This is a genomic window from Mycobacterium sp. 3-98 (assembly GCF_035918355.1).
Classification (GTDB): domain Bacteria; phylum Actinomycetota; class Actinomycetes; order Mycobacteriales; family Mycobacteriaceae; genus Mycobacterium; species Mycobacterium intracellulare.
In genome coordinates this window covers 113,774-169,955 of the sequence record NZ_CP142360.1, presented here as the reverse complement: position 1 = coordinate 169,955, position 56,182 = coordinate 113,774, and the positions used below count along the sequence as shown (strand labels likewise).

Here is a 56,182-nt window from a genome sequence, read left to right as displayed (position 1 = left end):
CGCTGCGCGACCGGCCCAGCCACCTGCAGCGGTTCCCGGACGGCATCGACGGCGAGGAGATTTATCAGAAGCGGATTCCCCAGCACCACCCGGACTACCTGGAGACGTGCCAGGTGACGTTCCCGTCGGGGCGGACCGCCGACGCGCTGAAGGTCACCCATCCCGCCGCGATCGTGTGGGCGGCGCAGATGGGCACGATCACCCTGCACCCGTGGCAGGTGCGCTGCCCCGACACCGACCACCCCGACGAGCTGCGCATCGATCTGGATCCGCAGCCCGGCGTCGCATTCGAACAGGCGCGCACCGTCGCGGTCGACGTGTTGCGGCCGCTGCTCGACGAGCTCGGTCTGGTGGGCTACCCGAAGACATCCGGGGGTCGCGGGATCCACGTCTTCCTGCGGATCGCCACCGACTGGGATTTCGTCGAGGTGCGCCGCGCGGGCATCGCGCTGGCCCGTGAAGTGGAGCGCCGTGCGCCCGACGCCGTCACCACCGCATGGTGGAAGGAAGAACGGGGCGAGCGCATCTTCGTCGACTTCAACCAGAACGCCCGGGATCGGACCATGGCGTCGGCCTATTCGGTGCGACGCACGCCGATCGCGACGGTGTCGATGCCGCTGACTTGGGACGAATTGGCCGGTGCCGAGCCGGACGACTACACCATGGCGACCGTGCCCGAGCTGGTCGCGCGCCGGGAAGACCCTTGGGCCGCAATGGATGATGTTGCCCAGTCGATCGCGTCGCTGCTGGAAATGGCCGAGGCCGACGAAGAGCGTGGCTTGGGTGACATGCCGTATCCGCCGAACTATCCGAAGATGCCCGGGGAGCCCAAACGCGTTCAGCCCAGCCGGGATACGGATCGCAGGAACGGGAAGAAGTAGCCCGAAATCCGTCACGGGGTCAGTCGGAGGTGATGGGCTACCCGGGTCACGCTGGGCCCGCGCTTACCCCTCTCGTATAGACGAACCACCGGACCATGCGAGCATCTCAAACGGTATCACTCGCCGGCAATGGTTGGACAGAGCCTTTGCGCCCCAGTGGTTTAGGCGATACACGCCCCAGTCACACGAGTTTCTCTACCCGAACTGCCAGGGTTTCGGGGCTGACCGCTTTCAGCGCTCTTTCGCTCAGGCGATCAGTTTACCCCGAACCCGCACAGGCTCAGCAAGAAATTCGCGAAGAGCGTGCGCACGGCCCGAAGGATGCGCACGCCATCGCGTCGCTGAGGTGTCGGTCATGCTCAAAGTGACCGGAGCGGGCCCCGGCGATCGATGTAAACCGTTGGTGCCCAACGACTTCACGCCGCACGACCGCGTTAGCATTGTCACGGCGTCGTCCGATATACGAGGGGATGTATCGGCTTCGGCTGTGCGAGTAACTGGCACCCAATGCCATTAACGCCGCATTGATAAGTACAAATGGGCCCTACCTGGTAATGGGTGCCAACGGCGGAAGCACCTGATGGCCGAAGTTCGGCCCTACAACGTGCAGGTGGCGACCGGTGAGCAGTCGACAGTGAGGGGCAGGGTGCATCCCGACGCCGTCAGTGCGGTGAAGGTGAGGAGAAGGCCGAGAAGAACAACCTTGTATTTCAATCCAGACATAACCACTCCCTTCGTAGGAGAATTCTTACGCCCGAGAAGCGTTATAGTACGTGAGTACAATGCGGAATGCCATGGGATTCAGTGAAATAGCGTCGATTTACGTCAACTGATTGAAGTCCATCGCGGCGGGCCAATTTTTAGACTGGAATGGCGCGTTTCCGCCGCACCGATGCCGGTCGCATGGTGCGAACTGGCAACACCGCGAAGGTGTTTCGTGCGGCAGAGGCGGAGACGGCATCAGGCCCGAAGAAAAGTAAGCTCCGTTGTTATGCCGGTGGCTTCTCGGGCGTGGACTGCGGCCTGCGCGCTGATGCTGTGGGCCGCCGCCTGCGTCATCGCGCCCGCAGCGGCCGAGCCGCCGGCCGCCGGTCTCGGCGAGAAGACGGTCGGCTGGGACACCTACCGCCGGTTGGATCGGCTGCCCTATCTGGACGCCGAATCGCAGACCCTGCAGGTGTCGAGTTTCGATCGCAGCGGCGGCGATTTCGACATTTCGACCGGTAACCGCAACGGCACCGGCGGGTGTTTGGCGCCGGGCGGCGCGGGCTGCGTCATCGCGGAGGATCACGGTGCCGGGGAAGTTGATTCGATCTGGTTTACCCGTGACGGGGGCAATGTGCGTGCCATCGGGCACATCCGCATCGAGCTGGATGGGCAGACCGTCGTGGACACACCGCTGCAATCGCTGGTCGACGGGGAACTGGGCGCCCCGTTCGCGTGGCCGCTGGTGGCCAACGCCGCCCAGTCGCCGGGCGGGGTCTATATCAAGGTGCCGATGCCCTATCGGCGGTCGATGCGGATCAGCGTCGCGTCCCATCTGGAGTACTACCACGTCGACTATCGACAGTTCCCGAATGCCGCTGGGATAACTACCTTTTCGCCCGCCGATCCCGCGCTCGATGTGTTGGACACCCTGCGCGCCGCGGGGACCGCCGACCCCAAACCGGCGACAGGCACTGCAACGCAGAGCAATCGGGTCATCGATCTCCCTGCCGGGACCGAACAAACCGTCGCCGAGACGAGCGGTCCGGGCAGCATCTCGGCGCTGCGGCTGCGGCTGCCCGCCGCGGCGGATCAACTCCTGACCGGATTGCGCCTGCGGATCGAATTCGACGGCCGGACCTTGGTCGACGCGCCCCTGGGGGAGTTCTTCGGCGCGGGACTCGGCGCCAACCCCGTGCGATCGCTGATGTTCGCCGCCGATCCACAGCCCGACGGGTCGCTGGTCTTGTGGGATTGGTGGCCAATGCCTTTCGCGAACTCGACCCGCGTCACCCTCGTCAACACCACCGCCGCCACGGTGCCGGGGATCGCCGGCGACGTCACGACGACGCCCGACGCGCAATGGGCGGCGGCGCTGGCCAGCGGCCGCGCCGGCTACTTCACCGCCCGCGCCCATGCCGGCCCGACCATCCAGGGCCAGGACTGGGTGTTCGCCGACGAACAGGGCCACGGCAAATTCGTCGGCGTCAGCCACACCATACGGGGCCAGCGGACCAAAACGGCGTTCAGCGACGGCGCCCCTTACTTTCTCGAAGGCGCCGAGCGGGTCTACACCGACGGCGCCGCATCCCCGCAGTGGTACGGCACCGGCACCGAGGACCTCTACGAGGGTGGCTGGTACTTCAAAGACGGCACCCACTTCAGCGACCCGCTCAACGGCCAGCCCGACCAGCGCACGGCGACCGGCGGGTGCGCGGACTACTGCGTCGCCGTCTACCGGATCATGCTCGCCGACGCGATCGGGTATCACTCCGCACTCCGCTTCGGCATCGAGCACGGCAAGCGCAACATGGTCCAACCCGACTACAGCTCAACGGCATTCCTCTACACACAGCCGGACGCGGTCCTCACCGGCAGCGACGACGTCCGCCCCGCCGACCCCGTCGATCGCGTCCTGCACGGCTACACCGATGCCGACGCCACCGATCAGCTGCTGGTCAGCGAATACGAGGGCACCGAGGACACCCTGCCCCTCGTCGGCTCCGTCCGCAGCACCCAGGGCGCGATCACGTTCCATGTCCAGGTTGATCCGGGCAACCACGGTGTCCTGCTGCGCCGCACGTCGGACCAGGCGACCGGCTTCCAATCGGCGGACGTCGCGGTGGACGGCGTGCCCGCGGGCACGTGGCTTCAGCCGCGCAGCAACACCTTTCACCGCTGGCTGGACGACACCTACCTGGTGCCGCAGTCGGTCACCGCGGGCAAAGCGCAGCTGACCATCACCCTCACGCCCGCGGCGGATTCGCCGCCCTGGACGGCCAGCCGCTACCACGTCGACGCCCTCACGGGCCCGGCCTAGAGCGCGGCGATCGCGGCGACGGCCTCGTCGGCGGTTACGATGGCCGAGGCGTAGTTGGGCAGATTGACCTCGAGGGCGGCGCGCATCTCGGTGTCCGAATAGTCGGCCGTGGCGTCGCGGACCACGGTGACGTCGTAGCCGAGTTCGGCGGCGAACCGCACCGTCGCCTCCACGCAGGTATGCGCGATCAAGCCCATGACGATGACCTGCTCGATGCCGTGGCGCTTGAGTTGCAGATCCAAGTCGGTGTTGGCGAAACCGCTGGAACACCAGTGCTCGTGAGCGACGACGTCACCGGGTTGCGGTTCGAACCCGGGACGGATCTCGCCGCCCCAGGTGCCGTATTCGAACGTCTTGCGCGACCAGGCGGCCCGCTGCACCGGCGCGATGTGCTTCCACGTTTCGTAGTCGCCCGGCCGGTAACGGCGATGCAGGGCATAAAAGACGCGGAGGTTCGCGCCGCGCGCCGCGTCGAGCACCTGCTGCATGTGGGTGACGCAGCCATTGCCTTCGATGACGCCTTTCAGCCGGTCCCACACCTTCCCGCCCGGGGAAATGAAGTCGTTGTAGGGGTCGATCACCAGGAGCCCGGTCGCCGCCTTGTCGTATGCCACCGGATCATCATCGCGCACGGCTTGGCGACCTTGACGGATTCGCGGAGATGCTGCTAGACATGGCCTGCGCCACGATTTTGGGCGATCGCCCAAAATCGACGGGCGCAGGGATGCCGGCGGCTGCCCGAAGTGAGGAAATCGATGACCGTCACCAATGACACCGACGTCTACTACGACCCCTACGACGTGGGCATCAACGCCGACCCGTATCCGACCTATGCGCGGCTGCGCGATGAAGCCCCGATCTACTACAACGAAAAGTACGACTTCTGGGCGCTGTCACGGCATTCCGACGTCGAGCGCGGATTGGCCAACTGGGAAACTTTCTCCAACAAGCGAAGCGACATCCTCGAGCTGGTCCAGTCGAAGTTCGAGATGCCCGGCGGCGTGATGATGTTCCAGGACCCCCCCGAACACACGAGGCTGCGCGGCCTGATGTCCCGCGTCTTCACGCCGCGCCGGATGGCCGCCCTCGAGGACCAGATTCGGCAGTACTGCGTTCGGTGCCTGGACCCACTCGTCGGGTCCGGGGGATTCGACATCATCGCCGAGCTGGCATCGATGATGCCGATGCGGGTGATCGGGATGCTGTTGGGAATCCCGGAATCCGAGCAGGTCTCGGTGCGCGACGCCAACGACGCCAACCTGCGCACCAAGCCCGGCGCCCCCCTGAAGGTCGCCAACGCCGACTCCATCGCCGACGGCCGGATCTACGCCGACTACGTCGAATGGCGTTCGAAGAATCCGTCCGACGACCTGATGACGACGCTGCTCAACGTCGAGTTCGACGACGACCAGGGTGTGCACCGCAAGCTGACCCGTAAAGAGGTGCTGCATTACACCCAGGTTGTCGCCGGGGCGGGTAACGAGACGACCGGCCGGCTGATCGGCTGGCTGGCCAAGGTGCTCGCGGAGCACCCGGATCAGCGCCGAGAGGTGTACCGGGACCGGTCCCTGTTGACCCGCACCGTCGACGAGACGCTGCGCTTCGAACCCACCGGCCCCCACGTCGCCCGTTGGATGGCGCGGGATTTCGAGTGCTACGGCACGACGGTGCCGGCCGGCAGCGCCATGCTGCTGCTCTTCGGCGCCGCCAACCGCGACCCCCGCCGCTACACCGATCCGGACACCTACAACATCCGACGCGACAACATCTCGCACATCACGTTCGGCAAGGGCGTGCACTACTGCCTGGGCGCCAACCTGGCCCGCCTGGAAGGCCGCGTCGCGCTCGACGAGATCCTCAACCGTTGGCCGGAATGGGACATCGACTACGACACCGCACAATTGGCGTCGACGTCCACGGTGCGCGGCTGGGAGCGGCTGCGGGTCGTGCTGCCTTAACGGGCGCTAAGAGGGCAACTCGAAACGGTCGATGAGCCGGTTGACGAGGGCGACGGCTTCGTCATGGCCCGCCGTGGTGCCGAGCGCCTGTTCCAGGATCAGCATGCGGCCGATCGCCGCGATGATGACCGCGATCCCCGCGGGCGGAAATTCGCCCCGGTCCAATCCGTGTTCGCGGACGATGAAATTCAATGCGGTGGTTTGCGTTTCGCGCCATCGCTCCGACCACGCCGCGATCTCTGCCCCGATCTCCTTGCGATGGTTGGCCAGCCCCATGAACTCCAACAGCAGCCGGGTGTCCTTCGGCTCGATGAGGGTTTGCCAGAAGGCGTGCAGTGGGCGGTCGGAGGCCAGCGCCTGCTTTTGGCGCTCCAGATAGGCGGCGGCCCCGCGCCGGAAGACGTCGAGGTACAGCTCGTCCATGGTTGGGAAGTAATAGTGGACCAGCGCTGGTTTGACGCCGGCCTCGTTCGCCACCCGCCGCGACGTGGCCGCGGCGTAGCCGTCCTCGACCATGATATGGATCGTCGCGTCGATCAGCATGTCGCGAGTGGTGGAGTCGCGCGCCTTCGGCCGTCGGGGGGCGGTCATGGTGTACGTCTTTCCCGCAGGGATGCGTAGCCTTTTGGGCAATCGCCCAAAAGCTTAGCCCAGGGTCGTGCCGACCATGATTAGGAACTGGCGCGACGGGGCAATGGAGGTGTCATGGCCCCCAGTTTCAGCGACGTCATCCGATCCAAGTACCTGCTGTTGACCACGTTCACCAAGGACGGTCGGCCCAAGCCGACCCCGGTCTGGGGGGCGCCCGACGGCGACGGCAAGCTGTTGGTGATCACCGACGACGGTTCGTGGAAAACCAAGCGGATTAACAACACGCCCAGGGTGACGATCGCCAAGAGCGCGGCGCTGGGCAAGCCCAAGAGCGACGAGGTCGAGGCCGTCGCCCGGGTACTGCCGAAGTCCGAGACGCGGCGCGTGTACAACGCCGTCCTCAAGCGGTACTGGTACCACGCGTGGTGGTTCTACGCGCACACGATCGTCCGCGGCGGCATCGACAAGGTGCACGTCGGCCTGGAGATCACACCCGCCTGAACGGCCCTGAACGGCGTTGCGGCTATTCGCTTTCCGCGCGCATCGCCGCGAACGTGTCCGCCACCGTCTGCTGCGGATCGCGATAGGTGATGCCCAGTTCTCGTTCGCTCGGGGAATCGTCGGACGCCGGCATCTGGGTGTAGTACTGCATTCCCGCCGAGGTGAACGGGGTCTCGAAGGGCAGGAAGCGATTCGCCCGATCAAGCACCGCCCCGGCCACCCGCAGCGCGGTGTCGGGGATCGGGACCGCCACCATCGGCGTCCCGGCCACCTGGCCGAGCAGGTTCGCGAGGTCGGCGGCGGGCACCCGGTGGCCGCCCGCGGTGTAGCGCCGCGGCCCGCGCCCGGGTTCGAGCAACGCCGCGTGCAGGGCGGCCAGGTCGCGGACGTCGACGATCAGCCATGCCGCGCTGCGCCCCGGGATCGCATGCATCTGCACGGCCGCTCGCACGCCCTCGCCGGCCTCACCGAACTGGTCGCCGACCGGCGGCCCGAGCACCATCCCCGGATAGGTGATGCTGACCGGCGCGCCCGCATCCTGCAGGCCGCGGGCATAGATCTCGACCTGCGCCTTGGACGTTCCGTAGCCGTCGGCCCCACCCACCACCGGCAGGTCCGCCGTCAGCGTCTCCAGGTCCGGACGGAACAGCGCGGTGAAACTCGACACATGCACGATCGGATCCAGACCGAGCTCGACGGACTGGCCGAGCACGTTCTGGGCGCCCTGCATGTTGGTGGCGAGCATCTGCGGCGTCTGGCGCGGATCCGTGGCCACCAGGGCGGCGCTGTGCACGACGGCGTCGCATCCCTGCAACGCGTCTCGCACCGCGACGCGGTCGGTGATGTCAGCGACGGCGAAGTCCGAGGTGTCCACACCCAGCTTCGCGACGGTGGTCTGCAGCTTCGCCGGGTTGCGGACCAGGAACCGCACCGAGTGTCCCGCGTCGAAAACGGCCTTGGCGGTCCACCCGCCGACAAAGCCCGTACCGCCCGTGATGAGGACCCGCATGCCGGCCTACAGGCGGCCGGCGACGAAATCGGCGGCCTGGCTGGTCATGCCGTTTCCCGGGTAGGAGGTGTGGGCGGCCAGGCCCCCGTCGCCGCCGCTGGCACAGACCGGATCGCCCGGCGCGCACAGTTGGATCGTCTTGGGCGCATACAGCGGCCCGATGGTGAGCGGCGGCGCGTTGTACTTCTGCAGGAACTGCCCCGTCGGCGTGCCGAACAGCGTGACGGCGGCGACGTGTTGCGCGATGGCCGGCGGCATCGGCGGCGGCACCTTGTCAGCGGGAACGCCCGGCGGCACGGTGGCCGAGGTGGTGTAGCCGGCCACCGCGGCGCCCTGCGAGTAGCCGCCGAGCACCTCGCGGGTGTTGGGGCAACTCGCCACCATGGACTCGATGTGCGAACTGGCGTCGCGGATTCCGTCGATGACGGTCCCCGGGAACGCGGGATTGTCGAAGTCGGTGCTGGCGGGGTAGTTCACCGCATACACCGTCAGCGACTTGGCGCCGATCTCCGAGCGCAGCGCGTCCACGAACGGCCGGCCGATGCCGCCGATGCCGGGCGGCTCGCCGGATCCCCGGGCGAACACCACCTCGACGTCGGGACACGGTTCGGCCGTCGCCGAGGGCGCGCTCGCGACCGGTGAGCCGAATACGGCTGCCGCTGCCAACAAGGGCAGCGGCAGGCGGCGCATCGACCGGACGGCCAACACATTCCGGATTGTCATTACTTTTTGAACGCGTCCTTCACCTTTTCGCCGGCGTCTTTCAACGCGGACTTCGCTTGATCGGCCCGCCCTTCGTCCCGGGTTTGGGCATCGCCCGTGGCTTTGCCGAGGGCTTCCTTGGCGCGGCCGCCGAGGTCCTCGATCTTATTCTTCAACTTGTCTTCGGCGCTCATGGCGTGCTGGCTACCCGGGAGCAGCAGATATCGAAACACCGGCCCTGTCATCATGGACGCTGTGAGCACCGCGATCGTGGTGGCAGTAGTGGCGGGCCTGATGTTGCTGGGCATCGGCATGGTGGTCAATCAGCTGCTGCGGCTGCGCCGCTATCTGAGGGACGCGCCGCCCGATCAAATCCCCGGTGAGAATCCCGAGCCCCCGCGACAACCCGACTGATAGCTTCATTCGGATGACCACTCCAGACGTCGCGGCGCAGTGACACCGTCGACCCTGCTGATCACCGGCGATGGTTTGCCACGCGGTGTGTCCGGCGCCGCCGACCCGCGCTTCGCCAACGTCGTCAAGCTGTTCTCCCAGCTGTTCCCCGGCCGCCGGTTCGGCGGGGGAGCCCTGAGCGTCTATGTCGACGGCGTGTCCGTCGTGGACGTCTGGACCGGGTGGTCGGACCGGGCCGGCACCCAGCGCTGGACCGCCGACACCGGCGCGATGGTGTTCTCGGCTACCAAGGGCATCGCGTCGACCGTGATACACCGGCTCGCCGACCGCGGCCTGCTGTCCTACGACGCGCCCGTCGCGCAATACTGGCCCGAGTTCGGCGCCAACGGGAAGGCCGAGATCACGGTCCGCGACGTCTTGCGGCACCGATCCGGGTTGTCGCACCTTCGGGGCGTCACCAAAACCGAGTTGATGGACCACCTGCTGATGGAGGATCGGCTGGCGGCCGCGCCCGTCGATCATCTGCGCGGCGTGCAGGCCTACCACGCGCTCACCTACGGGTGGCTGTTGTCGGGTCTGGCCCGGGCGGTGACCGGTAAGGGGATGCGCGAGCTGATCCGCCAGGAGGTCGCCCGTCCGCTGGACACCGACGGGCTGCACCTGGGCCGCCCCCCGCGAGGTTCACCGACGACGGCCGCCGAAATCCTGATACCGCAGGGGCGGCTGCGTGCCCCGGTGTTCAACTTCATCGCGCCGCGACTGGCCGGCCTGCCCTTCTCCGGGGCGCTCGGCGCGATGTACTTCCCGGGCGTCATCTCGCTGATCAAGGGAGACACCCCGTTCCTGGACGGCGAGGTCCCGGCCGCCAACGGCGTGGTGACCGGGCGGGGACTGGCCAAGATGTTCGCCGCGCTGGCCAACGACGGCCGCATCGACGGCAAGAAGTTCCTGTCCGACGAGCTGGCACGGGGGCTCGCCGGGCAGGCGCGGCGGAAGTGGCCCGACGCAAACATGGTGGTGCCCATGCCTTTTCACCTCGGGTACCACGAGTCGCCGGTTCCCGGCCTGCTCCGCGGCTTCGGCCACGTCGGGCTGGGCGGAACGCTCGGCTGGGCCGACCCCGAGACCGGCAGCTCCTTCGGCTTCGTGCACAACCGGCTGCTGACGCCGCTGCTGTTCGACATGGGATCCTTTGCGGGCCTTGCGCGTCCGCTGCGCAACGCCATCGAGGCGGTCCGCGATCAGGAGCCGCTCGCGGTGCCGCCGCTGGGCGCGCGCTACGCCAAACCCGCCCGGCGGCGCAGCGCGGCGCTATGACCCGATGTGCGCGTTGCCGCGGGGCAGCGTCAGCGGGAGGTCGGCGTAGGTGGCGATGCCGGGTGCCGCGGCGACGACGGCGGGGATCGCGTTGATGGCCGGCATCGCGGTCATGATGTGGCCGAGGTCCATGAACTCTTCGATGGTGGTGGCTTCGAAGTAGGGCGGCGGCAGGAACCCCACCTTGGTGGTCACCGTGGGCTGCCCGTCGATCTGGATGACCCAGCCGTCCTGCTCGATCTTCCAGTCCGGATCGAGCGTCTGCCCCTTGCGCCACCGCACGTTCAGGTCGATCAGGGTCTGTCCGTTGACGATTCCCTGCCAGCTGATGTACGTGCCCGCGACGTGTCCCGCGGGGATGGTCCAGGACGCCATCACGAGGTCCTCGGTGGTCTGGGCGAACTCGGCGACGCAGCGCACCTCGTCGAGCTCGACGCCGAGGGCGTCGCCCACCAGCCGGACGGCCTCGCCGAAGATCGCCGTCCCCTTCGCCGCCATCGCCGGCAGGTCCGGATGGTCGATCGGCTGGCCGAAGCCCACCGGCTTCTCTGTCTCGGGCGAGTCATAGAACGTGGTGTCGGCGGCCTCGTTGACCGTGACCTTGTCGATCCGGTTGCACACCATCGCCGACACGATGGCCAGCAGCTCGGCGAAACCCGGGCTGACGCCGGACCCGAAGATCGTGGAGCCGCCCTTCTGGCAGGCCTCCGCGATGCGCTCGCGGTCGTCGCCGAGGTTCCCGCCGGTGATGAACGACGCGGTGGTCACCACGTTGACGCCCGCGGACAGGATGCGGACCAGCTCGTCGACGTCGAACCACATCGGGTTGTAGACCACGCAATCCGGCTTGAGGGCCAGGAGCTCGTCGACGTCGTTGGTGGCCGCGACGCCCACCGGCGCGATCCCGACGAGCTCACCGGCATCGCGCCCGACCTTGTCCTTCGACCAGGCGAAGCACCCGACCAATTCCAGCGTGGGGTTGGTGACGATCGACTTCAGCGAGCTCTTGCCGACGTTGCCGGTGTTCCACTGAACCACTCGATAGTTGTTTGGCACTCGCTCAGCATAGGGAATCGCGGGGGTTCTTAGTAGGCCTAATAGGAAGATTCGGCAGCCGACGTTGCCGCGGGAGGGTCGGTCGACCGAGGCCGCTAGTCCTCGTCGGCGGTTTGGTCGACGGTGTCGTCGACCGCGGTGCCGGCCCGAGTGCGCCTGCGCCGCATCCGGTGCGACCCCTTGCCCGTCGGGCGGCGGTTCTGCAACTTGGTCCGCGGCTCTTCGCTCTCCTCGGTCGCGTCGGCTACCGGCGCTACCTCGGTCTCGGCGGGCTCGTCGGGGGCTGCTTCGGCTGCTGCGTCGGTGGCCGCGTCCGTCTCGTCCGGCTCGCTCGCTTCGGCCTCTGTGGCCTCGTCGGCCTCTTCGGCCTCTTCGGCTTCGTCGGCGCTGTCGGCCTCGTCGGCTTCGCCTGCTTCGTCGGCCTCCTCGCCCTTCTTGCGGCGGAGGCCCCCCTTCTTGGCCTTCTTGGGCTTTTTCGCCTTGATCGGTTTCGGCGGCGGCGGCGGCAACTCGGCGACAAAGGAGAGATAGAAGGCAAAGAAACCGAGCAACGCGATCGCGGCGGCCGCCCCGTAAATCCCGAACAACCACCGTCCGGCGACGTCCAGGCTCAGCCAGATCTCGCTGATCGCCGTCCCGACGATGAGCACACCGGCCAGCACGTGGGCCACGATCGAGGCGACCCGGATGGACAGCGCCATCTGCGGGGTGCCCAATTCCGGCTTGCGGGTGCGCAGCAGGGTGAACACCACCGGCAGCGCCGCGAGCGCGACAAGCGCGCCCGTCACGATGCGCAGCGCCGTCCCCAACGAATGCGCGGTGTCACCCATCAACTCAGGCCAGCGGGGCAAGACGAAGAAGAAGTAGAGGAAGCCGGCGGCGATCGTGAATGACGCGTGCCACAGGATGGCGACCTTGCGCCCCATAAGCCTCCTCATGCTGGGTTGGTTCGAGCCGGCCTGAGGGGACCGACTCGACACCAAACCGCTTTGTGCGTGTCCGCGGGGCGGACCGATGGCGGAGGATGCGGGATTTGAACCCGCGAGGGCTGTTAACCCAACCCGCGTTCCAGGCGAGCGCCATAGGCCACTAGGCGAATCCTCCGTGGCCATGGTAACCGAGGGCCAGACCGCGTTCGCCGGTTGCTCCGGGGAAGGTACTAGACTCTCGGTGGACCCCGCGCGGCGTCTATCCTGTGAACTCCCCCAGGGCCGGAAGGCAGCAAGGGTCAATGGGCTCTGTCGGGTGCGCGGGGTCCCCTAGGTTAAACGGGTGCCGACCCGCTGCGCCCGGCTCCGCCGCGCTTGCGATCGCCACAGGATTCGATTGAGTGGCGACCCGCTGCGCCCGGCTGGCCGCGCTTGCGATCGCCACCTCCCACGCCTTGATAGCGAAAGGGTCCATGGTGTCGCTGGAGTCCCTCGGCCCTGCCGAGCTTGCCGCCGCACACGCTCGCCACCAGCAGGATTACGCGGATTTGCAGGCCAAAAAGCTGGCCCTGGACCTGACCCGCGGCAAGCCGGCGCCCGCCCAGCTCGACCTGTCCAACCAGCTGCTGAGCCTGCCCGGCGACGAGTACCGCGACGGCGAGGGCACCGACACCCGCAACTACGGCGGCCTGCACGGCCTGCCGGAGCTGCGAGCCATCTTCGGGGAGCTGCTCGGCATCCCGGTGCAGAACCTGATCGCGGGAAACAACTCCAGCCTGGAACTGATGCACGACCTCGTCGCGTTCTCGATGCTCTACGGCGGCGTGGATTCCCAGCGGCCCTGGAAGGACGAGGCCAGCGTCAAGTTCCTCTGCCCCGTCCCCGGCTATGACCGGCACTTCGCCATCACCGAGACGATGGGCATCGAGATGATCGGTGTCCCAATGCTGTCCGACGGGCCCGACGTCGACCTGATCGAGGAACTGGTCGCCGCGGACCCCGCCATCAAGGGCATGTGGACCGTGCCGGTGTTCGGCAACCCCACCGGGGTCACCTACTCCTGGGACACGGTGCTGCGGCTCGTCCAGATGCGGACCGCCGCACCCGATTTCCGGTTGTTCTGGGACAACGCGTACGCCGTGCACACCCTGACCCACGACTTCGTCCGGCAGGTCGACGTCCTCGGCCTGGCGGCGGCGGCCGGCAATCCCAACCGCCCGTACGTGTTCGCGTCGACGTCCAAGATCACCTTCGCCGGCGCCGGCGTCAGCTTTTTGGGCGGATCGCTGGGCAACATCGCCTGGTATCTGCAGTACGCGGGGAAGAAGTCGATCGGACCGGACAAGATCAACCAGCTGCGGCACCTGCGCTTCTTCCGCGACGCCGACGGGGTGCGCCTGCACATGCTGCGGCACCAGCAGATCCTGGCGCCGAAGTTCGCGCTGGCGGCCGAGATCCTGGATCAGCGGCTCAGCGATTCCAAGATCGCCTCGTGGACCGACCCCAAGGGCGGCTACTTCATCAGCCTCGACGTCTTGCCCGGCACGGCGAAGCGGACCGTCGCGCTGGCCAAGGACGCGGGGATCGCAGTGACCGAGGCGGGCGCGTCGTTCCCGTACCGCAAGGATCCGAACGACACGAACATCCGGATCGCGCCGACCTTCCCGTCGCTTCCAGATCTGCGCGACGCGGTCGACGGCCTGGCCACCTGCGCGCTGCTGGCGGCCTCGGAGTCGTTGCTGGCCCGCGATCGAGTGTGAACCGACGACCCTGCCGCGCCCGCATCGTCGTCGGACGACGCCGGTAGCCTGCTGACCGTGGCCCTCTACCGCAAGTACCGTCCGGCAACCTTCGCCGAAGTGGTGGGGCAGGAGCACGTCACCGAGCCGCTGTCGATCGCGCTGGAGGCCGGCCGGATCAACCACGCGTACCTGTTCTCGGGTCCGCGCGGCTGCGGCAAGACCTCCTCGGCGCGGATCCTCGCCCGGTCGCTGAACTGCGCCCAGGGGCCGACGGCCACCCCCTGCGGGGTCTGCGACTCGTGCCAGGCCCTGGCGCCCAACGCGCCCGGCAGCATCGACGTCGTCGAGCTCGACGCCGCCAGCCACGGCGGTGTCGACGACACCCGCGAGCTACGCGACCGCGCGTTCTACGCGCCGGCGCAGTCGCGCTACCGGGTGTTCATCGTCGACGAGGCGCACATGGTGACCACCGCGGGGTTCAACGCGCTGCTCAAGATCGTGGAGGAACCCCCCGAGCACCTCATCTTCATCTTCGCCACCACCGAGCCGGAGAAGGTGCTGCCGACGATCCGGTCGCGCACCCATCACTACCCGTTCCGGCTGTTGCCGCCGAAGACCATGCGGGCGTTGATCGGCCGGATCTGCGAGCAGGAGGGCGTCGTCGTCGACGACGCGGTCTACCCGCTGGTGATCCGCGCCGGCGGCGGCTCGCCCCGCGACACCCTGTCGGTGCTCGACCAGCTGGTGGCCGGCGCCGAGGGCGCCCACGTGACCTACCAGCGGGCCCTGGGCCTGCTGGGGGCCACCGACATGGCGTTGATCGACGACGCCGTGGACGCACTGGCCGCCGCCGATGCCGCGGCGCTGTTCGGCGCGGTGGAGTCGGTGATCGACGCGGGCCACGACCCCCGGCGTTTCGCCACCGATCTGCTGGAGCGGTTCCGCGATCTGATCCTGCTGCAGGCCGTCCCGGACGCGGCGGCCCGCGGCGTGGTGGACGGACCGGAGGACGTGCTGGAGCGGATGCGCGACCAGTCGACCCGGCTCGGGACGGCGACCCTGACCCGCTACGCCGAGGTGGTGCAGGCGGGGCTGGGGGAGATGCGGGGCGCGACGGCGCCGCGCCTGTTGCTCGAGGTCGTGTGCGCGCGGCTGCTGTTGCCCTCGGCCAGCGACACCGAAGCCGCGCTGCTGCAACGCGTCGAGCGGATCGAGACCCGGCTGGACATGTCCATTCCCGGCTCGGAGGCCACCGCGGGCCGGCCGGCCGAGCCCGCCGACCGGCCGGTCCGCTTCACCCGACCGTCCGCGGCTGCCCCCAAGCCCGAGCCAAAGCCCGAGCCGAAGGCCGAGCCCGCGCCGGCACCCGAGCCTCCTCCGGCGCCCGCCACCGCCCCCTCGCCGGCGGCCGAAACATCCTCTGCGCCCGGCGAACTCAACGCCGCAGCGGTGCGCAGCATGTGGTCGACCGTGCGCGACAAGGTCCGTCAGCGCAGCCGCACCACCGAGGTGATGCTGGCCGGCGCCACCGTCCGGGCGATCGAGGACAACACGTTGGTGCTGAGCCACGAATCGGCGCCGCTGGCCAAGCGGCTGTGCGAACAGCGCAACGCCGACGTCATCGCCGAGGCGCTCAAGGACGCGCTGGGAGTCAACTGGCGGGTGCGGTGCGAGGCCGGCACGCCGGCGCAGGCCGCGGCCAACCCGCTGACACCGCAGCCCGAAGAGCCTGCCCCCGAACCGGATTCGGCCCGGCGAGCCGAGGAAGAACACTTGCTCGCCGAGGCCGTCCGCGACCAGCCGTCGGGCCCGCGCCGCGATCCGGAAGAGGTCGCGCTCGAACTGCTCCAGAACGAGCTCGGCGCGCGCCGCATCGACAACGGCTGAGCGTCAGACCGTCAGGCCGTCCACCACGGCCGCAGCGGCAGGTCGTCGTCGCCCCGCGCGTCGGTCTTGGCCGCCAGCACGTGATGCAGCTGAAGGTTGTTCTGCTCGAACGCAACCCGTGACGCCGCCATGTACAGGCCCCAGACCTTCGCGGTCGGTAGGCCGACCTCGCTGACCGCGGCGTCCCAGTTCTCGACCAGATTCCGGCACCAGTCGCGCAGCGTCATCGCGTAGTGGTGGCGGAAGTTCTCCGCGTGCAGCACCTCGAAGCCGCAGTCCTGGACGTCGCAGGTGATGCGGCCCGAGCCGGTCAGCTCCCCGTCCGGGAAGACATAGCGATCGGTGAATCCGCCCGCGAACGACGTCGACGTGTTGTCGTGGCGGGTGATGCAGTGATTGAGCAGCAGGCCGCCGGTGCGCAGCTTCGACTTCAAGAAGCCGAAGTAGGCGGGGTAATTCTTGACGCCGATGTGCTCGGTCAGCCCGATCGAGGACACGGCGTCGAACGCCGCCTCGCCCACGTCCCGATAGTCGGTGTGGCGCACCTCGGCCAGGTCCGCAAGGCCTTCCTCGGCGATCGCCTTCTGCGCCCACTTCGCCTGTTCGGCCGACAGGGTGGCGCCGGTGGCCCGGACGCCGCGCCGGGCCGCGTAGCGCACCATGCCGCCCCAGCCGCAGCCGACGTCGAGCAGCCGGTCGCCGGCCTTCAGCCGCAGCTTCTCGAAGATCAGCCGGTACTTGTTCTCCTGCGCCTGTTCGAGTGTCGCGTCGGCATCGGGATACACCGCGCAGGTGTAGGTCATCGACGGCCCCAACACCAATTCGTAGAAGGTGTTGGACACGTCGTAGTGGTGGTGGATGGCCTCGGCGTCGCGGGTCCTCGTGTGCATCAGCCCGTCGGCGATGCGCCGCCACCTTGGCAGCGCCTCCTGCGGGGGCGGCGCAACCGGCAGCAACCGCTCGAACCCCAGCGACCGCACGACGTTGGCCAGCACCCGCACTGGGGGCCGCTTGAATTCCACCCGATCGGTGAGCGTCTTGAGCAGTTGGTACGGGTCGCCCGGATGAACGCCGTACGCCTGCAGGTCGCCCGACACGTAGGCGCGGGCGAGGCCGAGTTCGCCGGGGGCGGTCGCCAGATAGGTGGCGCCGCGGGGGCTGCGAAGGTCCAGGCCCAGTTCGGCGTCCTCGTTGCCGGCGATGCTGCCGTCGTAGGCGGTGAACTTCAGCGGATGTCGGCCGGTGGCGGCGAAGACCTCCAGGATCTCGGCCATGCTCAGTTTCCCGTGCGACGTGCGGTGGGGTTCCTTGGTAGTCGTCATCGCCGTTGCACCGCCTTTGCGTAGAGGTCGAGTAAACGAGAATCGGGGTCGTAGGTTTTCTTGACGGTGTTGTAGGCCTCGCCGCCGTACAGCTCGTCGAAGTCCTCGCGGGAGTAGAAGGAATCGGAGTACAGGGACTTGTGCCCGTCGAGTTCGCTCACCTTTTCTTCGATCATCCGGTTGGCGGCGCCCTCGGTCGCGCCCCCCGGCACCGACGACCAGAAGCCGACGTTGACGTACGTGTGATCCGGCCGCATCGGGTACAACGGCCAGCCGTCGCGGTCGCGAAGGCGCAACGGGCACAACCAGATTGGCGTGATTGGCACGTTGTCCAGGAACCACTCCAGGAAGTCGCAGGTCCGTTCGATTGGAATCTCGATGTCTTGCACCACCCGTTCGCGTGGGGGCCGCCCGTTGCGCGCCTCGATGCGGTCGGAGATCCCGAAGCGCCGGTCCAGGGAAATCAGCTTCCAGTAGAAGCTGCTGCGCCGATAACGGCGCGGCCAGAAGCGTCGCACCCGCGGGTCCTGCACGCCGAACGCGCGCGAGCACCAGAACCAATCCGTGTCCCAGCGCCAGAAGTAGTCGTGCATGGTCAGCCGGTCATCCTTGGTCGCCTCCAGGCCCGGGGCGTCGTGCCGGATGGACTGGTAGTAGATGTCCTTGCCGGTGTAGTCGCTGACCGGGCCGGGGGTGGTGGTCCGCCGGCCCACGCACAGGTAGCTTTCGTCGGCGCTGAAGACCACCCCGTCGAGGTAGTCGACCGGGGTTCCGCCCTGCCCGCCGGTGTCGACGATGCGTTCGGCCGCGGCGATCAGCGCGGGCAGCGAGCAGAAGCGGATGTGGCGCAGCGCGACGAACGGTGCGACGGGTTCCAGCTCGATCCGAAGCCGGGTCGAATACCCCAGTGTCCCATAGGAATTCGGGAAGGCGCGGAACAGGTCCGGGTGCTGGGTACGTGATGCGGTGAGCAAATCGCCAGCGCCGGTGAGGATATCCATCTCCAGCACCGATTCGTGCGGCAGCCCGTTGCGAAACGACGCCGACTCGATCCCCAGGCCGCTGACCGCCCCGCCGAGGGTGATGGTCTTCAGCTGCGGGACGACCAGCGGCGACAGGCCGTAGGGCAGCGTTGCGGCGACCAGGTCCGCGTAGGTGCACATGCCGGCGACGTCCGCGGTGCGGGTTTCGGGATCCACGCTCAGGACGCCGGTCAGCCCCGAGGTGTCCAAGCCGGGCGCGTCACGTTTGGTGCGGGCGCGGAACAGGTTTGACGTCGGTTTGGCCAGCCGGACCGCGGACGTTGCGGGAATGGATCGATAGCTTGCCAGCAGCCGGTCAACGCCCGACTTGTGGGCCGAGAGTGCAGATCCAAGGACAGGCACCACATATACCCTAGTCTTCGACAACAGCCCGTGCATCCGTCGCGAGCGGCGGCGCCGGGGAATTCATCACGAGGAGGGGTCGCCTTGGGACAGGTGAGCGCCGACAGCACCATCTTGATCAATGCCGAGCCTGCGGCGACCCTGGCCGCCGTCGCGGATTATCAGACGGTGCGTCCGAAAATTCTCTCGCCGCAGTACAGCGACTACCAGGTGCTGCAGGGCGGGCAGGGGGCGGGCACGGTCGCCAAGTGGAGGCTGCAGGCCACCAAATCACGCGTCCGCGACGTGCAGGTCAACGTGGACGTGGCCGGGCACACCGTCATCGAGAAGGACGCCAACTCGACCATGGTGATCAACTGGACGGTGGCGCCCGCCGGGCCGGGCTCCAGCGTCACCGTGAAGACCACCTGGACCGGCGCGGGCGGCGTCAAGGGCTTCTTCGAAAAGACCTTTGCGCCCTTGGGGCTGAAGAGGATTCAGGGCGAGGTGCTGGCCAACCTGAAGAAGGAACTCGAAGGCTAGCGCCGGGCGGGCGATCAGCGCGCCTGGCCCTGCGAGGCCAGGAAACCCGCGACGCCGCGGACCATCGCGTCGGCGTATTTCTGCCGGCCTTCCGCGGACTGCATCAGCGCCGAGTCCGCGGGGTTCTTCATGTTGCCGCACTCGACCAGAACCGACGGGTACTGCGCGAGGTTCAGGCCGGCGAGGTCCGAGCGTCCGTACAGCCCGTTCTGCCCGATGTAGTTGGCCGGCGGGATGCCCGACGCCTGCATCTGGTCGCGCATGATGCGGGCGTACTGCACCGACGGCCCGGCCTGCGCCTGGTTGAGCGGCGGCGCCGAATAGTTGACGTGGAACCCGCGCCCGGACGGCGGGCCGCCGTCGGCGTGGATGGACAGGATCGCGTTGGGGTGCAGCGCGTTGGCCATGCTGGCGCGCTCGTCGACGCAGGGCCCCAGCCCGGTGTCGTTGGCGCGTGCCAGGGCGGTCCGCACTCCCAGCGCGGTCAACTCGGCGCGGACCCGCAGCGCGGTGTCCCAGGTGAAGGTGTGCTCCTGATAGCCGGCGGCGGACGCCGTCCCGCTGGCCTGGCAGTCCTTGGTGCCGCCGCGGCCGGTGGGCACCTGCCGGCTGATCGACGCGTCGTTGGAGCCGTTGTGACCCGGATCGATGAAAACCACCATGCCGGCGATGTTGGAGGGAACCCCCCACGCGGCCGGGGTGATCGCCGTCGAGGCGGCAACGAGCGCGCCGACCGCCAATTTGATCCCGACACGTCTGCTCAGTCGTAGGTCCACGGCGCAAAGGTAACGGCGCGCGGTTTACGCTGGGTGTTCCGAATCGCCGGAGACTCACGAGCGAAATCAAGTCGAGACCAAGATGCGAGGGGACTGTCATGCAACCCGGAGGCGATATGTCGGCGCTGCTGGCCCAGGCGCAGCAGATGCAGCAAAAGCTCATGGAGGCCCAGCAGCAGCTGGCGAACGCTGAGGTGCATGGTCAAGCCGGTGGGGGTTTGGTCAGCGTCGTCGTCAAGGGCAGCGGCGAGGTGGTCGCCGTGAAGATCGATCCCTCCGTCGTCGACCCGTCGGACGTCGAGACCCTGCAGGACTTGATCGTCGGCGCCATGGCCGACGCGTCCAAGCAGGTCACCCGGATGGCGCAGGAGCGGCTCGGGTCGCTGGCCGGTGGGTTCGGGCCGCCGCCGGGGCAACCGCCCGCGCCGGCGCCGGGGATTTAGATCCCGCCCTGACATGTTCGAAGGACCCGTTCAGGATTTGATCGACGAGCTGGGCAAGCTGCCCGGTATCGGGCCCAAGAGCGCCCAGCGCATCGCCTTCCACCTGCTGTCGGTTGAGCCGCCGGACATCGACCGGCTGACCGCGGTGCTGGCCAAGGTGCGCGACGGCGTGCGGTTCTGTGCGGTGTGCGGCAACGTCTCCGACAACGAGCGGTGCCGGATCTGCGCCGATCCGCGGCGGGACGGGTCGCAGGTTTGCGTCGTCGAGGAACCGAAGGACGTGCAGGCCGTCGAGCGCACCCGCGAATTCCGCGGCCGCTATCACGTGCTGGGCGGGGCGCTCGATCCGCTGTCCGGGGTGGGGCCCGACCAGCTGCGGATCCGCGAGCTGCTGAGCCGGATCGGGGAGCGGGTCGACGACGTCGACATCACCGAGGTGATCATCGCCACCGACCCGAACACCGAGGGCGAGGCGACGGCCACCTACCTGGTGCGGATGCTGCGTGACATCCCCGGCCTGACCGTGACGCGGATCGCCTCCGGGCTGCCGATGGGCGGTGACCTGGAGTTCGCCGACGAGCTGACGCTCGGCCGCGCGCTGGCCGGCCGCCGGGCCATGGTCTGACGTTCGTCAGGCCTTGCTCAATTGGAACGACCTGGTAAAGGTCCTGCCCGCCTCCGGGCCGCACGCGTCCGTCGTCGTCTGCTGGCCCTCGCCGGCGAGCGACACGGCGTCGAAGCTGTAGTTGACGGTCACCGGAGCGGACGCGCCGTTCGGGCACGGCGCCTGGGACGTGCCGCTGTGCGTCCACCGCCCGTCGGCGAGGTGGAACTCCCAGCTGATCACGAACGTCCCGCCATCCTGGGAGGTCGCCAGGGTGCAGTCCGACCCGCACGGGACGAACAGCCAGGCGGTCGGCTTGTCGTTGTCCGCGTAGAGCACGTTGTATCGGCCGTTGAGCACTTCCGGGCTGGCGTGCGACGGCGCCGACGACGCGACGAACGCGGCGACCAGTGCGGCACCGGCGGCCAGTCTCGGGCGGATCTTCGTCATCTCGGCAACCCCCTAGCGCGCCGCTAACCGCTCGCGGCGCAGCAGGTCCACTTCCGGCATCGGCAGCGGCGGCAGCTCACCGACCACCGAACCCAGCAGCAGGTCGGCCAGCTGCGGGTTGCGGGCCAGGCACGGCCCGTGCATGTACGTCGCGATCACGCTGCCCTGCACCACGCCGTCGAATCCGTCCCCGGACCGGTTGCCGGCGCCCTTGACCACCGCGCCCAGCGGCGACGCCGACGGGCCCAGCACGGTGCCCCCGCGGTGGTTCTCGAACCCGGTGAGGCGCTCGGTCAGGCCCGCCAACAGCGGCCTGGTCGCCAGCTCGCCGATGGTGCGCGCCGCTTGCGGCGACGTCGTCGCGTCCAGCATGCCCACGCCGTCCACGCGTTCCCCGGCCGAGGTCTCGTACCAGTGCCCGAGCACCTGGACGGCCGCGCAGATCGCCAGCACCGGCGCGCCGCGTTGCGCGGCGCGCTGCAGGCCCGGGTGCTTGATCAGGTGCCGGGTGGCCAGCCGTTGCGCATAATCCTCGGCCCCGCCCAGCGTGTAGAGGTCCAACGACTCGGGCACCGGGTCGGCCAGGGTGATCTCGACGATCTCGGCGGGGATGCCGCGCAGCAGTAGCCGTTGGCGCAACACCAGGGCGTTGCCGCCGTCGCCGTAGGTGCCCATCACGTCGGGCAGGACCAGCCCGATCCGCACCGTCGAGTCAGCCACGGCGCGCCAACGCTCGTTGCAGCTGGAGGAACGCGGTGTAATTGGCGACGACCTCCACCCGCCCGGGTGGGCACGACGCGATCGCGGCGACGGTGTCGTGCACCAAGGTGTGCTCGACCCCCGCGTAGCCGAGGCGCACCGCGAGGTCGGTGCCGCGCTCGCCGGCGGCCACGACTTCCGTCTGCTCGAAGTGTTCGAAACGCACGTCCCACAACCAGGACAGGTCCTCCCCGTCGGGCACCTGGCCGTTGACGGAGATGACCACCCCGGCGGCGCGCTTGTCCACCATCGACAGCGCCTCTTGCCAGCCCGCCGGATTCTTGGCCAGCAGCATCCGCACGTCGTGCTCGCCGACGCGGACGGTCCGGTAGCGCCCCGCGACCTCGTCGACGGACGAGACGGCCGCGACCGCCGCCGCCGGATCCGCGCCCAGGGCGACCGCGGCGGCCACGGCCTGGGCGGCGTTGCCCCGGTTCACCGCGCCCGGCAGCGTCAACCGCATCGGCAGGGAGAGCCCGTCCGGGCCGTGCAGCGTCTGGTCGTCGAACCACCACTGCGGGCTGGGCCGCTTGAAGTCGGCGCCGGTGGAGAACCAGTGGCCGCGCTCGCGGACGATGACCTCGCCGCTGCGCGGGCAGCTCACCGAGTCGTTCGACCACGAACCCCCGGCGGCCACCCACACCACGTTGGGGCTGTCGTAGGCGGCCGACGTCATCAGCACGTCGTCGCAGTTGGCCACCACCACCGCGTTCGGGTGTCGGGCCAGGCCCGCGCGCAGGGTTCGTTCGATGACGTTGATCTCGCCGACCCGGTCCAGCTGGTCGCGCGACAGGTTGAGCAGCACGACGACGCTGGGCTCGACGGCATCGGAAACGTGGGGGACGTGCATTTCGTCGACTTCCAGCGCGGCCAGGGACGCGTGCCGGTTGGCGGCCAGCGCCGCCACCAGGCCGGCGTCCATGTTGGCGCCCTCGGCGTTGGTGGCGACCGGGCCCAGCGTCGCCAGCGCGGCCGACGTCATCCGGGTGGTGGTCGATTTGCCGTTGGTGCCGGTAACGACGACCGTGCGCCGCCCGGCGGCGAGCTGCCGGAGAACCGAGCGGTCCAGCGTCATCGCGATCAGCCCGCCGATCATCGCGCCGGCCCCGCGGCCGGTCACCCGCGACGCCCAGCGCGCGCTCGCTCCCGCGGCGAGGGCCAGGCGGGCGCGGGTGGTGACCACCCGGGAAGTTTAAATGTGTGCGGCCCGCGTTGGATTCCCGCACCGATTTCCCACCCGACACGGCGCCGCGTGACACCGATGATGTCGGTCGGCCGTGCCATCCTCAGTGCATGAGCGCGGTGTGCTGGGGGCGGCCTGCCAGCGAGCCGGACGCGGGCTGGGCCGTGATCGACGTCGAAACCTCGGGTTTCCGGCCAGGTCAGGCGCGGATCATCAGCCTCGCGGTGCTCGGTCTGGACGCCGACGGCGAGGTCGAACAGTCGGTGGTGAGCCTGCTCAACCCCGGCGTCGATCCGGGGCCCACTCACGTGCACGGTCTGACCGCCGCCATGCTGGAAGACCAACCGCAGTTCGCCGACATCGCTCCAGACGTGATCGACGTGCTGCGCGGCCGCACGCTGGTGGCCCACAACGTGGCGTTCGACTACGCCTTTCTTGCGGCCGAGGCCGAACTCGCCGACATCGAACTTCCCGTCGACTCGGTGATGTGCACGGTCGAGCTGGCCCGGCGGCTGGACCTCGGCGTCGACAACCTGCGGCTGGAGACGCTGGCGGCGCATTGGAGCGTGACCCAGGAGCGCCCCCACGACGCCTTCGACGACGCCATGGTGCTGACCGGAGTGCTGGCCTCGGCGCTCAAGCTGGCCCGCGACGGCGACGTCTGGCTGCCGGTGCATCCGGTGACCCGGCGCCGCTGGCCGAACGGCCGGGTGACCCACGACGAGCTGCGGCCGCTGAAGGTGCTGGCCTCCCGGATGCCCTGCCCGTATCTCAACCCCGGCCCCTACGTGGGCGGGCGGCCCCTCGTCCAGGGCATGCGGGTGGCGCTGGCCGCCGAGGTCGGCCGCACCCACGAGGAACTCGTCGAGCGGATCCTGCACGCCGGTCTGGCCTACAGCGAGGCCGTCGACCGGGAGACCTCGCTGGTGGTCTGCAACGACCCCGCGCCCGAGCAGGGCAAGGGCTATCTGGCCCGGAAGTTGGGGGTGCCGGTGATCTCCGACGCGACCTTCATGGACTGCGTCCGAGCCGTCATCGGCGGCACCAGCATGGACGAATTCGCCGACACCACCAACTCCGACCCGCAGCTCGCGCTCTTCTGATCAGGCGCGAGCCGCGCGGTTGACCGCCGACACGACCGCCCGCAGCGACGCCGTGGTGATCGACGGCGCGATGCCGACACCCCACACCGTGCGAGCGCCCACCGGACCCGATGGGTGCCGACCCGCTTCGCCCGGCTCCGCCGCGCTCGCGATCGACACCGGATCCGATGGGTGCCGACCCGCTTCGCCCGGCTCCGCCGCGCTCGCGATCGACACCGGATCCGATGGGTGCCGACCCGCTTCGCCCGGCTCCGCCGCGCTCGCGATCGACACCGAAGCCTCCACGTAGGCCGCGGCCTGCGCGTCGTCACCGGAACTCATCGCGTGCTCGGAGTAATCCAGCACGGCCACGTCGAATCCGACATCGCCCAGCGCGTGGACGAACGCGGCCAGCGGGCCGTTGCCGGACCCACTGATCTCGGTCTCCACCCCGTTGATCTTGACGGTCGCGGCGATGCTGGTGACGCCGCTGTCCTCCTCCGAAGCGTCGACCCGCTGCTTCACCCGCTCCAGCGGCCACACCGGGGCCAGATACTCCTCGGAAAACGCGTCCCACATCTCCTTCGGCGAGACCTCGCCGCCCTCGCCGTCGGTGATCTTCTGCACCACCTGGGAGAACTCGATCTGCAGCCGCCGCGGCAGGGCCAGGCCGTGATCGGCCTTCATGATGTAGGCCACCCCGCCCTTGCCGGACTGCGAGTTGACCCGGATCACCGCCTCGTAGGTGCGCCCGACATCTTTGGGGTCGATCGGCAGATACGGCACCTGCCAGAGCATGTCCTCGACGTCGGTGTCCGCGGCATCCGCGTCGACCTTCATCTGGTCCAGGCCCTTGTTGATGGCGTCCTGGTGGCTGCCGGAGAACGCGGTGTAGACCAGGTCACCGCCGTAGGGGTGACGCTCGTGGACCGGCAGCTGGTTGCAGTACTCCACCGTGCGGCGGATCTCGTCGATGTTGGAGAAGTCGATCTGCGGGTCCACGCCGCGCGAGAACAGGTTCAGCCCCAGCGTCACCAGGCAGACGTTGCCGGTGCGCTCACCGTTGCCGAACAGGCAGCCCTCGATCCGGTCGGCACCCGCCTGGTAGCCCAATTCCGCTGCGGCAACGGCGGTTCCGCGGTCGTTGTGAGGATGCAGGCTCAGGATGACCGATTCCCGGTTGGCCAGGTTGCGGCTCATCCACTCGATCGAATCGGCGTAGACGTTCGGGGTGGCCATCTCCACGGTGGCGGGCAGGTTGAAGATGATCGGGTTTTCCGGTGTGGGCCCGATGATTTCGCCGACGGCGTCGCACACCTGCTTGGCGTACTCCAGCTCGGTTCCGGTGTAGGACTCCGGCGAATACTCGAACCGCCACCGCGTGCCCGGGTACTTGGCGGCCTCCTCGACGCACTTGCGGGCGCCCGCGGTCGCGATGTCTTGCACCGCGGCCTTCTCGGCGCGAAATACGACGCGGCGCTGCAGGATTGACGTCGAGTTGTAGAAGTGCACGATGGCCTGCGGCGCGCCCTGGCACGCCTCGAACGTGCGCTCGATCAGTTCCGGCCGGCACTGAGTCAGCACCTGGATGGTGACGTCGTCGGGGATGGCGCCGTCGGTGATGATCTCGCGGACGAAGTCGAAGTCGGTTTGGCTGGCCGACGGGAAACCGACCTCGATCTCCTTGTAGCCCATGCGGACCAGCAGATCGAACATGCGGCGCTTGCGGGCCGGGCTCATCGGGTCGATCAGCGCCTGGTTGCCGTCGCGCAGGTCTACCGCGCACCACAGCGGCGCGCTGGTGATGACCCGGTCGGGCCAGGTGCGATCGGCGAGCCGGATCGGCTCGACCTCTTCGGCGAAGGGCCGGTACCGGCTGACCGGCATCGACGAGCCGCGCTGGGGGTTCCATGCGGGCTGCCCGGGCCCCGGCGGGCCCGCGGGTTTGACGATGCTGCGTGTCGAGCTGAATGCGTCGGAATTGGAAGTCACGGTAATTGCTCCGGGGATATCAGAAGGAACCTCAGACCGGCGCATCGCGAACACCCGCGACGGGAAGCCGGTCTGGATCAGACCCCGTCGCGGCGTCCGAGGAGGAGCACCCGCTGCACGTCCTGCACTTTACCGCTTTTAGCGCGTTGGTAAAAATGGCGCCGAGACCGCAGCGAATCCGCGCTCCGGGCGACCGGGTATCGCGACGTAAATCACCATGCGGCGGCACGTATTCTGTTGTGGACCTATCCCCGAAATTGCAGTGCCCAGGGCCGGAGAGGCAGGGAAAAACGTGGCGCTCGTCGTGCAGAAGTACGGCGGATCCTCAGTGGCGAACGCCGATCGGATCCGGCGCGTGGCCGAGCGCATCGTCGCTACCAAGAAGCAGGGCAACGACGTCGTCGTCGTCGTCTCCGCCATGGGTGATACCACCGACGACCTGATGGACCTGGCCCAGCAGGTGTGCCCGGCCCCGCCGCCGCGCGAACTCGACATGCTGCTGACCGCCGGTGAGCGCATCTCCAATGCCCTGGTCGCGATGGCCATCGAATCGCTGGGTGCGCAGGCCCGCTCGTTCACGGGTTCGCAGGCCGGCGTGATCACCACCGGCACCCACGGCAACGCCAAGATCATCGACGTCACGCCGGGGCGGCTGCAGGCCGCGCTCGACGAGGGACGCGTCGTTCTGGTGGCCGGGTTCCAGGGCGTCAGCCAGGACACCCGGGACGTCACCACGCTGGGCCGCGGCGGCTCGGACACCACCGCGGTGGCGCTGGCCGCGGCGCTGCGCGCCGACGTCTGCGAGATCTACACCGACGTCGACGGCATCTTCAGCGCCGACCCCAGGATCGTGCACAACGCCCGCAAGCTGGACACGGTCACCTTCGAAGAAATGCTCGAGATGGCGGCTTGCGGCGCCAAGGTTTTGATGCTGCGCTGCGTGGAATACGCGCGCCGCTACAACATTCCGGTGCACGTCCGATCCTCGTATTCGGAAAACCCAGGCACCGTCGTCGTCGGATCGATCAAGGACATAGCCATGGAAGACCCCATCCTGACCGGAGTCGCGCACGACCGCAGCGAGGCCAAGGTGACCGTCGTCGGCATCCCCGACATTCCCGGATATGCCGCCCGCGTCTTCCGGGCGCTCGCCGACGCCGACGTGAACATCGACATGGTGTTGCAGAACGTCTCCAAGGTCGAGGACGGCAAGACCGACATCACCTTCACCTGCTCGCGCGACAGCGGACCCACCGCGGTGGCCAAGCTCGACGCGCTCAAGGACGAGATCGGGTTCAGCCAGCTGCTCTACGACGACCACGTCGGCAAGGTGTCGCTGATCGGGGCGGGCATGCGCAGCCACCCGGGGGTCACCGCCACCTTCTGCGAGTCCCTGGCCGAGGTGGGCGTCAACATCGAGCTGATCTCCACCTCCGAGATCCGCATCTCGGTGCTGTGCCGCGACACGGAACTGGACAAGGCCGTCGTGGCGTTGCACGAGGCGTTCGGGCTCGGCGGCGAGGAGTCGGCGACGGTGTATGCGGGGACGGGTAGATAGATGGTTGCCATCGGTGTGGTGGGCGCCACCGGCCAGGTCGGCCAGGTGATGCGCAGGTTGCTCGACGAGCGGGACTTCCCCGCGACGTCGGTGCGGTTCTTCGCGTCTTCGCGCTCGCAGGGCCGCAAGTTGGAGTTCCGCGGCCAGGAGATCGAGGTCGAAGACGCCGCGACGGCCGACCCCAGCGGGCTGGACATCGCGTTGTTCTCCGCCGGCAAGACGATGTCGCTGGTGCAGGCGCCGCGGTTCGCCGCGGCCGGGGTGACGGTGATCGACAACTCGTCGGCCTGGCGCAAGGACCCCGACGTGCCGCTGGTGGTCTCCGAGGTGAACTTCGCGCGCGATGCCGCCAACCGGCCGAAGGGCATCATCGCCAACCCGAACTGCACGACCATGGCCGCGATGCCGGTGCTGAAGGTGCTGCACGACGAGGCCGGCCTGCAACGGCTGGTTGTGTCGAGCTATCAGGCGGTCTCCGGCAGCGGGATCGCCGGAGTCCAGGAGCTGTCCACGCAGGCCCGCGCGGTCGTCGACGACGCCGAGCAGCTGGTGCAGGACGGCGGCGCCGTGCAGTTCCCGGCGCCCAAGACCTACGTGGCGCCCATCGCCTTCAACGTCGTGCCGCTGGCCGGATCGTTGGTGGACGACGGGTCCGGCGAGACCGACGAGGACCAGAAGCTGCGCCACGAGAGCCGCAAGATCCTCGGCATCCCCGACCTGGCGGTCAGCGGCACCTGCGTGCGAGTGCCGGTGTTCACCGGGCACTCGCTGTCGATCAACGCCGAGTTCGCGCGGCCGCTGTCGCCGCAGCGCGCCCGCGAGCTGCTCGACGGCGCGCCCGGCGTCAAGGTGGTCGACGTGCCGACCCCGTTGGCGGCCGCCGGCGCCGACGAATCCCTCGTCGGCCGGATCCGGCAGGATCCGGGCGTGCCCGACGGCCGCGGCCTGGCCCTGTTCGTCTCGGGAGACAACCTGCGCAAGGGGGCGGCGCTGAACACCATCCAGATCGCCGAGTTACTCGCCGCCGAGTTGTGAATCCGCGAGTGAGTTCCGCGACGCGGTTCTCGCTACTTGTGGCATCTTTGCTTGCGCCGCAATGGTTTTGGGCCGCGCATGCCGATCCGCCGGCGCCCGCCCCGGAACCGATCCTGCAGCCGCTGGCGCCCGGTCAGGTGCTGCGGATCGGTCCGACCGCCGGAACCGGAACTCCCACAGGCGATTACGGCATCGGCGCGACCGACCTGTGTGAATTCGTCGAATTCCCCACCGAACTGCTGCAGGTCTGCGGCGACAGCTTCGCCGGCCAGGGCGTCGGGTTCGGCGGCTGGTATGCGCCCGTCGCGCTGCACGTCGACACCGCGTCGGTCGACGACCCGGCCGGGGTGCGCTACACCGGCGTCACCGGGATAGCCCACCCGCTGCTGGCCGACCCCGCTCCGCCGGATTCCTCGCAACTGCCCGCCGGGGTGGTGCAGATCAACCGGCGCAACTACCTGATGGTGACGACGACGAAGGACCTGGAGCCGCAGAGCTCCCGGCTGGTGACCGCCGAACCGGCGCGCGCGGGCTGGCAGACGATCCCGGGTTCGAAGCGGCCCGCCTCGTATCAAGGCGGCTCGCAGACGCAGATCAGCGGGTATTACGACCCGATCCCGACCCCGGAATCGCCGAGCGGGTGGGTGTACATCGTGGCCGACAGCTTCACCCGTCGGGACCCCGTGGTCCTGTATCGCGCCACACCGCAAACGTTCACCGACCGGTCCCGCTGGCAGGGCTGGGCGGCCGGCGCGAGCGGGGGGTGGGGCAAGCCGCCGACACCGCTGTGGCCGGACGCGGTGGGCGAGATGTGCATCAGGCAGATCGACGGCAAGGCCGTGTTGTCCTACTTCAATGCCGTCACGGGCAACATGGAGGTCCGGGTGGCCGACGACCCGACGGCGCTGGGTGACGCGCCGGTCACCACGGTGGTGCAGCACGACGAGTGGCCGGAGCCCGCGGAAAGCCTGCCGCCGCCGTACGACAACCGGCTCGCGCAACCGTACGGCGGCTACATCTCGCCCGGTTCCACCCTGGACGAGCTGCGAATCTTCGTGAGCCAGTGGGACACCCGCGCGCGAGTGGCCGCGCCGTACCGGGTCATCCAGTTCGCGGTCAATCCGTTCAAGCCCGAGTAGGCGATAACACGGCAGCGGTCGGCTTGTTGGGGGCACAATACGCAGACGACGAGAAGGGCGGGCATGACCTCTAGAGACGACACCGATGATCAAGCTCCACCGCTGACCGCAGACGCACCATCTCCCCCCACCGAATCAGAAACCGTTCCCGGCACTGCCGCTGCTGGTCCGCGCAAGCGGGCGGGATTCCGTCCCGACATCGAGGGCTTGCGTGCGGTCGCGGTGTTGGCCGTCGTCCTCTTTCACGGCAATGTGCCCGGGTTGGGCGGTGGGTTCGTCGGTGTGGACGTGTTTTTCGTCATCTCGGGCTTCCTGATCACCGGCCTGCTCTGGCGAGAGGTGAGTTCCGCCGGAACGGTCCGGTTAGGCGGGTTCTACGGGGCGCGGGCCCGACGATTGCTGCCGGCGTCGGCCACGGTTGGTGTCGTAACCGCGGTCGGTTCGGCCCTGTTATTACCTCCGTTGGAGGCGAAATCCGTTATCGGCGACGGCATCGCGAGCGCACTTTACGTCGGCAACTACCGATTCGCTCAACAAGGCGTTGATTATTTTCAAATTGGCAACAGACCGCCGTCGCCGTTCCAGCACTACTGGTCTCTCGGCGTCGAGGAGCAGTTCTACCTGGTCTGGCCGGCCCTGATCATCGCTGCGACGTGGATCGTCCGGCGTGCCCGGCGCACCGGGTCCGGTTCGGCCACGTCCTCGATTACTCCGTACCTGGTTGCCCTCGGGTTGGTCGGCGCCGTGTCCTTCGTCTGGTCATTGGCGGCCACCACCGCGACGCCGTCTGTGGCGTTCTTTTCGCTGCAGACCCGGGCTTGGGAGTTGGCCGTAGGCGGCCTGGTGGCCCTCACTGCCACCCATTGGCGCCGGCTGCCGGCGTTCCTAGCGTCGACCGCGGGATGGATAGGCCTGGCGATGGTCCTGCTGGCCTGCAGCTTATTGAACGGGTCCACGCCCTACCCGGGTACCGCCGCGTTGCTCCCTGTGCTCGGCACGGCTCTGGTGATCGGCGCAGGCTGTGCCGCAGCCACCCGCGGATGCGGCCGCGTCTTGGCGTTGCGGCCGATGCGGGCGATCGGTCGGGTGTCGTACTCGTGGTACCTCTGGCACTGGCCGGTGCTGCTACTCGCGACTCCGCTGCTGGGCCACCCGCTGGGGCCGATAGATGGCCTGGCAGCGCTTGCCATCTCCTTCGGCCTGGCCGTGCTCACGCTGCGCCTCATCGAGAACCCGTTCCGATACGCCGCTCCGGTGCGCCGGTCGGCCGCCCGCAGCCTCGCGCTCGGCGGTGTCGCCACCGCGATTGCGGTCTGTGTGGGCGTGGCGCTGCAGCTGTTGGTGCCCACCCCGGTCGGCCATGGACCGGCGGCCCCATCGCTGAGGGTCAACGCGACGCCACCCCCTGGGGGCAGCAGCGTCGAGTTATACGACGCGGCGATTCAGCACACGTTTGCCCAGGTGCAGGCCGCTGTCGCGGCGTCCGCGGACCTGAAGGCCGTGCCGTCGAACCTCGATCCGCCCCTTGCCGACGCGGTATACGGGCAACCAACAGACGAATTGAAGGGCTGCGTACTGAATCTGTTGGAAGTGACCCAACCTGAGTGCGCGACGGGCGACACCGCTTCGCCGACAAGGGTGGCCCTGATCGGCGACTCGAATGCCGCGATGTGGAGTCCGGCGTTTCGGGAAGTCGCCGATCAGCGCCACTGGCGGCTTGAGGTCCTGAGTAAGGCTGCCTGTCCAATGCTGGATTTGCCCATCAACATCTTCTTTCAGCGGAAGTTCACCGAGTGTGAGCAGTGGCGCGGAAAAATCATCGCTCGGTTGCAAAGTGAGCACCCGCGATTGGTGGTGCTGGGCATATCGCGCCATGACATCGGCACAGGTTTCCCGCCATACGGCCCGGCATGGATCGACAGCCTGACCCGCTTGGTGCGGCAGCTACGTGGCATGGGAACGGACGTTTTGGTGCTCGGGCCGATCCCCGATCTGCGCAACATGGTGCCGGATTGCCTATCCGTCCACCTCGACAATGCGATGGCCTGTTCGTCTCGACGGCCGACGGCGGTTAACGAACGGGGTATGGCGGCAGAGAAGGCGGTCACCAATACCGGTGGCGGGCAATACGGCGATATCACCGAGCTGTTCTGCGCCGGGGACCGTTGCCCGGCGATCGTGGGCAACACGCTCGTCTACCACAACGAATTCCATGTGACGCCGCAGTACGCGCGCCTGCTTGCACCGGCGATGGGTGCGCTGGCAGATCGCGCGCTGGTGACCGGTTGACACGGCGCTATTTCGCTCGCTGAGCGGCGGCGATGGTTCACAGCTCCTACATAAGTAGCGCATAGCCGCCACTACTGTTAACGGCTTCATCATTTGTCTCATGAGTGAAACACCTGAAACCCCCACCGTGCGGACCTCCACCGCAACTGCACCGGCCGCCGCTGCAGCGGCCTATCGGGCCCCGCGGGTCTTCCAACTCGCCGCGTGGGTCGCCATCGTCGCCGGGATCGTGTTCATCGTCGCGGTCATCTTCTTCACCGGCTTCATCCTCGGCCACCGCGGCGGCCATCACGGCCATCACCACCACAAGCACCACCACCACGCGATGCTGCATCACCGCGGCCCCGGCGGGCCCGGTGGACCGGGCGGCGGCACCCAGGGCGGCCCGGGCGCACCCACGGGCCCGGGCGCGACCACCGCGCCCGCCAGTCCGTCGCCCGTGCGGCCCAGCGGCATGGCCCCGGGACAGCTCCCGGCGTCGATCTTCCACTCCGCGGCGGCCTCGCACGCAGCGCCGGGGCAGGCCCCCAGCGTCATTGTGCTGACCAACTAAAACCCCCAACCCACTCGTGGCCCGGCGCTCTCATCGAGCGTCGGGCCACGTCTCGATTCCAGGCAATTTGCCGCCGGGGCCTGTTCCGGACATCGCGTGCGGGGCAATATGGCATGGCATGAGCGAGACACCCGAACCGCAAGCCGAGCCGACCCCCGCCGCCGCGACCACTCCGCCCGCGCCGCCACCGCCGCCGCGGGTCAAGCCGCCGCGGCTCTACACGGCGGCAGCCTGGGTGGTGATCGTCGCGGGCATCGTGTTCATCCTCTCCTCGGTGTTCTTCGTCGGCGCCTTCATTTGGAAGCACCACTACCACTGCCACCATCACCACGGCATGTTCCACCCGGGCGGCCCCGGCCCGGGCAACGGGCCGTGGGGACCCGGCCCCGGGCCGGGCAATGGCCCCTGGGGACCCGGTCCCGGTGGTCCCGGATCGTGGTACGGCGGCCCCGGTGGTCCCGGGCCCGACAATGGGCCCTGGGGGCCCGGTCTCGGCGGCCCCGGTTTGATCGTTCCGATGCCCCCGGGCGGCCCGGGCGGGCCCGGCGGTCCCGTCTCCGGCCCCGGCATCAGCGGACCCGGTCAGCCGACGGCCGTCAGCCCGGCTCCCGGCTCGCCGGCGCCGCGCCCCTGACGCGGTCGCGAAACGCTTGGCGCACAAGGCCGGCGCTTGACGGGGGCTGACCGAACGTCGGGGCGTTTGGCATGATCGCCTCATGACCATGCGGGCCACGCAGGTGCACCGCGCCGTACTCACCGTCGGGTTCGCGGTGGCGGGCACCGTCGCGCCCGCAGTCGCCGCCGCGCACCCGTCGGAGCCGGGCGTGGTGAACTACGCCGTCCTGGGCAAGGGGTCGGTCGGCAACATCGTCGGCGGACCCATGGGCTGGGAGTCGGTGTTCACCCAGCCCGGACAGGGCCCCTGGGTGGACCTCCCGGAGTGCAACAACTGGGCGGACATCGGGCTGTCCGAGGTCTACGACGATCCCGATCTGGCGTCGTTCAACGGGGCCGTCACGCAGACGTCGGCGAATGATCAAACGCACCTGGTCAAGCAGGCGGTCGGGGTGTTCGCCACCCCGGACGCCGCGGCCCGGGCATTTCATCGGGTGGTGGATCGAACGGTCGGCTGTTCCGGTCAGACGACCGCGATACACCTGGACAACGGCAGCACGCAGGTGTGGTCCTTCGACGGCGGGCCGGCCGGGCCCGCCGACGAGAACTGGACCAAGCAGGAGGCGGGCACCGATCGGCGCTGCTTCGATCAAACCAGGCTGCGCGAAAACGTGTTGCTGCAGGCGAAAGTGTGTCAGCCCGGCAACGCCGGGCCCGCCGTGAACGTGCTAGCTGGGGCGATGCAGAACGCGCTGGGTCAGTAGCGCAGCGATCGGGTATCCGTCCTTGCCGTCTGGCCATCAGCGCGGGAGGGGAATATGTCGGGGGCGTCTGATAGATGAAGCACTAGACGAAGTAGTGCCGGATATCGTTCGATTAGCTGCGCAGGGAAGCGGTCCGCAGGTGCGTGTTCAGCCTTCGCCGGGCCCGAAGGGATCGTGATATGACGTTCGCCCCGATCACTGCGGCGGCTCCGCGGTCGACCGGCGCCGACCCCGCCCCGGAGCTGAAAATCGCCGAGCTCACCGACTCCACGGCCGTCGCGCAATACATCGCCGACGGCTGCCTGGTGGACGCCCCGCTGGGACGGGTGGGTCTGGAACTCGAGGCCCACTGCCACGACCCGGCCGCCCCGCACCGCAGACCCGGCTGGGACGAAATCGCCGCGGTGCTCGACGGGCTCCCCGCCCTGCCGGGCGGCAGCAGGATCACCGTGGAACCCGGTGGCGCGGTCGAACTCTCCGGGCCGCCGGCCGACGGCGTCCTGCCCGCGATCGAGGCCATGCGACGGGACCAGGCCGTGCTCCAGCCGGCGTTTGCCGAGGCCGGCCTGGGCCTGGTCTTCCTCGGCGCCGACCCGCTGCGACCCCCCCAGCGCATCAACCCCGGCGCCCGCTACCGCGCCATGGAAAGGTTCTTCGCCACCAGCCGCTCCGGGGAAGCGGGCGCGGCGATGATGACGTCCACCGCATCGATCCAGGTCAACGTCGACGCCGGGCCGCGCGAGGGCTGGGCGGCTCGGGTTCGGCTGGCGCATGCCTTGGGGCCCACCATGATTGCGATCACGGCCAACTCGCCGATGCTGGGCGGCGACTTCACCGGCTGGGTCTCCAGCCGGCAGCGGGTGTGGGGGCAGATGGATTCCGCGCGCTGCGGACCCATCCTGGGCGCCAGCGGCGATGACCCGGGCACCGACTGGGGGCGCTACGCGCTCAAGGCCCCGGTGATGCTGGTGCACACGCCGGGCGCCGAGGCGGTCACGCAGTGGGTGCCCTTTGCCGACTGGGTCGACGGCCGGGTATTGCTCGGTAATCGCCGCCCCAGCGTCGCCGATCTCGAATACCACCTGACGACCTTGTTCCCGCCGGTCCGCCCCCGGCAGTGGCTGGAAATCCGCTACCTGGACAGCGTCCCGGACGCGTTGTGGCCCGCGGTGGTGTTCACCCTGGTGGCGCTCCTCGACGACCCGACCGCGGCCGACGCCGCGGCCGAGGCCGTCGCACCGGTGGCCACCGCCTGGGACATCGCGGCCCGGCTCGGGCTGCGTGACCGGCGGCTCTACGCGGCCGCCAACGCGTGCGTGGCCATCGCGGCCGAAAGGGCGCCGGCCGAAGTCGGCGACGCGATGCAGCGGCTGGTCGACCTCGTCGAACAGGGCCGGTGTCCCGGCGACGATTTCGCCGACCGGGTGATCGAACACGGCGTCGCCGCCGAGGTGTCGCGGGCGGCGCGAGGGGGACTGTGACGGTGACGTCACGCCAGGCGCTTGCCGACCAGTTGACGCGGACGCGGACGCGGACGCTGCGGCTGGTCGACTTCGACGACGCCGAACTGTGCCGGCAGTACGACCCGCTGATGAGCCCGCTGGTGTGGGATCTGGCGCACATCGGCCAGCAGGAAGAGCTGTGGCTGCTGCGGGGCGGGGATCTTGCCCGGCCGTCGATGCTGTCGCCGGCCATCGAGGGTCTCTACGACGCCTTCGTGCACTCGCGCGCCAGTCGGGTCGACCTGCCGCTGTTGTCGCCGGACGAGGCGCGCGCGTACTGCCGGACGGTGCGGTCCGCCGTGTTCGACGCCCTGGACGCGCTGCCCGACGACCCCGCGGGCGACGAGGCGGCGTTCGCGTACGCGATGGTGGTCAGCCACGAAAACCAGCACGACGAAACCATGCTGCAGGCATTGAATCTGCGCAGCGGCCCGCCGCTACTGCGCGGCACGTCGATGCTGCCGCCCGCCCGCCCGGGCCTGGCCGGCACCTCGGTGCTGGTGCCCGGCGGCGAGTTTGTGCTCGGCGTGGACCCCGCCGCCGAGCCCTTCTCGCTGGACAACGAGCGTCCCGGCCACGTCGTCGACCTGCCCGCGTTCCGGATCGGCCGGGTTCCGGTCACCAACGGCGAATGGCGGCACTTCATCGACGACGGCGGCTACAACCAGCCGCGGTGGTGGTCGGAGCGGGGCTGGCGGCATCGCCAGGCCGCCGCCCTGACCGCACCGCAGTTCTGGAATCCCGACGCCGCCACCCGCACCCGGTTCGGCCACGTCGAAGACATCCCCGCCGACGAACCCGTCCAGCACGTCAGCTATTTCGAGGCCGAGGCGTACGCGGCCTGGGCCGGCGCGCGGCTGCCCACCGAGATGGAATGGGAGAAGGCCTGCGCATGGGACCCCTCCGCCGGCGCCCGGCGCCGCTACCCATGGGGCGCCCAGGAGCCGTGCGACGCGCTGGCCAACCTCGGCGGCACCGCGCTACGGCCCGCACCCGTCGGGGCCTACCCCGCCGGCGCTTCCGCGTACGGGGCCGAGCAGATGCTCGGCGATGTGTGGGAGTGGACGAGCAGCCCGCTGCGGCCCTGGCCCGGGTTCGTCCCGATGCTCTACGAGCGCTATTCACAGCCGTTCTTCGACGGCGATTACCGGGTGCTGCGCGGCGGATCGTGGGCCGTGGAGCCGGGCATCCTGCGCCCGAGTTTTCGCAACTGGGATCACCCGTACCGGCGCCAGATCTTCTCCGGCGTCCGGTTGGCCTGGGACGTGCCGAAGGAGATCGCCTGATGTGCCGGCACCTGGGGTGGCTCGGGGCCGACGTCACGGTCTCCTCGCTGGTGCTCGACCCGCCGTTCGGGCTGCGGGTGCAGGCCTACGCGCCGCGCCGCCAGAAGCATTGTCTGCTGAACGCGGACGGTTGGGGCGTCGGCTTTTTCGATGCTGCGTCGGATGGCGCCGCGCCCCGCCGCTGGCGCAGCCAGCTGCCGCTGTGGGGTGATGTGTCCTTCGAGTCCGTCGCGCCGGCGCTGCGCAGCCACTGCGTGGTGGCCGCCGTGCGCTCGGCGACCGTCGGCATGCCGATCGAAGTCAGCGCGACCGCGCCGTTCACCGACGGGCAATGGTTGTTGTCGCACAACGGAATCGTCGACCGGGCGGTGCTGCCGGCGACGTCGCAGGCCGAATCGGTCTGCGACAGCGCGATGCTGGCGGCCGTCATCTTCGAGCGCGGCCTCGACGCGCTGGGCGACACCATCGCCGAGATCGCGGTGGCCGACCCGCGCGCCCGGCTGAACATATTGGCCGCCAACGGCTCTCGCATGCTGGCGACGGCGTGGGGGGACACGCTGTCCATCCTGCGCCGCCCGGACGGTGTGGTCCTGGCCAGCGAACCCTACGACAACGACTCCGACTGGGAGGACGTGCCGGACCGCCACCTGGTCGAAGTCACCGCCGGCGGAGTCACGATGACCCCGCTGGATCATCCGAAAGGGTCTTGATGACGCTGTCGCTGTCGAACCACCTCGCCGCCGATTCGGCCTACCACGCGTTGCGCCGTGACGTGTTCGAAGGCCTGCAGAAGACGCCGAAGTCGTTGCCGCCCAAGTGGTTCTACGACGCCGTGGGCAGTGACCTGTTCGACCAGATCACCCGGCTGCCCGAGTACTACCCGACCCGCGCCGAGGCCGAGATCCTGCGCGCGCGGGCGGCCGAAATCGCGTCGGCCAGCGAGGCCGACACCCTGGTGGAACTGGGCAGCGGCACATCGGAGAAGACGCGGCTGCTGCTCGACGCCCTGCGCGCGCGCGGTTCGCTGCGCCGGTTCGTCCCCTTCGACGTCGACGCCAGCATCCTGTCGACGGCCGCCGCGGCCATTGCGCAGGAATACTCGGGAGTCGAAATCAAGGCCGTCTGCGGCGATTTCGAAGAACACCTGACCGAGATCCCGGCGGACGGGCGGCGGCTGTTCGTGTTCTTGGGGTCGACGATCGGCAACCTCACGCCCGGGCCGCGCGCGGACTTCCTCGCCGCGCTGTCCGCCCAGATGCGGCCCGGCGACAGCCTGCTGCTGGGCACCGACCTGGTCAAGGACCTCGAGCGGCTGGTGCGCGCCTACGACGATTCCGCCGGGGTGACGGCGGCGTTCAACCGCAATGTTCTTGCGGTGGTAAACCGGGAACTGGACGCCGATTTCGACGTCGACGCTTTCGCGCACGTCGCGCGGTGGAACCCGGCCGAGGAACGTATCGAGATGTGGTTGCGGGCCGATCGCGGCCAGCGGGTGCGTGTCGGTGCGCTCGAGCTGATCGTGGACTTCGAGGCCGGCGAGGAGATGCTGACCGAGGTGTCGTGCAAGTTCCGCCCGGAAAAGGTGAGTGCCGAACTGGCCGCCGTGGGACTGCGTCGCACGCAATGGTGGACCGACGGCGCGGGTGACTTCGGGTTGTCGTTGGCCGTGAAGTGACCGCCGGCGACTCGCTGGCCGACCGATGGCGGGCGGCACGCCCGCCCATGGCCGGCCTGCATCTGGACAACGCCGCCTGCTCACGGCAGAGCGTCGCGGTGATCGACGCCGCCGCGCAGCACGCCCGCAACGAGTCCGAAGTCGGCGGGTATGTCGCGGCCGAGGCGGCCGCCCCGGTGCTCGACGCCGGGCGTGTCGCGTTCGCCGCGCTGACCGGGATGACCGACGCCGAGGTGGTGTTCACCACCGGCTCGCTTCACGCCTTGGATCTGCTGTTGGGCGCCTGGCCGACCAAGCACCGAACGGTAGCGTGCCTGCCAGGCGAATACGGGCCCAACCTGGCCGTGATGGCCGCCCACGGGTTCGACCGCCGGCTGCTGCCGACCATGGATGACGGCCGCGTCGCGCTCGACGACGCGGCGCGGGCCCTCGACACCGACCGGCCGGACCTGGTGCACCTGACCGCGGTGGCCAGCCATAGCGGTGTGGTGCAACCGGTTTCGATGGTCGCCCAGCTCTGCCGGGAGCTCGGGCTGCCACTGGTGATCGACGCGGCGCAGGCGCTGGGGCAGGTGGATTGCGCGGCCGTGGCCGACGCGGCGTATTCCTCGTCGCGCAAGTGGATCGCCGGCCCGCGCGGTGTCGGGATACTGGCGGTGCGCCGGGAGCTGATGGAGAGCCTGCGCCCCAGGCTGGCGGCACCGCAGTGGGCGCGCGCATCGGGGTCGCCGACGGTGGCCCAGCAGCTCGAATTCGGCGAAGCCAATGTCGCTGCGCGGGTGGGGTTTTCGCTGGCGCTGGGGGAGCACCTGGCCTACGGGCCGACGGCCGTCTGCGCACGCCTGGCCGAGCTGGGCGGCCTGAGCCGCACGGTGCTGGCCGACGTCGCCGGGTGGGCCGTCGTCGAGGAGGTCGAAGAACCCAGCGCCATCACGACTTTGGCGCCGACCGACGGCGCCGACCCGCAGACGGTGCGGGACTGGTTGCTCGCCGAGCGACGGATCCTGACCACCTTCGTCGGCGTGCAGCGGGCACCGCTGGAGCTCCCGGGGCCGCTGCTGCGGATCTCGCCGCACCTGGACACCACTGCCGAGGACCTGGAGACCTTCGCCGAGGCGCTCATCGCCGCGACGGCGGCGACCGCAACCGGCTAGCCGGCCTTGTGCGCCGTCAGCAAGTAGGCCGGCATCTTGATCCGGCCTTGCTCGTCGCGATCGTGCGGCGGGAATTCGAAAGGCGCGTCGGCGATGTTGATCGCGTTCGACAGGATGAAGGAGGGGCGAATCTCGTCGATTTCCCAGTACGTGCTGACCGCGGCGCGCAGTTCGTCTTCGTCGACCTCGTTGGGCTTGGGTTCCATCTCGGCCGGGAAGGCGCCCTTGGCGAACACCAGCACGAAGTAGCTGGCGCCCGGTGCCGCGGCGCGGTGGACCGAGCGCAGGTAGCCGTCGCGGCCCTCCACGGGCAGCGAGTGAAACAGCGTGCTGTCGACGACGGTGGCGAACCGTCCGTCATACCCGCTCAGCGACGTGATGTCGGCCTGCACGAAGCTGGCCGTGGTCAACCCGCGCTCCCGGGCGGACTTGGTGGCCGCCGCGACGGCGGTCGGTGTGAGGTCGACGCCGACCACGGTGTAACCCTGGGCGGCCAGGCTCAGTGAGAGCTCGGCGACTCCGCAGCCGGCGTCCAGGACGTCGCTGCGGAACTTTCCGGCCGCGGCCAGCGCCGCCAGTTCGGGTTGCGGCTCACCGATATTCCACGGCGGCGGACCCTCGAAATGGGCCTGCTCGCGGTAGGCACTGTCCCAGTCCATCACTTGATCAGATGACATGGTCGTCAACCTACTCCCAGGTGTGCACCGGCTCGTTGGCATGCATGTACTCGCAGTAGCGGCGCAACATCTCGGCCAGCGCGGCGGCCCGGCCCATGCCCGCGTCCTGCAGGGCCCGTACGGTGGAAACCTGCCAGGTGGCGCCGTTGCGGCCCGCGCGGGCGCGGCCCTCGATGACCCCCAGGAACCGGTCGCGGACCTCGTGGTCGACGCCCCAGCGCCGCAACCCGTCGTCGGCCATCGGCAGCAACGTGTCGAGCACCAGGTCGCGTGCGCTCACCTCCCCGAGCCCGGGCCAGTGCAGCCGGGCGTCGATGCCGTGGCGCGCCGCAGCCAAAAAGTTGGCCTCCGCCACCGCGAAATCCATGCGGTCCCACAACGGGCTGTCCGCCTCGGACAAGCTGCGCAGCATCCCGTAGAAGAAGGACGAATTCGCCAGCATGTCAACGACTGTCGGTCCGGCCGGCAACACCCGATTCTCCAGTCGCAGATGCGGGCGCCCGTCGACCACGTCGTACACCGGGCGATTCCACCGGTACACGGTGCCGTTGTGCAGCCGCAACTCGGACAGCTGCGGGGTGCGCCCGGCGGCCAGCTCGGCGACCGGATCCTCCTCGGACACCTCGGGCAACAGGGACGGGAAGTACCGGATGTTCTCGCGGTACAGGTCGAGGACCGAGGTGATCCACTGTTCACCGAACCACACTCGCGGGCGCACGCCTTGGGTTTTCAGCTCTTCGGGTCGGGTGTCGGTGGATTGGGTGAACAGCTCGATGCGGGTTTCCGCCCAGAGTTGGTGGGAGAAGAAGAACGGCGAGTTGGCGCCCAGCGCCAGCTGCGGACCGGCGACAATCTGCGCGGCGTTCCAGTTGGCGGCGAACGTCTCCGGGGCCAATTGCAGGTGCAATTGCATGCTGGTGCAAGCGGATTCGGGCGCTATCGTCGCGGCGTGCCAGTTCAGCGGTTCGGGGCCGTCGATGTCGATGGGCAGGTCCTCGCCGCGGGCGGTGAAGATCGAGTCGTTGAGGGCGGCATACCGCGTCGACTCGCTCATCCAGTCGTGATCGAGGTGTTCGGGCATCAGCGTGGGCAGGATGCCGATCATGACGATGTGCGCACCGTCGGCGGCGCCGGCCTTGATCTCGGCCTCGTTCAGGCTGGCCCGCACCTCGGCCTCGAGATCCAGCCCCGTGTGTCCGGGCAGCGCGTGCGGCGGGACGTTGAATTCGATGTTGTAGGCGCCCAATTCGGTCTGGTACGCGGGATCGCCGATGGCGTCCAGGACGTGGCGATTGGACATGGCCGGCTGGTAGTCGGCGTCGACCAGGTTGCACTCGATCTCCATGCCGGTGAGCGGCTGGTCGGAATCGAAGCATGACTGGGCGAGCATCGTCTCGAACACGTTCAGACACGCCTGAACCTTGCGCCGGTATTCGCGGCGGTGTGCGCTGTCGTACGTGGTGCGCTTGACCTCTTCGCCCACACCGCAGATGCAACAGGGTTACCGCCCGTAACGCAAGCTCTCCGGCGGCGCGGTTGTGGCCTCGCCCGCCGGGCGGGTAGACCATGATGGACTTTTGCCGCAAAAGTGTCAGAGCTCACGGGTGGAGGAGAGCAGTTGGCCGAGTTCGCCGAATTCGTGGCCGCTATCGACCAGGGGACGACCAGCACGCGCTGCATGATCTTCGATCACGAGGGTGCCGAGGTGGCCCGCCACCAGCTCGAGCACGAACAGATCCTGCCCCAGGCGGGCTGGGTCGAGCACGACCCGGTGGAGATCTGGGAACGTACCTCCTCGGTGCTGACCTCCGTGCTCAACCGTGCCAACCTGGCGCCGAAAAACATTGCCGCGCTGGGTATCACGAACCAGCGCGAGACGACGCTGGTCTGGAACCGCAAGACCGGACGGCCCTATTACAACGCGATCGTCTGGCAGGACACCCGCACCGACCGGATCGCGTCGGCGCTGGAAGCCGACGGCCGGGGCGAGGTGATCCGCCGCAAGGCGGGACTTCCCCCGGCGACGTACTTCTCCGGCGCAAAGCTGCGATGGATCTTGGAGAATGTCGACGGGGTGCGCGACGCCGCCGAGCGTGGCGACGCGTTGTTCGGCACCCCGGACACCTGGGTGTTGTGGAACCTGACCGGGGGTCCGCGGGGCGGCGTGCACGTCACCGACGTGACCAACGCCAGCCGGACCATGCTGATGAACCTCGAGACCCTGGACTGGGACGACGAGTTGCTGTCATTCTTTGCGATCCCGCGCGCGATGCTGCCGCGGATCGGGCCGTCGTCGTCGCCGCAGCCCTACGGGGTGACGGCCGAGACCGGCCCGGCGGGCGGAGAGATTGCGATCACGGGCGTGCTGGGTGACCAGCACGCGGCGATGGTGGGGCAGGTGTGTCTGGCCGAGGGGGAGGCGAAAAACACCTATGGCACCGGCAATTTCCTGCTACTGAACACCGGCGAGACGATCGTGCGCTCCGACAACGGGCTGCTGACCACCGTCTGCTACCAGTTCGGGGACGCCAAACCCGTTTACGCACTTGAGGGTTCGATCGCGGTGACGGGCGCGGCCGTGCAATGGCTGCGCGATCAGCTGGGCATCATCAGCGGGGCCGCGCAAAGCGAGGCGCTGGCCCGCCAGGTCGACGACAACGGCGGCGTCTATTTCGTCCCGGCGTTTTCCGGGTTGTTCGCCCCCTACTGGCGATCCGATGCCCGGGGCGCGATCGTGGGGCTGTCCCGATTCAACACCAACGCGCATCTGGCCCGGGCCACCCTGGAGGCGATCTGCTACCAGAGCCGCGACGTGGTAGACGCGATGGCCGCGGATTCCGGTGTGCGCCTTGAGGTTTTGAAGGTCGACGGTGGTATCACCGGCAATGACCTGTGCATGCAGATCCAGGCCGACGTGCTGGGCGTGGACGTGGTGCGTCCGGTGGTCGCCGAGACGACGGCGCTGGGCGCCGCGTACGCGGCCGGCCTGGCCGTGGGGTTCTGGGCCGACCCGGCGGACCTGCGCGCCAACTGGCAGGAGGGCCGGCGTTGGTCGCCGACCTGGAACGACGAGCAGCGCGCCGACGGGTACGCGGGCTGGCGCAAGGCCGTGCAGCGGACCCTGGATTGGGTCTCCATCACCTGAGGTGACCTGATCCAGGGTCCGCTGGCTCGGAATCAGTCTTCGCCGAGGATGCCGTAGATCTCGCGCCGCGCGTTGTTGAGAATGTCGACGATGCGCTGCTGCTGCTCGGCGGAAGCGGTGTGGGCGGACTGCCCGACCGCGCCGAACAACTGGCCGACCGCCGCCCTCAGGCTCATGTGACCGGGGTCCGCACCTTCGGTGATCTCGTCCCACGGCGGGGTCTCGATCTTCTCGGCCGCCCCGCGGCCCTGCTCGGTCAGCTCGAAAAGCTTCTTGCTGCCCGCGGATTCGCTCGCGGTGATCAGGCCTTCGTCGTCGAGCAGCTGCAGGGTCGGATACACCGAGCCAGGGCTCGGCTTCCACAGCCCGTTGCTGCGTTCGGCGATCTGCTGGATCATCTCGTAGCCGTGCATCGGCCGCTCGGCGAGCAGCGTCAGGATGGCCGCCCGCACGTCACCGCGCTTGCCGCGGCCCGGGCCGCCACGGCGCCAGGCGCCGCGCCGTCCGCCGGGACCGAAACCGAAACCGGGGCCGAAGCCCGGCCCGAATCCGGGACCGAACCCGAACGGGCCTTCGTAGCCACCCGGGTGGCCGCCGCCGGCGTGGTCGCGGAGATGTTCGCGGAAGTCCCGCCTGGCCTGGCGCCGCGCCTCGTGCAGGGCGCGCCGGTCGACCGGGCCGGAGCCGAACCCGAATCCGAAACCGGGCCGGCCGCCGAATGGTCCCTCGGGGGGAGTGAATGGGTTGCTCATTTGTGTCCTTACGTTGGTGGGTCGCGCACCCGACGTGCGTTTCGGAATATCACGATATATCGGGAACTAACGCGATGCAACTGGATATGTTGAAAGATATCGACTAGCGAAGCTGACCTGCGGAAATCCACGCCCATCCGCGCCGCCCAAACCCGCGGGCCGGTTTGCAGAGGGCAGACGGCGGGTAGGAACTGTGGGATGGACGCTGACAACGACGTGACGGTCGATCGCACGGCCGCCGGTGCGGCCCCATCCGGGGACCCCGGTGGTGCCCCGCGCCGGAACGTCTGGCCCTGGGTCAACTGGGGGTTGGCGCTGGCGACGGTGCCCGCCGCGGCGATCGTCATGCTGTTCGCGCTCGGTGGCGTGCTGAGCACCGCCGGTTGCAGCGACACCAGCTGCCCCAACCTGGGCCACGGCGGCATCGACTTCGGCGTCGCCTTCTACGGCGCGCCCGCGGTGGCCGTCGTCGTCATCGTCATCTCGGTTTTCACCGCCAAACACCGCGGCGGCATCGCGGTTCCGCTGCTCGGGTGGGCGCTGCTGATCGCCGACGTCGTCCTCATGGCGGCGAGCGTCGCCCGCTAGCCGCGCTGCGTCAGTGCGGCGGTGCGAAACCGTCCGGAGGCGCGCCGTAGCCCGGTCCCGGGGCGGGTCGGCCCGGCTCCGGCCACGGCATCGGGTACCGCGGCGGCGCGCCCGGTGGCATGGGCGGCCAGCCCGGCGCCTGGGCGGTCGGGCGCAGCCGGGCCAGTTCGCGACGGTGCCGCTCCGCGAGGACCGCGGCCAGCACCAGTTCCGGCGGGGCCCCGGGGGGCGGGGGCGGCGCAATGCGCGCCACGACATCACCGGCGATGCGGTACGCCATCTGAGTGCGCAGCTGGCGGTCGAGTTGCGGTGCGCGGGAAAGGAATTGGCGCGCCACTTCGGCTTGACCGACGGACAGTCCCGACAGCTGCAGCGACGCCGCCCACCAGGCCAGCGCCGGAGGCATCGTCGGCGGGGGCCCCAGCCGGGGTCCGCGTTCGTTGACCACCACCGTGCCGGCGAAGATATCGCCGATCCGTTTGGCTTTGGGTGACAGGATGCTGCAGATGATGGCGGGGCTGCCGAAGAGCATCCAGATTTCCACCAGCGAGGCCAGGGCGCGAAACAGCGCCTGGCGGAAGCGTTCTGGGCCGCCGTCGTCGGACACGACGCGCAGACCCAGGGCGATCTTGCCCACCGAGCGTCCCCGCGTCGCGGTCTCGAGGATCAACGGGTAGCCCACAATTACCAGAACCGTAAATATAAGCAGGATGGCGTTGCTCAGCGCGGTGTCGAATTCGGTCAGGGTGGCGGCCCACAGCATCAGCCCGAGCAGGTAGCCGATCACCATGACGGCGATATCGATCAGCGCGCTCAACGTCCGCACCGGCAGCTGGGCGATCTGCACGTCCAGCACCACGGCGTCCCCGGTCACCACCGACATAACTTCGAACGGTACAGGCCGGTCGGGTGGGGGCGACCGCACTTGGTCATGCCCGCGGCGCCGCGCCCGCGGGGTGATTAGGCTGCCCAGGGTGGACGTCGACGCATTCGTGCTGGCCCATCGTGGCACGTGGGACCGCCTCGATCGACTGATCGGGCGCCGCCGGTCGCTCAGCGGCGCCGAGATCGACGAACTCGTCGAGCTCTATCAGCGGGTGTCCACCCATTTGTCGATGCTGCGCTCGGCGTCGTCGGATTCGATGCTGGTCGGCCGGCTCTCGAGCCTGGTCGCGCGGGCCCGTTCCGCGGTGACCGGGGCCCACGCGCCGCTGAGCAGTACGTTCACCCGGTTCTGGACGGTGTCCTTCCCGGTCGTCGCGTACCGCACGTGGCGGTGGTGGCTGGCCACGGCGGCGGCGTTTTTCGCGGTGGTCGTGGTCATTGCGCTGTGGGTCGCCGGCAGTCCCGAGGTGCAGTCAGCGCTCGGAACCCCTAGTGACATCGAGCAATTGGTCAATCACGACGTCGAGTCGTATTACAGCGAGCATCCCGCCGCCGCCTTCGCGCTGCAGATCTGGGTGAACAATTCCTGGGTTTCCGCGCAATGCATCGCGCTGTCCGTCGTGCTGGGGCTGCCCATTCCCTTTGTGCTGTTCGAGAATGCCGCCAATGTGGGCGTGATCGCCGGCCTGATGTTCCCCGCCGGCAAGGGCGGCCTGCTGCTGGGATTGCTTGCCCCCCATGGGCTGTTGGAGCTCACCGCGGTCTTCCTCTCGGGGGCGGCGGGAATGCGGCTGGGATGGTCGGTGATCTCGCCCGGCGACCGGCCCCGGGGACAGGTGCTCGCCGAACAGGGCCGTGCCATCGTCTCGGTGGCCGTGGGCCTGGTGGCCGTGCTCGCCGTCTCCGGGTTGATCGAGGCGCTGGTGACGCCGTCGCCGTTACCGACGGTCGTACGGGTCGGCATCGGCGTCATCGCCGAGGCGGCGTTCTTGTCCTACATCGTCTACTTCGGTCGCCGCGGGGTCAGAGCCGGGGAAAGCGGCGACATCGAAGACGCGCCGGATGTGGTCCCCACCGGCTGAGCTTCGCGAGACTGCAACTGCGGACGGCCCTACTCGGGAAATGCGTCGGTGGTTACAGTTTCGCGGTGCCGATCACAGGCGCCCGGTCGCTTTCATCGCCAGGTAGTGGTCGGCGAGCGCGGGCGCCAGTTCGGCGGGCGGGGCGTCGACGACCTCCACGCCGGTGCGGCGCAGTCGTGTGGCCATGGCGCCGCGGTCGTTGCGGGATCGCTCGGCCGCGGCGGCGTCGTACACCGCCGCGGCATCCGATCGGCCGGCGGCCATCTGGTCGACCCGCGGGTCGGAAACCGCGGCCAGCAGCAGGTGATGCTTGGCCGACAGCTGCGGCAGCACGGGCAGCAGGCCCTCGTCGAGGGCGGTCGGATTGAGGTCGGTCAGCAGCACCACCAGCGAGCGCCGGCGGGCCCGCAGCGCGATGGCCGAAGCCATTGCCCGCCAATCGGATTCGACGAGCGTGGGCTGCAGGGGGGCCATCGCGTCGACGAGCTGGGCGAGCAGCTCGGTGCGCGACGCGCCGAAGACGCCGGCCCGGCTCACCCGGTCGTGGGCGAGGAAGTCGACGTTGTCGCCCGCCCGCGACGCGAGCGCGGCCAGCAGCAGCGCGGCATCCATCGACCAGTCCAGCCGCGGCCAGCCCGCGGGATCGGAGGCGGTGGGGTCGACGCCCACCCGGCCCGCCGCGGTGCGGCCCGTGTCGAGCACGATCACCACGCGCCGGTCGCGTTCGGGGCGCCAGGTGCGCACCACCACGTCGGCGCGCCGCGCGGTCGCGCGCCAATCGATCGAGCGCACGTCGTCACCGACGACATACTCTCGCAGCGAATCGAATTCGGTGCCCTGCCCGCGCACCAGGGTGGGCAGCAGGCCGTCGATCTCGCGCAGCCTGGCCAGGCGCGACGGCAGGTGCTTGCGCGACAGGAACGGCGGCAGCACCCGGAGCTGGCCGGGCACCGACTGCGAACCCTGCCGGCCCGCCAGGCCCAGGGGCCCGATCGATCGCGCGGTGATCACCGTCGCGCGCTGATCGCCGCGGCGCTTTGGCTCCAGCCGGGTCGCGACGTGCTGATCGCCCCCGGCCGGGATGTCCACCGCATGGGTGCGCGGCCGCGCGCGGGCGCTGGGCGGCCAGGCGTCGCGGACCTGGCCGCGGAACCGCCGCCGGCCGTCGTTGTGGATGGACAGCTCACAATCCACCTGCTGACCGAGCCGGGCGGAGCGATCCGGGGAGCGCACGTAGCGCAGGGCGGTGGTGCGGGCCGCCAACCCGACGTCGACGGCGACGGCAACGGCCAGCGCCACCAGCAGGGCCACGAAAGCCGTTGCGGGCCAAGGCGAGACAGCGATGGGCAGGACGCAGATCAGCGCGACCAGTCCCGTGCGTCCGGTCAGGATCACTAGCGGGGCACCGGAACCGACGCCAGAATCCCGTCGAGCACGCCATCGGACGTGGCCCCCTCGAGTTCGGCTTCGGGCCGCAGCATCACCCGGTGCCGCAGCGTCGGGCGGGCCATGGCCTTCACGTCGTCGGGGGTGACGTAGTTGCGGCCCGACAGCCAGGACCAGGAGCGCGCGGTGGCCAACAGGGCGGTCGCCCCGCGGGGGGACACGCCCAGCTGCAGCGCGGGGGAGGATCGGGTGGCCCCGACGATGTCGACGATGTAGCCGAGCACCTCGTCGGCGACCAGCACGTGTCGCACGGCGTCGCGGCCGGCGGCCAGGTCGGCCGGCCCCGCCACCGGCTTGATCGCCGACAGATCGCGGGGATCGAAACCGTGCGCGTGCCGGTGCAGGATGGCGATCTCGGCGTCCCGCGGGGGCAGCGTCACATTCAGTTTGAGGAGAAAGCGATCCAGCTGGGCCTCGGGCAGCTGGTAGGTGCCCTCGTATTCGACCGGGTTCTGGGTCGCGGCGACGATGAACGGGTCCGGCAGCGGCTGGGGTTCGCCCTCGACGCTGACCTGGCGCTCCTCCATCGCCTCGAGCAGCGCGGCCTGGGTCTTGGGTGGGGTGCGGTTGATCTCGTCGGCGAGCAGCAGGTTGGTGAACACCGGACCGGGCCGGAACACGAACGCGGCGGTGCGCGCGTCGTACACCAGGGAACCCGTCACGTCGCCGGGCATCAGGTCCGGCGTGAACTGCACCCGCTTGAACTCCAGCTGCAGCGCCGCGGACAGCGCCCGGACCAGCAGCGTCTTCGCCACTCCCGGAACGCCTTCCAGCAGCACATGCCCGCGGCACAGCAGCGCGATCACCAGGCCGCTGACCACGCCCTCCTGCCCGACGACGGCCTTGGCGAGCTCGGCGCGCAACGCCAGCAGCGCCTCGCGAGCGGATTCGGCGGTGGGGGACGAGGCGGTATCGGCTTGTGGACCGGAAGGGGACTGTGTCACGGGCGTGCGACCTGCCTTTCGATGTCGTCGAGCGCACGGGCAAGTTGTAACAGGTCGTGGTCGGTCGTCGGGGGCGGACCGAACAGATGGTAGGAAACGAACCCCGGATCCGAACCGGTGCGCTCGGCCGCGGTGGACACCACGGTCGCCGGGTCGGCGCCGGCGCCCAGGCCGAGCCGCGGCAGCAGCCGCTGCAGTGTCGCCGTGCGCAGCGCCGCGGCCGCGCGATCGCGTGCCCGCCGGGACCGATACAGCCGGCCGCGACCCTCGACGGTCTCCGACGCGCGCACCACGACGGGCAACTCCTCGGCCACCAGCGGGCCGGGGCGGCGGCCCTTCCACGCGGCGACCAGCAGCACCACCAGCGCCAGCTGCCACACGATCCAGCTCACGTTGGGTGGAATCAGGTCGAGAAGTGATGCCTTGGTGGAGGTTTCACCCTCGACGTGATGGGGCGCGTACCACACGAGCCGGGGGCGGTCGCCGGCCAGGTTCATCGCGAGCGCCGCGTTGCCAGCATGCAACAGGCCGCCGTTGGTCATGAAGTCGGTGCTGCCGACGGCGGTGACGACCCGTCCGCCGTCCCGGAAGCGGATCAGCGCGCCGTCGTAGCAGCGGGTCATCGTCCGGCCGTCCTTGGCCTTGAAGGTGTTGGTCGGGCCGAACCGCACCGAGCCGGACCGAACGGCTTCGCGCAGCGTGCAATTCGGGTCGCTGTCGAAGCCGCTGGCGCCGGACACCTCCACGCCCGGCAGCAGCGCCTCGCGGGCCCGCGTCGTCGGTTCCACCAGCAGCAGGTCCGAACGGATCCTCGCCAGCCGGTCGGTCACCGCGTCTGTCAGGTACTGGCTCTGTGCCACCAGGATCAGCGCGTCCGGGCGCGCCGCCCGTTCGACGTCGGCGATGGTGTCGGCCACGACGACGTCCACACCGGCGTCGCGGAGCAACTCCACCAGCGCGTGGGCGCCGTCCGGGCCGGTCGACGCGGGGTCCATCCGCGCGCCGGGGCGCGGCGCGGTCAGGTAGGCATCGACGCCGGCGATGACGGCCAGCACCAGCAGGATGACGACCACCCAGCGCCACGAGCGCCGGCGCCGGGGCGCGGTCTGGGTGCGGGCATCGCTGATCGCGGCCATCACCGCACCTGCGCCCACGACTCGGGGACGGCGGGTCGCCCGGCCTCGGCCGGGGCGCCCTGCCAGCGGGACCGCAGGTGATCGTCGAGGTCGGCGATCATCTGGTAGGCGGCCGGGGTTCCGGGCTGCTCGCCATAGGTGACGTCGTTGAAAGCCGTTGCCGCTTCGGACAGTTCGCCGGCCAGATGGGGCAGCGCGGTGCCGGCGTCGCGAGCCAGCTCGTTGGCCGTGCGGCCGGGGGCCGCCGCCAGCACACCGGTCTCCTCGAGCTGGCGGGCGACGGCGCGCAGCCGGTGGCGTATGGCCGCCGCCCAATCACCTTCGGCCGCATAGCTTTCGGCCGTCGCGCGATGCTGGGCGGCCGTCAATTGCGCGGCTTCGAACAGCAGCTGGTCACCGCCGCGGCGGGCGCGCATGGTGCGCCGCGCGACGTGGAAGGCAACAAACACCGCGATCGCCAGCAGGATCAAAAGCACTGTCGCCGTGAACCATCCGCCCGGCACCGTGGCGGTCTTCTGCAGCATGCGGTAGATCAGGTCGTTGAGCCAGTCGAGGAACTGGTCGGCCGCCGACCCCTTGGAATAGCTCGGCTTGTTGAGTTCGTCCTGCGCGGCGCGGTGCGCGGCATCGCGGTCGATGTCGATGGAAGGCATGCTCAGCTAGTCCTCGCTCGGCCGTTACAGCGGCCGCGTGAGCCAGAGGTGGTCGGTGGACGCGGCCGCGTAGGGCCCCTGGGCGGCTCCGGTCTGCAAGACGAGGTCGAACGCCTCGGCGCGCATCCGGCGGTCGGTGTAGAGCAGGACGATGACTCCGGCGTTGAACGGTGCGGTGATGATCTCGCCGATCGCCGCCCCGACGGAGAGGATCGCGGTGCTGATCAAAAAGGCGGTGCCGGACGAGGTGATCTGGAAGAACTGACCGACGATACTGAACGGCACCGCGACGGCGTTGGCGACGATCGAGGCCACCAGGAAGGTGAGCGTGCGGATGCCCAGCACTCGCCAGAAGCCGTTGCGGATCAGCTTGAACGATCGGGTGATCGCGTCGAGCACGGGCAGCCGTTCCAGCACGATCAGCACCGGGGCGAACAGCACCACGGTGTACAGGTACACCAGCGCCGCGAGGACGACCAGCACCAGCGGGATGCCGAGCACCACGGCCGCCGCGGCGCTGCCGATCGCCGCCAGCACCCCGATGATCACCGCGACCAGCCCGGCCAGGGCCGCCACCACGACGGCCTCGACCAGGGCCAGGCCGAGCAAGGCCGGCAGCCGCCCGCGGATCCTGGTCCAGGTTTCACCGATGGTGATCGGCGACCCGAACACCGCCCGCCCGACGATGACGGTGAGCATTCCGGACAGCAGCATGCCGCCCAGCCAGCCGACGAGGAGGCCGGCCCCCACCGACGCCGTCCAGGCGCCCAGGACCCCCGCGGTCAGGGTGTCGGGCTCGCCGGTGGTGGTGAACCGGTCGTGGGCGGCCAGCGGGCCGAAGAAGGCGACCTTGGTGATGATCTGCATGACCACGACGACGATGGCGGTCAGACCCAGCGTCGCTTTCGGATTGGCGCGCACGTAGCCGACGGCGCCGTTGAAGATGTCGCCGAGGGTCAGCGGGCGCAGCGGGATGATGCCGGGCTTGACCGTTCCGTAGCCCGGCGGCGCGCCGAAGGCGGGTGGGGTGCCGTAGCCCGGCGGCGGCCCGTAGCCGGGTGGGACGCCGTGGCCGGGTGGGGGCGGATAGCCCGGCGGGGGACCATAGGTCGGGTAGACCGGGGGCGGGCCGTATTGAGGCGGCGGGCCGTATTGAGGCGGCGGGCCGTATGCGGGCGGCGGGCCAACCGGATGACCAGGCGGCGGCGCGGTCACCGAACGCCGAGGCCTTGCAAACTAGCTCCGCGGCCGGGCGCGTCGTTCGTCATGGGCTCCATCCTGTCGGCGGTCGTGGCATTTCACAATGTTGACCGGCATTGACCGGCATTGACCGCGTTGTCCCCCGCGCCCGCGCGTAGCGTCTCACACATGGCGGAACTCAAATCCCGGCTCCGGGCGGACCTGACCGCGGCGATGAAGGCCCAGGACAAGCTGCGAACGGCCACGCTGCGGATGCTGCTGGCCGCGATCCAAACCGAGGAAGTGTCCGGCAAGCAGGCCAAAGACCTCACCGACGAGGAGGTCATCAAGGTGCTGGCCAAGGAATCGCGCAAACGCGGCGAATCCGCCGAGATCTACACCCAGAACGGGCGCGGAGACCTGGCCGCCAACGAGCACGCCGAGGCCAGGATCATCGACGAATACCTGCCCACCCCGCTCACCGAGGCCGAGGTGGCCGACGTTGCCGACACGGCGATCGCGCAGGTGGCCGAGGAAATCGGCGAGCGCCCCGGCATGAAACAGATGGGCCTGGTGATGAAGGCCGCCACCGCGATCGCGGCCGGCAAGGCCGACGGCGCCCGATTGTCGGCCGCCGTCAAAGAGCGCCTGTAGCCCGACCGGTTCGGTGGACTCGTTTGCCCTCGGGGCAGCCGGGTACCCAACTGCGCATGACCAATTTTGGCTACACTTTGATGACCGAGCAGAGTGGACCCAAAGAGCTTGTCCAGTACGCCATTTCGGCCGAACAGCGCGGTTTCGACTTCCACGTCTGCAGTGACCACTTTTCACCGTGGCTCAGCTCGCAGGGGCACGCGCCCAACGCCTGGGCGGTCCTGGGTGCGGTGGCACAGGCCACCGAACGGGTAGACCTCTACACCTACGTGACGTGCCCGACGATGCGGTATCACCCGGCCATCGTCGCCCAGCAGGCCGCCACCGTGCAGATCCTGTCCGACGGCCGGTTCACGCTGGGCCTGGGCAGCGGCGAAAACCTCAACGAGCACGTCGTGGGCAGGGGCTGGCCGGCCGTCACCCGCCGCCAGGACATGCTGCGTGAGGCCATCAAGATCATCCGGGAACTGTTCGGCGGGCAGCTGGTGGACTTCACCGGCGACTATTTCCAGGTCGACTCCGCGCGGCTGTGGGACGTCCCCGACGTCCCGGTCGGCATCGGGGTGGCCATCGGGGGCACCAAGGCGATCGACAAGTTCGCCAAGCTGGCCGACCACCTGATCGCGACGGAGCCCAAGGCCGAACTCGTCCACGGCTGGCACGGCGCCCGGCAGGCCGCGAACCTCGCCGGTGGCGGCCGGGTGATCGGCCAGATACCGGTGTGCTGGGACCCCGACCGCGACACGGCCGTCAAGCGCGCGCACGACCAGTTCCGCTGGTTTGCCGGCGGCTGGAAGGTGAACGCCGACCTGCCGACCCCGGCCGGTTTCGCCGGCGCGACCCAATTCGTCCGCCCCGAAGACGTCGCCGGCACCATTCCCTGCGGGCCCGACCTCGACGCGATCGTCGAGAGCGTCCGGCCCTACTGGGAAGCCGGATTCACCGACATCGCGCTCATCCAGGTCGGCGGGGACACCCAGGAGAGGTTCCTCAAAGAGGCCGCCGAGCCGTTGCTCGCCGCGCTGCGCGAGGCAGCGAACTGATCGGCGGACGGGCGATGACGAGCGACCAATCGGACGACACCACAGCCACATTGGTCTCCGCGCTCGGCGGTGCCAGCTTCGCCCTGGGCATCAGCGAACTGGTGGCGCCGAGTCGGGTCGCCGCGATCGCGGGCGTCGACGACACCGCCCGGTCGCGCCGGGTGATCCGCGCGCTCGGCGTGCGCGAATGCGGCCACGGCGCGGCGCTGTTGGGGGGCCCCGACAAGCTGGTGTGGACCCGTGTGGCCGGGGATGTCCTGGATATGGCCCTGTTGATCGCGGGTGTGGCCGCCCGCGGTCCCGGGCGGCGGCGCCAGGCCATCGTCTGTGCCGCCGCCCTGTCCGGGATCGCCGGCCTGGACCTCTACACGGCGATGCGAACTCTTTGATCCGACGCGAATCGTCGATCGCAGGAAGGAAAACGGCGATGTCAAACGAATTGCAAGGAAAGAGAATAGCTTTTCTCGCGGCCGACGGCGTGGAAAAGGTTGAGCTCGAACAGCCGCGCGCGGCGCTGCAAGAGGCCGGGGCCAAGGTCGAGGTGCTCTCGCTCAAGGACGGCGAAATCCAGGCCCGCAACCACGATCTCGAGCCCGCCGGGACCTTCGCCGTCGATCGGAAAGTGTCCGAGGCGTCGGTGGGCGAATTCGACGGCCTGGTGCTGCCGGGCGGCACGGTGAACCCGGACAAGCTGCGCATGGACGACGACGCCGTCTCGTTCGTCCGCGATTTCGTCAGCTCGGGCAAACCGGTGGCCGCCATCTGTCACGGACCCTGGACCCTGGTGGAAGCCGGTGTGGCGGTGGGCCGGACGCTGACGTCCTACCCGAGCATTCGCACGGATCTTCGCAACGCGGGCGCCCAGGTGGAAGACGACGAGGTCGTCATCGACGGCAATTTGATCTCCAGCCGGTCACCGTCGGACCTCCCCGCGTTCTGCGCGGCGATCCTCAAACAGTTTGCCCAGGCGACGGCCGGTTAGCCGCGGCGATGCCGGGCCGGTCGGTTTGAATGCCCCGGTTTGCGGGCATCATCCCGCCAAGCCGTGATCAGCGGCTATCCGTATAGGGTTCTCGAAAGGCCAACCGTGACGACCACATATCCCGAGCCCGCCGTCTTGCCCACCCAGAACGTGTATCGGCCGCAGGAGGACTCCAGACTGCTGGTCGATGTGATGCACGAGACCGGTCTGATCCCGGGACGGCGCGTTCTGGACCTGTGCACCGGCAGCGGTTTCGTCGCGATAGCGGCGGCGGAGATGGGTTGCGCCGACACGACCGCCTTCGACATCTGCCCGCAGGCCGTTCGCTGCGCCCGGGAGAACGCCGCGGCTGCCGGAATCGACATCGACGTTCGCGAGGGGTCGTGGATAACCGCGGTGGAGTGCGCGCCGTTCGACGTGGTGGTGTCGAATCCGCCCTACGTGCCGACCCCGCCCGGTGCCGAGCTGGAAGAGATCTGCCCGGAAGCCGGACCGTCGTGGGCCTGGAATGCCGGCCGAGACGGACGCCTGATCCTCGACCCGCTGTGCGAGTCGGCTCCGAAGTTGTTGCGCGACGGTGGATCCCTGCTGATGGTGCACTCGGCACTCGCCGGTGTCCAGCAGTCGCTGGATTCCCTCAAGTGGGCCGGTATGGACGCGGCAGTGGTTGCCTCGAAATGGATTCCGTTCGGCCCGGTGATGACGTCCCGGGCGCAGTGGTTGGAAGACGTCGGCCTGATACCGCGCGGACGCCGGGAAGAGGAACTGATCGTGATTCGGGCCGAAAAGCGATGAGTCCCACCAGGGTTCAGGTGGTGCCCAACGGCCCGGTGCTGGTTTCGGGTCCGGTGCGCATCGAGATGCCCGGCGGCGACGTCGTCGAGTCCGACCGGTTCATGGTGGCGATCTGCACCTG

57 protein-coding genes, 1 tRNA gene and 1 other RNA gene (2 of these 59 cut by a window edge) are annotated in these 56,182 nt (G+C 69.1%); 34 read left to right on the top strand and 25 right to left on the bottom strand.

The features are described from left to right. Positions 1-881: the 3' portion of a non-homologous end-joining DNA ligase gene (ligD, locus tag QGN30_RS00895; protein ID WP_201408456.1), read on the top strand. 151 nt of this gene lie to the left of the window's left edge; the window shows 881 of its 1,032 coding nt (coding positions 152-1,032); the start codon falls outside the window, past its left edge; the stop codon is at positions 879-881. Between the two features lie 597 nt (positions 882-1,478). Here ligD and QGN30_RS00890 read toward each other — a convergent pair. Further along, the gene (locus QGN30_RS00890; protein WP_326566120.1) at positions 1,479-1,604 is read right to left on the bottom strand and encodes a hypothetical protein; all 126 of its coding nucleotides are present in this window, start codon (positions 1,602-1,604) and stop codon (positions 1,479-1,481) included. A 310-nt stretch (positions 1,605-1,914) separates the two neighbouring features. Here QGN30_RS00890 and QGN30_RS00885 point away from each other — a divergent pair, with 310 nt between their 5' ends. Beyond that, positions 1,915-3,906, top strand: coding sequence for a glycoside hydrolase family 172 protein (locus QGN30_RS00885; RefSeq protein ID WP_248923702.1), 1,992 nt, complete (start codon positions 1,915-1,917; stop codon positions 3,904-3,906). Here QGN30_RS00885 and QGN30_RS00880 read toward each other — a convergent pair. Beyond that, complete coding sequence (locus QGN30_RS00880; protein ID WP_008263207.1) at positions 3,903-4,538, bottom strand: cysteine hydrolase family protein; 636 nt, start codon at positions 4,536-4,538, stop codon at positions 3,903-3,905. The genes QGN30_RS00885 and QGN30_RS00880 overlap by 4 nt on opposite strands. A gap of 123 nt (positions 4,539-4,661) precedes the next feature. Here QGN30_RS00880 and QGN30_RS00875 point away from each other — a divergent pair, with 123 nt between their 5' ends. Then, complete coding sequence (locus tag QGN30_RS00875) at positions 4,662-5,864, top strand: cytochrome P450 (protein ID WP_008263209.1); 1,203 nt, start codon at positions 4,662-4,664, stop codon at positions 5,862-5,864. A gap of 6 nt (positions 5,865-5,870) precedes the next feature. On the opposite strand, the gene QGN30_RS00870 is transcribed toward QGN30_RS00875, so the two are convergent. Next, positions 5,871-6,455, bottom strand: coding sequence for a TetR/AcrR family transcriptional regulator (locus QGN30_RS00870; protein ID WP_225331789.1), 585 nt, complete (start codon positions 6,453-6,455; stop codon positions 5,871-5,873). A 114-nt stretch (positions 6,456-6,569) separates the two neighbouring features. Here QGN30_RS00870 and QGN30_RS00865 point away from each other — a divergent pair, with 114 nt between their 5' ends. Then, entirely contained in the window at positions 6,570-6,956 is a 387-nt protein-coding gene (locus QGN30_RS00865; protein WP_008263216.1) for a PPOX class F420-dependent oxidoreductase, read from the top strand. A 22-nt stretch (positions 6,957-6,978) separates the two neighbouring features. Here QGN30_RS00865 and QGN30_RS00860 read toward each other — a convergent pair whose 3' ends face one another. Genes QGN30_RS00860 through QGN30_RS00850 form a run of 3 tightly spaced genes read right to left on the bottom strand, consistent with a single transcriptional unit; the run spans position 6,979 to position 8,861 of the window. Beyond that, positions 6,979-7,965, bottom strand: a complete 987-nt coding sequence (locus tag QGN30_RS00860; protein WP_225331788.1) for an SDR family NAD(P)-dependent oxidoreductase — start codon at positions 7,963-7,965, stop codon at positions 6,979-6,981. Positions 7,966-7,971: 6 nt separating this feature from the next. Further along, complete coding sequence (locus QGN30_RS00855) at positions 7,972-8,688, bottom strand: cutinase family protein (RefSeq protein ID WP_008263220.1); 717 nt, start codon at positions 8,686-8,688, stop codon at positions 7,972-7,974. After that, positions 8,688-8,861 (bottom strand): CsbD family protein, encoded by a 174-nt coding sequence (locus QGN30_RS00850; RefSeq protein ID WP_008263222.1) that lies wholly within the window; start codon positions 8,859-8,861, stop codon positions 8,688-8,690. The genes QGN30_RS00855 and QGN30_RS00850 overlap by 1 nt, the downstream gene beginning before the upstream one ends. A gap of 61 nt (positions 8,862-8,922) precedes the next feature. Between QGN30_RS00850 and QGN30_RS00845 the strand changes: the two genes are divergently transcribed. Together QGN30_RS00845 and QGN30_RS00840 are read left to right on the top strand one after the other, a co-directional pair. Then, positions 8,923-9,081, top strand: coding sequence for a hypothetical protein (locus tag QGN30_RS00845; protein ID WP_014710822.1), 159 nt, complete (start codon positions 8,923-8,925; stop codon positions 9,079-9,081). A 39-nt stretch (positions 9,082-9,120) separates the two neighbouring features. Next, positions 9,121-10,398, top strand: coding sequence for a serine hydrolase domain-containing protein (locus tag QGN30_RS00840; protein ID WP_225331787.1), 1,278 nt, complete (start codon positions 9,121-9,123; stop codon positions 10,396-10,398). Here QGN30_RS00840 and QGN30_RS00835 read toward each other — a convergent pair. The 3 genes from QGN30_RS00835 to QGN30_RS00825 all read right to left on the bottom strand — a co-directional run bounded on the left by QGN30_RS00835 (position 10,393) and on the right by QGN30_RS00825 (position 12,558). Beyond that, on the bottom strand, positions 10,393-11,454 hold the full coding sequence (locus QGN30_RS00835) for an NAD(P)H-dependent amine dehydrogenase family protein (protein WP_038534831.1): 1,062 nt from the start codon (positions 11,452-11,454) through the stop codon (positions 10,393-10,395). The two genes, QGN30_RS00840 and QGN30_RS00835, sit on opposite strands and share 6 nt — an antisense overlap. Before the next feature lie 95 nt (positions 11,455-11,549). Then, positions 11,550-12,380: a hypothetical protein gene (locus tag QGN30_RS00830; protein ID WP_095762777.1), complete on the bottom strand. Its 831-nt coding sequence runs from the start codon at positions 12,378-12,380 to the stop codon at positions 11,550-11,552. Positions 12,381-12,469: 89 nt separating this feature from the next. Next, positions 12,470-12,558, bottom strand: a tRNA-Ser gene (locus QGN30_RS00825). A gap of 64 nt (positions 12,559-12,622) precedes the next feature. On the opposite strand from QGN30_RS00825, the gene ffs reads away from it, so the two are divergent. The 3 genes from ffs (at position 12,623) to QGN30_RS00810 (ending at position 16,012) form a co-directional block, all read left to right on the top strand. Further along, positions 12,623-12,719, top strand: an RNA gene (ffs, locus tag QGN30_RS00820) — signal recognition particle sRNA small type. Positions 12,720-12,859: 140 nt separating this feature from the next. Beyond that, a complete protein-coding gene (locus QGN30_RS00815) occupies positions 12,860-14,143 on the top strand; it encodes an aminotransferase class I/II-fold pyridoxal phosphate-dependent enzyme (protein ID WP_026071058.1) in 1,284 nt (427 codons plus the stop codon). A 57-nt stretch (positions 14,144-14,200) separates the two neighbouring features. After that, a complete protein-coding gene (locus QGN30_RS00810; protein WP_042792209.1) occupies positions 14,201-16,012 on the top strand; it encodes a DNA polymerase III subunits gamma/tau in 1,812 nt (603 codons plus the stop codon). An 11-nt stretch (positions 16,013-16,023) separates the two neighbouring features. On the opposite strand, the gene QGN30_RS00805 is transcribed toward QGN30_RS00810, so the two are convergent. Next, positions 16,024-17,334, bottom strand: coding sequence for a class I SAM-dependent methyltransferase (locus QGN30_RS00805; protein WP_020188345.1), 1,311 nt, complete (start codon positions 17,332-17,334; stop codon positions 16,024-16,026). Next, the gene (locus QGN30_RS00800; RefSeq protein ID WP_248923343.1) at positions 17,331-18,722 is read right to left on the bottom strand and encodes an FAD-binding oxidoreductase; all 1,392 of its coding nucleotides are present in this window, start codon (positions 18,720-18,722) and stop codon (positions 17,331-17,333) included. Before QGN30_RS00800 ends, QGN30_RS00805 begins: the two co-directional genes overlap by 4 nt. Positions 18,723-18,803: 81 nt before the next feature. On the opposite strand from QGN30_RS00800, the gene QGN30_RS00795 reads away from it, so the two are divergent. Then, positions 18,804-19,241 (top strand): SRPBCC family protein, encoded by a 438-nt coding sequence (locus tag QGN30_RS00795; RefSeq protein ID WP_026071057.1) that lies wholly within the window; start codon positions 18,804-18,806, stop codon positions 19,239-19,241. 14 nt (positions 19,242-19,255) lie between these two features. Here QGN30_RS00795 and QGN30_RS00790 read toward each other — a convergent pair whose 3' ends face one another. Beyond that, complete coding sequence (locus QGN30_RS00790) at positions 19,256-20,017, bottom strand: Rv3717 family N-acetylmuramoyl-L-alanine amidase (protein WP_009952026.1); 762 nt, start codon at positions 20,015-20,017, stop codon at positions 19,256-19,258. Positions 20,018-20,115: 98 nt separating this feature from the next. Here QGN30_RS00790 and QGN30_RS00785 point away from each other — a divergent pair, with 98 nt between their 5' ends. Next, a complete protein-coding gene (locus QGN30_RS00785; RefSeq protein WP_026071056.1) occupies positions 20,116-20,460 on the top strand; it encodes a YbaB/EbfC family nucleoid-associated protein in 345 nt (114 codons plus the stop codon). A gap of 13 nt (positions 20,461-20,473) precedes the next feature. Then, positions 20,474-21,085 (top strand): recombination mediator RecR, encoded by a 612-nt coding sequence (gene recR, locus QGN30_RS00780; protein ID WP_008263246.1) that lies wholly within the window; start codon positions 20,474-20,476, stop codon positions 21,083-21,085. A gap of 6 nt (positions 21,086-21,091) precedes the next feature. Here recR and QGN30_RS00775 read toward each other — a convergent pair whose 3' ends face one another. From QGN30_RS00775 to QGN30_RS00765, 3 genes are read right to left on the bottom strand one after another with little or no spacing between them, the layout of a single operon-like run. After that, positions 21,092-21,514 carry a hypothetical protein gene (locus tag QGN30_RS00775; RefSeq protein WP_008263248.1) on the bottom strand — a complete coding sequence of 141 codons (423 nt, stop codon included), beginning with the start codon at positions 21,512-21,514 and terminating at the stop codon, positions 21,092-21,094. 12 nt (positions 21,515-21,526) lie between these two features. Continuing rightward, on the bottom strand, positions 21,527-22,189 hold the full coding sequence (locus tag QGN30_RS00770) for a type 1 glutamine amidotransferase (protein ID WP_232525339.1): 663 nt from the start codon (positions 22,187-22,189) through the stop codon (positions 21,527-21,529). Positions 22,190-22,226: 37 nt separating this feature from the next. Beyond that, positions 22,227-23,456 (bottom strand): Mur ligase family protein, encoded by a 1,230-nt coding sequence (locus tag QGN30_RS00765; RefSeq protein WP_008263254.1) that lies wholly within the window; start codon positions 23,454-23,456, stop codon positions 22,227-22,229. A 110-nt stretch (positions 23,457-23,566) separates the two neighbouring features. On the opposite strand from QGN30_RS00765, the gene QGN30_RS00760 reads away from it, so the two are divergent. Then, entirely contained in the window at positions 23,567-24,559 is a 993-nt protein-coding gene (locus tag QGN30_RS00760; protein ID WP_008263256.1) for a DEDDh family exonuclease, read from the top strand. Here QGN30_RS00760 and leuA read toward each other — a convergent pair whose 3' ends face one another. Further along, on the bottom strand, positions 24,560-26,575 hold the full coding sequence (gene leuA, locus QGN30_RS00755; RefSeq protein WP_095762835.1) for a 2-isopropylmalate synthase: 2,016 nt from the start codon (positions 26,573-26,575) through the stop codon (positions 24,560-24,562). Positions 26,576-26,822: 247 nt separating this feature from the next. On the opposite strand from leuA, the gene QGN30_RS00750 reads away from it, so the two are divergent. The 12 genes from QGN30_RS00750 (at position 26,823) to egtE (ending at position 40,100) form a co-directional block, all read left to right on the top strand. Further along, on the top strand, positions 26,823-28,088 hold the full coding sequence (locus QGN30_RS00750) for an aspartate kinase (RefSeq protein ID WP_008263260.1): 1,266 nt from the start codon (positions 26,823-26,825) through the stop codon (positions 28,086-28,088). Beyond that, entirely contained in the window at positions 28,089-29,123 is a 1,035-nt protein-coding gene (locus QGN30_RS00745) for an aspartate-semialdehyde dehydrogenase (RefSeq protein ID WP_038534839.1), read from the top strand. Between the two features lie 8 nt (positions 29,124-29,131). Further along, on the top strand, positions 29,132-30,262 hold the full coding sequence (locus tag QGN30_RS00740) for a DUF4185 domain-containing protein (protein ID WP_029383897.1): 1,131 nt from the start codon (positions 29,132-29,134) through the stop codon (positions 30,260-30,262). Positions 30,263-30,325: 63 nt separating this feature from the next. Beyond that, positions 30,326-32,551: an acyltransferase family protein gene (locus tag QGN30_RS00735; protein WP_082278455.1), complete on the top strand. Its 2,226-nt coding sequence runs from the start codon at positions 30,326-30,328 to the stop codon at positions 32,549-32,551. Between the two features lie 127 nt (positions 32,552-32,678). Further along, positions 32,679-33,104, top strand: coding sequence for a hypothetical protein (locus tag QGN30_RS00730; RefSeq protein WP_008263265.1), 426 nt, complete (start codon positions 32,679-32,681; stop codon positions 33,102-33,104). 118 nt (positions 33,105-33,222) lie between these two features. After that, positions 33,223-33,738, top strand: a complete 516-nt coding sequence (locus tag QGN30_RS00725) for a hypothetical protein (protein WP_038534843.1) — start codon at positions 33,223-33,225, stop codon at positions 33,736-33,738. A gap of 82 nt (positions 33,739-33,820) precedes the next feature. Next, positions 33,821-34,483, top strand: coding sequence for a sensor domain-containing protein (locus tag QGN30_RS00720; RefSeq protein ID WP_009955083.1), 663 nt, complete (start codon positions 33,821-33,823; stop codon positions 34,481-34,483). Positions 34,484-34,662: 179 nt separating this feature from the next. After that, positions 34,663-35,964 (top strand): ergothioneine biosynthesis glutamate--cysteine ligase EgtA, encoded by a 1,302-nt coding sequence (gene egtA, locus QGN30_RS00715; protein WP_008263269.1) that lies wholly within the window; start codon positions 34,663-34,665, stop codon positions 35,962-35,964. 2 nt (positions 35,965-35,966) lie between these two features. Continuing rightward, on the top strand, positions 35,967-37,271 hold the full coding sequence (gene egtB / locus QGN30_RS00710) for an ergothioneine biosynthesis protein EgtB (RefSeq protein WP_134770530.1): 1,305 nt from the start codon (positions 35,967-35,969) through the stop codon (positions 37,269-37,271). Further along, complete coding sequence (gene egtC / locus QGN30_RS00705) at positions 37,271-37,981, top strand: ergothioneine biosynthesis protein EgtC (RefSeq protein ID WP_038534846.1); 711 nt, start codon at positions 37,271-37,273, stop codon at positions 37,979-37,981. The genes egtB and egtC overlap by 1 nt, the downstream gene beginning before the upstream one ends. Then, positions 37,981-38,946 carry an L-histidine N(alpha)-methyltransferase gene (egtD, locus tag QGN30_RS00700; protein WP_009955087.1) on the top strand — a complete coding sequence of 322 codons (966 nt, stop codon included), beginning with the start codon at positions 37,981-37,983 and terminating at the stop codon, positions 38,944-38,946. The genes egtC and egtD overlap by 1 nt, the downstream gene beginning before the upstream one ends. Before the next feature lie 47 nt (positions 38,947-38,993). Further along, entirely contained in the window at positions 38,994-40,100 is a 1,107-nt protein-coding gene (gene egtE, locus QGN30_RS00695) for an ergothioneine biosynthesis PLP-dependent enzyme EgtE (protein ID WP_232517817.1), read from the top strand. On the opposite strand, the gene QGN30_RS00690 is transcribed toward egtE, so the two are convergent. Next, positions 40,097-40,777: a class I SAM-dependent methyltransferase gene (locus QGN30_RS00690; RefSeq protein WP_248923344.1), complete on the bottom strand. Its 681-nt coding sequence runs from the start codon at positions 40,775-40,777 to the stop codon at positions 40,097-40,099. The two genes, egtE and QGN30_RS00690, sit on opposite strands and share 4 nt — an antisense overlap. 10 nt (positions 40,778-40,787) lie before the next feature. After that, on the bottom strand, positions 40,788-42,260 hold the full coding sequence (locus tag QGN30_RS00685) for a glutamate--cysteine ligase (RefSeq protein WP_038534851.1): 1,473 nt from the start codon (positions 42,258-42,260) through the stop codon (positions 40,788-40,790). A 135-nt stretch (positions 42,261-42,395) separates the two neighbouring features. Between QGN30_RS00685 and glpK the strand changes: the two genes are divergently transcribed. After that, on the top strand, positions 42,396-43,922 hold the full coding sequence (glpK, locus tag QGN30_RS00680; RefSeq protein ID WP_233042352.1) for a glycerol kinase GlpK: 1,527 nt from the start codon (positions 42,396-42,398) through the stop codon (positions 43,920-43,922). Positions 43,923-43,954: 32 nt separating this feature from the next. Here glpK and QGN30_RS00675 read toward each other — a convergent pair whose 3' ends face one another. Beyond that, the gene (locus QGN30_RS00675; protein ID WP_008263283.1) at positions 43,955-44,674 is read right to left on the bottom strand and encodes a PadR family transcriptional regulator; all 720 of its coding nucleotides are present in this window, start codon (positions 44,672-44,674) and stop codon (positions 43,955-43,957) included. Positions 44,675-44,872: 198 nt separating this feature from the next. On the opposite strand from QGN30_RS00675, the gene QGN30_RS00670 reads away from it, so the two are divergent. Beyond that, positions 44,873-45,262, top strand: coding sequence for a hypothetical protein (locus QGN30_RS00670; protein WP_008263284.1), 390 nt, complete (start codon positions 44,873-44,875; stop codon positions 45,260-45,262). 10 nt (positions 45,263-45,272) lie between these two features. On the opposite strand, the gene QGN30_RS00665 is transcribed toward QGN30_RS00670, so the two are convergent. After that, positions 45,273-46,145, bottom strand: a complete 873-nt coding sequence (locus QGN30_RS00665) for an RDD family protein (RefSeq protein WP_248923345.1) — start codon at positions 46,143-46,145, stop codon at positions 45,273-45,275. 91 nt (positions 46,146-46,236) lie between these two features. Between QGN30_RS00665 and QGN30_RS00660 the strand changes: the two genes are divergently transcribed. After that, positions 46,237-47,229, top strand: a complete 993-nt coding sequence (locus QGN30_RS00660) for a stage II sporulation protein M (protein WP_009955617.1) — start codon at positions 46,237-46,239, stop codon at positions 47,227-47,229. Between the two features lie 72 nt (positions 47,230-47,301). Here QGN30_RS00660 and QGN30_RS00655 read toward each other — a convergent pair whose 3' ends face one another. From QGN30_RS00655 to QGN30_RS00635, 5 genes are read right to left on the bottom strand one after another with little or no spacing between them, the layout of a single operon-like run. Beyond that, the gene (locus QGN30_RS00655; protein ID WP_248923346.1) at positions 47,302-48,624 is read right to left on the bottom strand and encodes a DUF58 domain-containing protein; all 1,323 of its coding nucleotides are present in this window, start codon (positions 48,622-48,624) and stop codon (positions 47,302-47,304) included. Next, complete coding sequence (locus tag QGN30_RS00650) at positions 48,624-49,619, bottom strand: AAA family ATPase (protein ID WP_008263288.1); 996 nt, start codon at positions 49,617-49,619, stop codon at positions 48,624-48,626. Before QGN30_RS00650 ends, QGN30_RS00655 begins: the two co-directional genes overlap by 1 nt. After that, on the bottom strand, positions 49,616-50,755 hold the full coding sequence (locus QGN30_RS00645) for a DUF4350 domain-containing protein (RefSeq protein WP_026071052.1): 1,140 nt from the start codon (positions 50,753-50,755) through the stop codon (positions 49,616-49,618). The genes QGN30_RS00650 and QGN30_RS00645 overlap by 4 nt, the downstream gene beginning before the upstream one ends. After that, positions 50,755-51,408 carry a DUF4129 domain-containing protein gene (locus QGN30_RS00640; protein ID WP_014381690.1) on the bottom strand — a complete coding sequence of 218 codons (654 nt, stop codon included), beginning with the start codon at positions 51,406-51,408 and terminating at the stop codon, positions 50,755-50,757. The genes QGN30_RS00645 and QGN30_RS00640 overlap by 1 nt, the downstream gene beginning before the upstream one ends. Positions 51,409-51,432: 24 nt before the next feature. After that, entirely contained in the window at positions 51,433-52,623 is a 1,191-nt protein-coding gene (locus QGN30_RS00635) for a hypothetical protein (protein WP_014381691.1), read from the bottom strand. 153 nt (positions 52,624-52,776) lie between these two features. Here QGN30_RS00635 and QGN30_RS00630 point away from each other — a divergent pair, with 153 nt between their 5' ends. The 6 genes from QGN30_RS00630 to QGN30_RS00605 form a co-directional block, all read left to right on the top strand. Beyond that, positions 52,777-53,241 carry a GatB/YqeY domain-containing protein gene (locus QGN30_RS00630; protein ID WP_008263292.1) on the top strand — a complete coding sequence of 155 codons (465 nt, stop codon included), beginning with the start codon at positions 52,777-52,779 and terminating at the stop codon, positions 53,239-53,241. Positions 53,242-53,297: 56 nt separating this feature from the next. Further along, positions 53,298-54,284, top strand: a complete 987-nt coding sequence (locus QGN30_RS00625; protein WP_008263293.1) for an LLM class F420-dependent oxidoreductase — start codon at positions 53,298-53,300, stop codon at positions 54,282-54,284. A 14-nt stretch (positions 54,285-54,298) separates the two neighbouring features. After that, positions 54,299-54,673, top strand: coding sequence for a hypothetical protein (locus QGN30_RS00620; protein ID WP_014941171.1), 375 nt, complete (start codon positions 54,299-54,301; stop codon positions 54,671-54,673). Between the two features lie 38 nt (positions 54,674-54,711). Continuing rightward, positions 54,712-55,266: a type 1 glutamine amidotransferase domain-containing protein gene (locus QGN30_RS00615; protein WP_008263296.1), complete on the top strand. Its 555-nt coding sequence runs from the start codon at positions 54,712-54,714 to the stop codon at positions 55,264-55,266. A 105-nt stretch (positions 55,267-55,371) separates the two neighbouring features. Next, on the top strand, positions 55,372-56,061 hold the full coding sequence (locus QGN30_RS00610) for a HemK2/MTQ2 family protein methyltransferase (protein ID WP_008263297.1): 690 nt from the start codon (positions 55,372-55,374) through the stop codon (positions 56,059-56,061). Beyond that, a protein-coding gene (locus tag QGN30_RS00605; protein WP_080588083.1) for a CDGSH iron-sulfur domain-containing protein crosses the window boundary here: on the top strand, positions 56,058-56,182 show its 5' portion. The gene runs 124 nt beyond the window's last position; only the first 125 of its 249 coding nucleotides appear in the window; it begins with the start codon at positions 56,058-56,060; its stop codon lies beyond the right edge, outside the window. The genes QGN30_RS00610 and QGN30_RS00605 overlap by 4 nt, the downstream gene beginning before the upstream one ends.

Bases quoted from the DNA above. Each gene is read 5' to 3' on its own strand.
- QGN30_RS00890 (WP_326566120.1), bottom strand. From the start codon at position 1,604: ATGTCTGGATTGAAATACAAGGTTGTTCTTCTCGGCCTTCTCCTCACC.
- QGN30_RS00885 (WP_248923702.1), top strand. From the start codon at position 1,915: ATGCTGTGGGCCGCCGCCTGCGTCATCGCGCCCGCAGCGGCCGAGCCG.
- QGN30_RS00875 (WP_008263209.1), top strand. From the start codon at position 4,662: ATGACCGTCACCAATGACACCGACGTCTACTACGACCCCTACGACGTG.
- QGN30_RS00870 (WP_225331789.1), bottom strand. From the start codon at position 6,455: ATGACCGCCCCCCGACGGCCGAAGGCGCGCGACTCCACCACTCGCGAC.
- QGN30_RS00865 (WP_008263216.1), top strand. From the start codon at position 6,570: ATGGCCCCCAGTTTCAGCGACGTCATCCGATCCAAGTACCTGCTGTTG.
- QGN30_RS00860 (WP_225331788.1), bottom strand. From the start codon at position 7,965: ATGCGGGTCCTCATCACGGGCGGTACGGGCTTTGTCGGCGGGTGGACC.
- QGN30_RS00855 (WP_008263220.1), bottom strand. From the start codon at position 8,688: ATGACAATCCGGAATGTGTTGGCCGTCCGGTCGATGCGCCGCCTGCCG.
- QGN30_RS00850 (WP_008263222.1), bottom strand. From the start codon at position 8,861: ATGAGCGCCGAAGACAAGTTGAAGAATAAGATCGAGGACCTCGGCGGC.
- QGN30_RS00830 (WP_095762777.1), bottom strand. From the start codon at position 12,380: ATGGGGCGCAAGGTCGCCATCCTGTGGCACGCGTCATTCACGATCGCC.
- QGN30_RS00805 (WP_020188345.1), bottom strand. From the start codon at position 17,334: ATGACGACTACCAAGGAACCCCACCGCACGTCGCACGGGAAACTGAGC.
- QGN30_RS00785 (WP_026071056.1), top strand. From the start codon at position 20,116: ATGCAACCCGGAGGCGATATGTCGGCGCTGCTGGCCCAGGCGCAGCAG.
- recR (WP_008263246.1), top strand. From the start codon at position 20,474: ATGTTCGAAGGACCCGTTCAGGATTTGATCGACGAGCTGGGCAAGCTG.
- QGN30_RS00775 (WP_008263248.1), bottom strand. From the start codon at position 21,514: ATGACGAAGATCCGCCCGAGACTGGCCGCCGGTGCCGCACTGGTCGCC.
- QGN30_RS00770 (WP_232525339.1), bottom strand. From the start codon at position 22,189: ATGGGCACCTACGGCGACGGCGGCAACGCCCTGGTGTTGCGCCAACGG.
- QGN30_RS00760 (WP_008263256.1), top strand. From the start codon at position 23,567: ATGAGCGCGGTGTGCTGGGGGCGGCCTGCCAGCGAGCCGGACGCGGGC.
- leuA (WP_095762835.1), bottom strand. From the start codon at position 26,575: ATGCGCCGGTCTGAGGTTCCTTCTGATATCCCCGGAGCAATTACCGTG.
- QGN30_RS00745 (WP_038534839.1), top strand. From the start codon at position 28,089: ATGGTTGCCATCGGTGTGGTGGGCGCCACCGGCCAGGTCGGCCAGGTG.
- QGN30_RS00735 (WP_082278455.1), top strand. From the start codon at position 30,326: ATGACCTCTAGAGACGACACCGATGATCAAGCTCCACCGCTGACCGCA.
- QGN30_RS00725 (WP_038534843.1), top strand. From the start codon at position 33,223: ATGAGCGAGACACCCGAACCGCAAGCCGAGCCGACCCCCGCCGCCGCG.
- QGN30_RS00720 (WP_009955083.1), top strand. From the start codon at position 33,821: ATGACCATGCGGGCCACGCAGGTGCACCGCGCCGTACTCACCGTCGGG.
- egtA (WP_008263269.1), top strand. From the start codon at position 34,663: ATGACGTTCGCCCCGATCACTGCGGCGGCTCCGCGGTCGACCGGCGCC.
- egtC (WP_038534846.1), top strand. From the start codon at position 37,271: ATGTGCCGGCACCTGGGGTGGCTCGGGGCCGACGTCACGGTCTCCTCG.
- egtD (WP_009955087.1), top strand. From the start codon at position 37,981: ATGACGCTGTCGCTGTCGAACCACCTCGCCGCCGATTCGGCCTACCAC.
- egtE (WP_232517817.1), top strand. From the start codon at position 38,994: ATGGCCGGCCTGCATCTGGACAACGCCGCCTGCTCACGGCAGAGCGTC.
- QGN30_RS00690 (WP_248923344.1), bottom strand. From the start codon at position 40,777: ATGTCATCTGATCAAGTGATGGACTGGGACAGTGCCTACCGCGAGCAG.
- QGN30_RS00675 (WP_008263283.1), bottom strand. From the start codon at position 44,674: ATGAGCAACCCATTCACTCCCCCCGAGGGACCATTCGGCGGCCGGCCC.
- QGN30_RS00670 (WP_008263284.1), top strand. From the start codon at position 44,873: ATGGACGCTGACAACGACGTGACGGTCGATCGCACGGCCGCCGGTGCG.
- QGN30_RS00665 (WP_248923345.1), bottom strand. From the start codon at position 46,145: ATGTCGGTGGTGACCGGGGACGCCGTGGTGCTGGACGTGCAGATCGCC.
- QGN30_RS00645 (WP_026071052.1), bottom strand. From the start codon at position 50,755: ATGGCCGCGATCAGCGATGCCCGCACCCAGACCGCGCCCCGGCGCCGG.
- QGN30_RS00640 (WP_014381690.1), bottom strand. From the start codon at position 51,408: ATGCCTTCCATCGACATCGACCGCGATGCCGCGCACCGCGCCGCGCAG.
- QGN30_RS00630 (WP_008263292.1), top strand. From the start codon at position 52,777: ATGGCGGAACTCAAATCCCGGCTCCGGGCGGACCTGACCGCGGCGATG.
- QGN30_RS00625 (WP_008263293.1), top strand. From the start codon at position 53,298: ATGACCAATTTTGGCTACACTTTGATGACCGAGCAGAGTGGACCCAAA.
- QGN30_RS00620 (WP_014941171.1), top strand. From the start codon at position 54,299: ATGACGAGCGACCAATCGGACGACACCACAGCCACATTGGTCTCCGCG.
- QGN30_RS00615 (WP_008263296.1), top strand. From the start codon at position 54,712: ATGTCAAACGAATTGCAAGGAAAGAGAATAGCTTTTCTCGCGGCCGAC.